50 protein-coding genes and 11 pseudogenes are annotated in these 57,671 nt (G+C 34.9%); 36 read left to right on the forward strand and 25 right to left on the reverse strand.

Annotated features, from left to right (window positions below; all coding sequences use genetic code 11):
* Positions 1–410: 410 nt before the first annotated feature.
* From EEL30_00325 to EEL30_00350, 6 genes are all read left to right on the forward strand, one after another.
* Entirely contained in the window at positions 411–1,319 is a 909-nt protein-coding gene (locus tag EEL30_00325; protein ID QDX90963.1) for a hypothetical protein, read from the forward strand.
* Between the two features lie 41 nt (positions 1,320–1,360).
* The gene (locus tag EEL30_00330; protein QDX90964.1) at positions 1,361–1,663 is read left to right on the forward strand and encodes a hypothetical protein; all 303 of its coding nucleotides are present in this window, start codon (positions 1,361–1,363) and stop codon (positions 1,661–1,663) included.
* Between the two features lie 37 nt (positions 1,664–1,700).
* Positions 1,701–2,813: an AAA family ATPase gene (locus tag EEL30_00335; GenBank protein ID QDX90965.1), complete on the forward strand. Its 1,113-nt coding sequence runs from the start codon at positions 1,701–1,703 to the stop codon at positions 2,811–2,813.
* Between the two features lie 12 nt (positions 2,814–2,825).
* Positions 2,826–4,292, forward strand: coding sequence for a VWA domain-containing protein (locus EEL30_00340; protein QDX90966.1), 1,467 nt, complete (start codon positions 2,826–2,828; stop codon positions 4,290–4,292).
* A 73-nt stretch (positions 4,293–4,365) separates the two neighbouring features.
* Entirely contained in the window at positions 4,366–4,785 is a 420-nt protein-coding gene (locus tag EEL30_00345; protein ID QDX90967.1) for a hypothetical protein, read from the forward strand.
* Between the two features lie 154 nt (positions 4,786–4,939).
* A complete protein-coding gene (locus EEL30_00350) occupies positions 4,940–6,103 on the forward strand; it encodes a hypothetical protein (GenBank protein ID QDX90968.1) in 1,164 nt (387 codons plus the stop codon).
* A gap of 204 nt (positions 6,104–6,307) precedes the next feature.
* Here EEL30_00350 and EEL30_00355 read toward each other — a convergent pair whose 3' ends face one another.
* Positions 6,308–6,493, reverse strand: a complete 186-nt coding sequence (locus tag EEL30_00355; GenBank protein QDX90969.1) for a hypothetical protein — start codon at positions 6,491–6,493, stop codon at positions 6,308–6,310.
* Between the two features lie 543 nt (positions 6,494–7,036).
* Between EEL30_00355 and EEL30_00360 the strand changes: the two genes are divergently transcribed.
* The gene (locus tag EEL30_00360; GenBank protein QDX90970.1) at positions 7,037–7,351 is read left to right on the forward strand and encodes a hypothetical protein; all 315 of its coding nucleotides are present in this window, start codon (positions 7,037–7,039) and stop codon (positions 7,349–7,351) included.
* A 265-nt stretch (positions 7,352–7,616) separates the two neighbouring features.
* Here EEL30_00360 and EEL30_00365 read toward each other — a convergent pair.
* Together EEL30_00365 and EEL30_00370 are read right to left on the reverse strand one after the other, a co-directional pair.
* A pseudogene (locus EEL30_00365) lies at positions 7,617–7,802 on the reverse strand (MFS transporter).
* A 678-nt stretch (positions 7,803–8,480) separates the two neighbouring features.
* Complete coding sequence (locus tag EEL30_00370; GenBank protein QDX90971.1) at positions 8,481–8,996, reverse strand: hypothetical protein; 516 nt, start codon at positions 8,994–8,996, stop codon at positions 8,481–8,483.
* Positions 8,997–9,296: 300 nt separating this feature from the next.
* Between EEL30_00370 and EEL30_00375 the strand changes: the two genes are divergently transcribed.
* On the forward strand, positions 9,297–9,494 hold the full coding sequence (locus EEL30_00375) for a hypothetical protein (protein QDX90972.1): 198 nt from the start codon (positions 9,297–9,299) through the stop codon (positions 9,492–9,494).
* A 265-nt stretch (positions 9,495–9,759) separates the two neighbouring features.
* On the opposite strand, the gene EEL30_00380 is transcribed toward EEL30_00375, so the two are convergent.
* The 4 genes and pseudogenes from EEL30_00380 to EEL30_00395 form a co-directional block, all read right to left on the reverse strand.
* Positions 9,760–9,993: a hypothetical protein gene (locus EEL30_00380; GenBank protein QDX90973.1), complete on the reverse strand. Its 234-nt coding sequence runs from the start codon at positions 9,991–9,993 to the stop codon at positions 9,760–9,762.
* A gap of 270 nt (positions 9,994–10,263) precedes the next feature.
* Positions 10,264–10,500, reverse strand: a pseudogene (locus EEL30_00385) (transposase).
* 146 nt (positions 10,501–10,646) lie between these two features.
* On the reverse strand, positions 10,647–11,474 hold the full coding sequence (locus EEL30_00390) for an IS3 family transposase (protein ID QDX90974.1): 828 nt from the start codon (positions 11,472–11,474) through the stop codon (positions 10,647–10,649).
* A 35-nt stretch (positions 11,475–11,509) separates the two neighbouring features.
* The gene (locus tag EEL30_00395; GenBank protein QDX90975.1) at positions 11,510–11,806 is read right to left on the reverse strand and encodes a transposase; all 297 of its coding nucleotides are present in this window, start codon (positions 11,804–11,806) and stop codon (positions 11,510–11,512) included.
* 291 nt (positions 11,807–12,097) lie between these two features.
* On the opposite strand from EEL30_00395, the gene EEL30_00400 reads away from it, so the two are divergent.
* A complete protein-coding gene (locus EEL30_00400) occupies positions 12,098–12,340 on the forward strand; it encodes a hypothetical protein (protein ID QDX90976.1) in 243 nt (80 codons plus the stop codon).
* A 184-nt stretch (positions 12,341–12,524) separates the two neighbouring features.
* On the opposite strand, the pseudogene EEL30_00405 reads toward EEL30_00400, so the two are convergent.
* Positions 12,525–12,733: pseudogene (locus EEL30_00405) on the reverse strand (hypothetical protein).
* A gap of 345 nt (positions 12,734–13,078) precedes the next feature.
* On the opposite strand from EEL30_00405, the pseudogene EEL30_00410 reads away from it, so the two are divergent.
* Positions 13,079–13,512, forward strand: a pseudogene (locus EEL30_00410) (Tn3 family transposase).
* On the opposite strand, the pseudogene EEL30_00415 reads toward EEL30_00410, so the two are convergent.
* Both EEL30_00415 and EEL30_00420 read right to left on the reverse strand, forming a co-directional pair.
* Positions 13,513–13,866 (reverse strand): annotated as a pseudogene (locus EEL30_00415) (hypothetical protein).
* A gap of 415 nt (positions 13,867–14,281) precedes the next feature.
* Positions 14,282–14,356, reverse strand: a complete 75-nt coding sequence (locus EEL30_00420) for a hypothetical protein (protein ID QDX91031.1) — start codon at positions 14,354–14,356, stop codon at positions 14,282–14,284.
* A gap of 167 nt (positions 14,357–14,523) precedes the next feature.
* On the opposite strand from EEL30_00420, the pseudogene EEL30_00425 reads away from it, so the two are divergent.
* A pseudogene (locus EEL30_00425) lies at positions 14,524–14,854 on the forward strand (recombinase family protein).
* A gap of 108 nt (positions 14,855–14,962) precedes the next feature.
* Here the strand turns inward: EEL30_00425 and EEL30_00430 are convergent.
* Complete coding sequence (locus EEL30_00430) at positions 14,963–15,745, reverse strand: hypothetical protein (GenBank protein ID QDX90977.1); 783 nt, start codon at positions 15,743–15,745, stop codon at positions 14,963–14,965.
* On the opposite strand from EEL30_00430, the pseudogene EEL30_00435 reads away from it, so the two are divergent.
* Positions 15,676–15,810 (forward strand): annotated as a pseudogene (locus EEL30_00435) (hypothetical protein). The gene EEL30_00430 and the pseudogene EEL30_00435 overlap by 70 nt on opposite strands.
* Here EEL30_00435 and EEL30_00440 read toward each other — a convergent pair.
* Positions 15,770–16,051: a hypothetical protein gene (locus tag EEL30_00440; GenBank protein QDX90978.1), complete on the reverse strand. Its 282-nt coding sequence runs from the start codon at positions 16,049–16,051 to the stop codon at positions 15,770–15,772. The pseudogene EEL30_00435 and the gene EEL30_00440 overlap by 41 nt on opposite strands.
* 491 nt (positions 16,052–16,542) lie before the next feature.
* Between EEL30_00440 and EEL30_00445 the strand changes: the two genes are divergently transcribed.
* Both EEL30_00445 and EEL30_00450 read left to right on the forward strand, forming a co-directional pair.
* A complete protein-coding gene (locus EEL30_00445) occupies positions 16,543–17,076 on the forward strand; it encodes an ABC transporter permease (protein QDX90979.1) in 534 nt (177 codons plus the stop codon).
* Between the two features lie 352 nt (positions 17,077–17,428).
* Positions 17,429–19,129 (forward strand): pesticidal protein, encoded by a 1,701-nt coding sequence (locus tag EEL30_00450; GenBank protein ID QDX91032.1) that lies wholly within the window; start codon positions 17,429–17,431, stop codon positions 19,127–19,129.
* A 113-nt stretch (positions 19,130–19,242) separates the two neighbouring features.
* On the opposite strand, the gene EEL30_00455 is transcribed toward EEL30_00450, so the two are convergent.
* The gene (locus EEL30_00455; GenBank protein QDX90980.1) at positions 19,243–19,461 is read right to left on the reverse strand and encodes a hypothetical protein; all 219 of its coding nucleotides are present in this window, start codon (positions 19,459–19,461) and stop codon (positions 19,243–19,245) included.
* Between the two features lie 57 nt (positions 19,462–19,518).
* Between EEL30_00455 and EEL30_00460 the strand changes: the two are divergent.
* Positions 19,519–19,877: pseudogene (locus EEL30_00460) on the forward strand (ABC transporter permease).
* 349 nt (positions 19,878–20,226) lie between these two features.
* Positions 20,227–21,921, forward strand: coding sequence for a pesticidal protein (locus tag EEL30_00465; protein ID QDX91033.1), 1,695 nt, complete (start codon positions 20,227–20,229; stop codon positions 21,919–21,921).
* Positions 21,922–22,075: 154 nt separating this feature from the next.
* On the opposite strand, the pseudogene EEL30_00470 reads toward EEL30_00465, so the two are convergent.
* The 8 genes and pseudogenes from EEL30_00470 to EEL30_00505 form a co-directional block, all read right to left on the reverse strand.
* A pseudogene (locus EEL30_00470) lies at positions 22,076–22,924 on the reverse strand (IS4 family transposase).
* Between the two features lie 143 nt (positions 22,925–23,067).
* Positions 23,068–24,414, reverse strand: coding sequence for a DNA repair protein MmcB-related protein (locus EEL30_00475; GenBank protein ID QDX90981.1), 1,347 nt, complete (start codon positions 24,412–24,414; stop codon positions 23,068–23,070).
* 94 nt (positions 24,415–24,508) lie between these two features.
* Complete coding sequence (locus EEL30_00480) at positions 24,509–24,769, reverse strand: hypothetical protein (GenBank protein ID QDX90982.1); 261 nt, start codon at positions 24,767–24,769, stop codon at positions 24,509–24,511.
* Positions 24,769–25,014, reverse strand: coding sequence for a hypothetical protein (locus EEL30_00485; GenBank protein ID QDX90983.1), 246 nt, complete (start codon positions 25,012–25,014; stop codon positions 24,769–24,771). The genes EEL30_00480 and EEL30_00485 overlap by 1 nt, the downstream gene beginning before the upstream one ends.
* A 288-nt stretch (positions 25,015–25,302) precedes the next feature.
* Positions 25,303–25,383 (reverse strand): annotated as a pseudogene (locus tag EEL30_00490) (oxidoreductase).
* Between the two features lie 237 nt (positions 25,384–25,620).
* A pseudogene (locus EEL30_00495) lies at positions 25,621–25,776 on the reverse strand (oxidoreductase).
* 315 nt (positions 25,777–26,091) lie between these two features.
* Positions 26,092–27,234: a hypothetical protein gene (locus EEL30_00500; GenBank protein QDX90984.1), complete on the reverse strand. Its 1,143-nt coding sequence runs from the start codon at positions 27,232–27,234 to the stop codon at positions 26,092–26,094.
* A 1-nt stretch (position 27,235) separates the two neighbouring features.
* A complete protein-coding gene (locus tag EEL30_00505; protein QDX90985.1) occupies positions 27,236–27,466 on the reverse strand; it encodes a hypothetical protein in 231 nt (76 codons plus the stop codon).
* Between the two features lie 913 nt (positions 27,467–28,379).
* On the opposite strand from EEL30_00505, the gene EEL30_00510 reads away from it, so the two are divergent.
* On the forward strand, positions 28,380–29,153 hold the full coding sequence (locus EEL30_00510) for a ParA family protein (GenBank protein QDX90986.1): 774 nt from the start codon (positions 28,380–28,382) through the stop codon (positions 29,151–29,153).
* Positions 29,140–29,517, forward strand: a complete 378-nt coding sequence (locus EEL30_00515; protein QDX90987.1) for a hypothetical protein — start codon at positions 29,140–29,142, stop codon at positions 29,515–29,517. The genes EEL30_00510 and EEL30_00515 overlap by 14 nt, the downstream gene beginning before the upstream one ends.
* 320 nt (positions 29,518–29,837) lie before the next feature.
* Here the strand turns inward: EEL30_00515 and EEL30_00520 are convergent, their stop codons facing one another.
* On the reverse strand, positions 29,838–30,041 hold the full coding sequence (locus tag EEL30_00520; protein ID QDX90988.1) for a hypothetical protein: 204 nt from the start codon (positions 30,039–30,041) through the stop codon (positions 29,838–29,840).
* Positions 30,042–30,551: 510 nt separating this feature from the next.
* Between EEL30_00520 and EEL30_00525 the strand changes: the two genes are divergently transcribed.
* Positions 30,552–30,854: a hypothetical protein gene (locus tag EEL30_00525; GenBank protein QDX90989.1), complete on the forward strand. Its 303-nt coding sequence runs from the start codon at positions 30,552–30,554 to the stop codon at positions 30,852–30,854.
* A gap of 1,088 nt (positions 30,855–31,942) precedes the next feature.
* Here EEL30_00525 and EEL30_00530 read toward each other — a convergent pair.
* Together EEL30_00530 and EEL30_00535 are read right to left on the reverse strand one after the other, a co-directional pair.
* Positions 31,943–33,214, reverse strand: a complete 1,272-nt coding sequence (locus tag EEL30_00530; protein QDX90990.1) for a RepB family plasmid replication initiator protein — start codon at positions 33,212–33,214, stop codon at positions 31,943–31,945.
* Between the two features lie 811 nt (positions 33,215–34,025).
* Entirely contained in the window at positions 34,026–34,388 is a 363-nt protein-coding gene (locus EEL30_00535; GenBank protein QDX90991.1) for an XRE family transcriptional regulator, read from the reverse strand.
* Between the two features lie 166 nt (positions 34,389–34,554).
* Between EEL30_00535 and EEL30_00540 the strand changes: the two genes are divergently transcribed.
* The 3 genes from EEL30_00540 (at position 34,555) to EEL30_00550 (ending at position 36,280) form a co-directional block, all read left to right on the forward strand.
* Positions 34,555–34,785, forward strand: a complete 231-nt coding sequence (locus tag EEL30_00540) for an XRE family transcriptional regulator (protein QDX90992.1) — start codon at positions 34,555–34,557, stop codon at positions 34,783–34,785.
* A gap of 223 nt (positions 34,786–35,008) precedes the next feature.
* Positions 35,009–35,704 carry a hypothetical protein gene (locus tag EEL30_00545; GenBank protein ID QDX90993.1) on the forward strand — a complete coding sequence of 232 codons (696 nt, stop codon included), beginning with the start codon at positions 35,009–35,011 and terminating at the stop codon, positions 35,702–35,704.
* A 153-nt stretch (positions 35,705–35,857) separates the two neighbouring features.
* Positions 35,858–36,280 carry a hypothetical protein gene (locus EEL30_00550; GenBank protein QDX90994.1) on the forward strand — a complete coding sequence of 141 codons (423 nt, stop codon included), beginning with the start codon at positions 35,858–35,860 and terminating at the stop codon, positions 36,278–36,280.
* Positions 36,281–36,549: 269 nt separating this feature from the next.
* On the opposite strand, the gene EEL30_00555 is transcribed toward EEL30_00550, so the two are convergent.
* The gene (locus EEL30_00555) at positions 36,550–36,585 is read right to left on the reverse strand and encodes a hypothetical protein (protein ID QDX91034.1); all 36 of its coding nucleotides are present in this window, start codon (positions 36,583–36,585) and stop codon (positions 36,550–36,552) included.
* 339 nt (positions 36,586–36,924) lie between these two features.
* Here EEL30_00555 and EEL30_00560 point away from each other — a divergent pair, with 339 nt between their 5' ends.
* From EEL30_00560 to EEL30_00625, 14 genes are all read left to right on the forward strand, one after another.
* Positions 36,925–37,293, forward strand: coding sequence for a hypothetical protein (locus tag EEL30_00560; GenBank protein QDX90995.1), 369 nt, complete (start codon positions 36,925–36,927; stop codon positions 37,291–37,293).
* A 312-nt stretch (positions 37,294–37,605) separates the two neighbouring features.
* Positions 37,606–38,481: a hypothetical protein gene (locus EEL30_00565; GenBank protein QDX90996.1), complete on the forward strand. Its 876-nt coding sequence runs from the start codon at positions 37,606–37,608 to the stop codon at positions 38,479–38,481.
* A gap of 11 nt (positions 38,482–38,492) precedes the next feature.
* Positions 38,493–40,361, forward strand: a complete 1,869-nt coding sequence (locus tag EEL30_00570; protein ID QDX90997.1) for a DUF87 domain-containing protein — start codon at positions 38,493–38,495, stop codon at positions 40,359–40,361.
* Entirely contained in the window at positions 40,358–42,394 is a 2,037-nt protein-coding gene (locus tag EEL30_00575) for a hypothetical protein (GenBank protein QDX90998.1), read from the forward strand. Before EEL30_00570 ends, EEL30_00575 begins: the two co-directional genes overlap by 4 nt.
* A gap of 31 nt (positions 42,395–42,425) precedes the next feature.
* Positions 42,426–43,658 (forward strand): M23 family metallopeptidase, encoded by a 1,233-nt coding sequence (locus EEL30_00580; GenBank protein ID QDX90999.1) that lies wholly within the window; start codon positions 42,426–42,428, stop codon positions 43,656–43,658.
* Positions 43,659–43,669: 11 nt separating this feature from the next.
* Entirely contained in the window at positions 43,670–44,059 is a 390-nt protein-coding gene (locus EEL30_00585; protein QDX91000.1) for a hypothetical protein, read from the forward strand.
* A 163-nt stretch (positions 44,060–44,222) separates the two neighbouring features.
* The gene (locus EEL30_00590) at positions 44,223–45,440 is read left to right on the forward strand and encodes a hypothetical protein (GenBank protein QDX91001.1); all 1,218 of its coding nucleotides are present in this window, start codon (positions 44,223–44,225) and stop codon (positions 45,438–45,440) included.
* Positions 45,441–45,445: 5 nt separating this feature from the next.
* Positions 45,446–46,069, forward strand: a complete 624-nt coding sequence (locus EEL30_00595) for a hypothetical protein (GenBank protein ID QDX91002.1) — start codon at positions 45,446–45,448, stop codon at positions 46,067–46,069.
* Positions 46,053–47,393: a hypothetical protein gene (locus tag EEL30_00600; GenBank protein ID QDX91003.1), complete on the forward strand. Its 1,341-nt coding sequence runs from the start codon at positions 46,053–46,055 to the stop codon at positions 47,391–47,393. The genes EEL30_00595 and EEL30_00600 overlap by 17 nt, the downstream gene beginning before the upstream one ends.
* Positions 47,394–47,521: 128 nt before the next feature.
* Positions 47,522–48,394 (forward strand): S-layer homology domain-containing protein, encoded by an 873-nt coding sequence (locus EEL30_00605; GenBank protein ID QDX91004.1) that lies wholly within the window; start codon positions 47,522–47,524, stop codon positions 48,392–48,394.
* A gap of 13 nt (positions 48,395–48,407) precedes the next feature.
* Positions 48,408–50,150: a hypothetical protein gene (locus EEL30_00610; GenBank protein ID QDX91005.1), complete on the forward strand. Its 1,743-nt coding sequence runs from the start codon at positions 48,408–48,410 to the stop codon at positions 50,148–50,150.
* Positions 50,151–50,264: 114 nt separating this feature from the next.
* Positions 50,265–54,005: a hypothetical protein gene (locus EEL30_00615; protein ID QDX91006.1), complete on the forward strand. Its 3,741-nt coding sequence runs from the start codon at positions 50,265–50,267 to the stop codon at positions 54,003–54,005.
* 42 nt (positions 54,006–54,047) lie between these two features.
* On the forward strand, positions 54,048–55,325 hold the full coding sequence (locus EEL30_00620) for a hypothetical protein (GenBank protein ID QDX91007.1): 1,278 nt from the start codon (positions 54,048–54,050) through the stop codon (positions 55,323–55,325).
* A 16-nt stretch (positions 55,326–55,341) separates the two neighbouring features.
* Complete coding sequence (locus EEL30_00625) at positions 55,342–57,438, forward strand: hypothetical protein (GenBank protein ID QDX91008.1); 2,097 nt, start codon at positions 55,342–55,344, stop codon at positions 57,436–57,438.
* Positions 57,439–57,671: the final 233 nt, after the last annotated feature.

Genomic DNA, 57,671 nt, shown 5'->3' on the forward strand with positions numbered 1-57,671 from the left:
GAGAAGAGAATAGCCCAACTGATTATTTAATCAGACCCTACCCTTAACGACTCCTTTGAGAGTGAAGTTAAGACAAGACATACCCACCACGCGGTATGAACTTTCCAAAACTGATGTGCGTAAATCAGTAGAGGATTTTACTGGACCCTAGCGAAGCTATGTCCAAGATTACTATTTCATAATAAATAATGAAGCTATCCTATTGCTCGGATATTATTGAGCAGCCTAGGATAGCTTTTTTTATTTTATAAATCAAAAAGAGGAGTGAACATTAGATTTCACAACGTTAATGAATTAAATTTTCTTTTTAGATTCAAAAGAACTCTAAAGATGTCTAAAAGACACATCTACTCAACACTGATATGAGTAGAATGTGTTTTTTTGTATTAAAAATTGAGAGGATGATTGAAATGTCTAGTTTCAACATAGAAAAAATTACTGCGATTCAAGGTAATGGTAATAATATCCCAGTTATCGGCCACCTTACTTGGTACTCTTTAGCTGAACAAATGTATAGCCGAGAAGATCTTCGACAAGGTTTATTAAATTCTGGTCTTGATGAACGTTGGCTACCACCAGTAATACGTCTTCCAGATGCATTTAGACGTGCCACTTCAGCTGTAGAATGTAGAAAAGTATCAGATCAGGAAGGTAAGCACTACAATTATCTAATCCGAGAAGTAGCATATGATGCAACATTTGTTCAGAGAAATATTGTAATGGAAACAGTAGATCGTGCAGGTAAAAGGCTAGAGTACAATCCTGAGTCAGCCATTTTAACCCTTGATAAAGAACAAGGAACTATTGACGTTCAAGTCCTCAGTAAAAATGCTGAAGAAATCGCAAAGGAAGCCATAAGATTATTTGAATTATATAAAACGCATTATAATTCTCAAATGGTGCGAGGGATGATACATCGTATCCACAATAGCATGGCTCCTATTTCAGTAAAGCCTTCTGGTGGAATCTATTTCATTCCGATTCGCTTTGAATCTACACTTAAATCCTTATGCCATTTCATACAAGGACTGGATAATGGATTCTCTCACTCTATTAAAGTAATTAACGATGCTGAAAGTCGTGATATGGTTCGCGAAAATCTCTTAGCTCATCTCAAAGGCATTTATGGGGGGTGTCACAGCTCACTTAAGGAAAATGCACCGAAAGCTAAAGTAAAAGCCCTTATAGCAGGAGCAAAAAATGCTGTTAATGACTTTAAAGAATATGAAGCACTCCTATCAGATGAAGTTGAAAATATGCAAACTTACATTGAACTCATTAAACAACAAGTCGGTTTGTTATTGAACAAAATCGAGTAGTTCAAACACTAGAATTCATTATCTTTGAAAGGATGATTAAAATGAAAAATCAAAAATCACTCAAGAAAGAGGGTAAATGTTTCATGATGGCTCCTTTTATTATTCCACTAATTCTGGAAAATGATTTAAAACAAATTTGGCTGCAAGTAGATGAAATACTAGCCAAATTCGACGATCTTTCAGTCGATGAATTACTTGAATGTCGAGAATCAATCCAAGAGAGATTGGAAGCTATTGCTGCTTTGTTGTATCCATACATTCCGAATAATTTAGGAAATCAAGAAGCCCTAAGCCCACATTCAATATTATCTACAAAATGGGCAGATGCTGAAAGTATCAACTAATAAAAAACAAATAGTGTTCTAGAACTAAGGAGGAATTATAGTGAATGCCATCCAAAAAATTAATGACTTAAGAGATTATCTTTCTTATAAATTTGTAGAAAGAGAGGAAATTGTTGAAGGTATACTATTAGCAATACTTGCGAAACAACACGTTTTACTTGTTGGCCCTCCTGGTACTGCAAAGTCTAATCTAGTTTCTGAACTAGCCAAACATATTACAGGAGGCAACTACTTTCAGTGGTTGCTTTCTCGTTTCAGTACGCCAGAGGAATTGTTTGGACCAGTATCACTTCAAGGGTTAGAAAAAGGAATCTATAAGCGAAATACACTAAATAAATTGCCTGAGAGTCATATAGCTTTTATTGATGAGATTTTTAAAAGTAATTCAGCCATCTTAAACGCTATGCTAACTCTTATTAATGAGCGTATCTTCTATAACGATGGGCAGCCAATCACTTCTCCTCTTATGACTGTCGTTGGAGCAAGTAATGAATATCCTGAAGACGGAGAAAACTTAGAGGCACTTTTTGATCGCTTTCTTTTGAGGTATCACGTCGACTACATCGGAGAAGACAATCATTTTATCAGTATGCTAAAAGGAATATCTCCTAAGTCACCAATGCCCCTATCAATAAATGAAATTACAGAACTTCAGCTCTATACTGCCATGGTAAATATTCCAAATTCTGTTCTGGAAGTTTTATTACAAATAAGAAATAAGCTCAAAGATGAAGGTATCAGACCCTCAGATAGACGCTTTAAACAATCCCTTAACATCATTCGTGCTAATGCCTTCCTTAAACAAAGAAACACCGTTGAATACTCAGATTTGGCGGTTTTATCTCATTCCTTATGGGAAACTGTTGACCAATCGGAAAAAGTTAAAGTCATAGTTAAAGAATTTTGTACAGACAAACTTAAATTTCAATTAGATCAATATTTCAACGATGCTAACGAACAGTTTGAAATCGTGAGAAAACAACAAACAGCTGAATCGGCTCTAGAAGCCACAAAAAAAATGAAAGACATTCTACATTCAATTTCTCTATTAAAACCTCAATATCCAGCTCGAGTTAATGAATGCGAAGAAGTAGAGAAAAAAGTAAAAATAGCTCTTTCAAAAGTGGCTGAAGCTGCCATTGGAATTTAGGAGGATGATAAAATGTACAAATCTGTTTTAAACACTGATAGTTATGACAAAAGAAGATTTAAAGAGATCTTTCAGATGTCGAATAAAATGAAAATTTTAGAGACCGCAGGGGCAAATTATTTGCCCTCTTTTTTATCCCTAATGGGGGACATATGGGCAGGATTATTTAAGTTAACTCCTGTCCTTGCAGATAAAGTTGACCCTTCCCTCTTAATCAACCAAGAAATAATTCAAAGAGTCTTTCAAGAAGAATCATTCGAATCCTTCCGTTCGTATTCTAGACTTGATGATCTTACCTCTGCCATTGGAACAATTAACTTTAGTGAACAATCCATAAGATGGTTTGAAGAAAAGGTAGATATCGATACAAAACAGGCATTAGAACAAGCCTCTAATAATCAGAAGCAAATAATAGATTTAGAAAATAAAATTAAAAAAATCTCAGAAAAAGGCCAAGAGCAATTACAGCCAGACGATCATGAGACTTTAAAAGACCTCAAAGCAGCGATGTCAGAGAAAGATAATCAGGTAAAAAACCTTATCGAACAAGCACTAATGGGATTACAGAATACTGCTTCCATGAAATCCTACGTGGAGATGGCCATAAATGAAACTCATGATCTCAAAAATGAAGTAAGTTCTTTATTCAGTGGTTCACAAGCTGGCAAGCAAGATTCAGATTTAAAAACAATTCCATTAAAGGATCAATTGTTGCTTGCAGAGCTACTCAAAAAAAATAAAAAACTTAGGGATATTGCTCTTTGGGCAGGTAGATTTAAAAGTATTGCCAGAAAGAAGCAACGTTCTAAGCATACTGACTCATTTGAACGATCGGGGATTACCACTGGGAATAGTCTTGAGCTAATTTTACCTTCTGAACTAGCTTTATATCTCAATTCAGCTTCTAAAGTTGATTTTATGAAGCGTTTTGCTGAAGGAGAGGTCTTACAATACGCTGTAAATGGAAAAGAATCGTTAGGAAAGGGACCAATTATTCTTTGCTTAGATGAGTCTGGTTCTATGAAAACTCTTGACGAACAAGCTAAGGGATTTGTGCTGTCCCTATTGATGATTGCAAAAAAGCAAAGAAGAGATTTTGCACTCATTAAATTTTCCAAAAAAATTCAAACCAATATTTATAAAAAGGGAAAAATTACTGCCCATGAATTAATCACTTTAGCGACTTCTTTTCTGGGCGGTGGTACAAATTTTGAATTACCACTAGAAAAGTCATTGCAGATTCTTGATAAAGATCGATTCTCCAAATCAGACATAATTTTTGTAACTGATGGTGAAGATAACCTGTCGGAATCATTCATCACGTCATTTAATGAAAAGAAAAAAGAGAAAGACTTTCAAGTTTTATCTATCTTGTTGAAAAATAATAACACACAAACCATTCAATCTTTTTCAGATGAGATCATTTTAGCTTCAGACATTTATGATGAAGCAGTCATGAAAAGGGCTTTTAGCATTTGAAAAATTACTAGCCATCAAGGTTTAAGGGTATTAACTCTTTCAAAACCAATCAAATAAGAAAAGGATGATAAAAATGAAAAAACCTATAGAAAATTATTTGGAATTTAATATAATTTCTAGGTATACTAGGAAGCAAGCATTAGAGGATGGATTATTAATAGATGTCTCTAATTTAGCACAAGAGAGAGGGTTCAAAATTCCTGTTTCAATTACTAAACAGGTTTGGAATTTAGTTATTACACCAGACGATTCTGCCAAAAGAGCAGGTGTTGATGAGACTGGTTGCTTATGGGATGTCATACACATGCTTTACACGGCTCTAACGACAGGAATTAATAGGGTAGACAAAGAAAATTATAATACTCAGGAGCTTCTCTATTCTCTTTATATTTTCAAGAATGGCGAATCTAAAGTCACTACACTAAAGGCAGTTTGCTTACCTGGAGACAACATGGAGCCAGTGTTTACTATCATGATGCCAGAGGAAGACTAAATCTAGGTTTCGCATCATCTAGAGATGTAATTCAAATTAGATCTACGTGAAGCAAAGGGGGGGCATATATTATGTTCCCCTTTTTCTATAATAAGATTATCTTCACAAGAAATATATACGTCCATTTGTTTAAAATAAGGGGGGAATTATTACAATGAAAGATAAAGATTATCATGATTTAGAGAGTCTTATAGGTCATGTGGACCCTTTATTACAGAGATTACAACAAAGCTATGTAGAATCCAGGTTAACAAGTATTTGGTCAAAGCTGTGTAAGGCTACCTTTGCTCAATATAAGGGAGTCTTTGCATTCTTAAAAGACAAGAAATTCAATATTACTCCTCTTGTATCCTCATCAATTGGTATAGGTGCTCTTTCCTTTTTTGGTTGGGAAGGTCCTTATAATAAAATTATAATTTGGAGTAAAGATATTTCGATAATAACCGGCTTTCAAGAAGACGTTATAACGAATACAACTCTAATCTTTATAACTCTCATAGTTTGGGTGCTAATCACAGCTACATTATCCTTTTTACATATGGCTAAACCATTTAATCCGTATTTCGATATCAGAGTATATAAGATGCTAAGAAAGGATGAATATGAAGCATTCCTTCCATTTCTCCATGAAGGAAACTCATTTACTTTTGCAGGAATAAAAAGCAAATTAAATTCTGCAAACGGAGGTAACATTTCAGATATTTTAAGAAACAAAGAAAATGAGATAGGGACGCTAAAAGAAAAAAGTGAACTTTTAAAAACTACTATTGACGACTTGGGGAAGGAACTTTATCGGACCATAAATGTTAAGAATGAAGATATTAATAAGTTAAAAGAACAAGTCATTTTCCTTAATAAACTCATAGATAAGGTCAAAACCTCGATATCTCGGTATAACAATCGTTGCTTTTCGGTATATGATATAGATTTCTTCTGTCCTTTCACATTGTATGAGCTAAGAAAAGATAGACTCGTTAGGTTAGCTGATGTAAAAACAGGAGGAAACAGCAAAACGGAGATTTCTTTAGCAGAACACCAACATTATGCTTCAGTAAAAGTTTTATCGCATGAAGATGACTATGTTTATGAGCGAGTTGATAGTGGAAGTAGTATTTTATCTTTTAAGATTCCATTATCTAATAGTGATATTTGGGTAATTAACTTTCATATTTATCAAAATGATCAACAGGCACTAGAATTATTTTTTGGAGATGCTATAATTGATACAAAGACAATGGTAGAATTGGTACAAGCACATTGTCGTTTACTCTATTCACAGGGCACTCTGAATCAGTCTACACAAATTGCAAATGACTGAAAGGGGAGGTTATCGTGGCCAAAAGCGCAGTATTACCTCAAAAACCAGTAGCTATGAGATATGAACATAGAACATTAAGGGATTCTATAGTATCTCATACACTCAAGATGGAAGAATATGATAGGGAAACACAAAAAAGAGTCGCGGCATTACTAAGCCGTGTTCAAAATATGTAACAGCATAAGAAAACCAGGGAATAGTAGATTAGCTATTCTCTGTTTTTTTTTGTCCTTTTTTGTCCTTCAAAATATTATTAACTCTGTCAATAATACTTTTATCCTGTCTTTTTATTTTTTCGTCAAAATTTCTAAGTCTTTTTTCTAAACTATCCGGCTTATATTCTCTAGCTACTGAGTGCAAATCGACTATTTTCTTTTTACTATCACTCATTTATAATCATCTCCTCTCTTTATATATCCATAGCTTGGACAAAAAAGAGAAAAAATAATCAAAAAACAGGGTGCATTACAACATATCAGATGGTATAATCTTTTTAAATAAAAGTCCTTAACAATCTAAGGCATACCGTAATTGGCAGGGTCAAACGGTATAACTGCACGTGGAAACACGTCAGACTCATGCTTATAACTAACTTTACTCCCGTTAGCAGTAAGGTTCGATGTAAGTTGAACTGATATTTTAGTATCAGACATAGAATTATTTTGGAATCATACAAACGTATGAACTAATCATTTAATAATACTAACTTTCCTAGATTCAATTAGTTCATTTGCTTTGTATTACTTTTACTTATAATAATGTCTGGGGTATCCAGACAATGAAAAGACGATTTCTCATTTTTAATGGGATGCCCGTCTTTTTTTTATTTCTCTTTGGTCCGCCTAATACCAAAAGGAATTTATTTCGTTAGGCAGCGATTCCCTTCGCTTAAAATTTTGGGAAAGTAGATTTTTATACTTAGGAGGAAGTAAAATGGCAGTTCAAAGTATTGAAGAACATAGTTTATATACAGATATCCAGGAGTGTGTAATGCGATTCTATACGTTAAGTAATGTATTAGAAGATCAATTTATTTCATCTGAGTACCAGGATAAAGAACAAACAATCGTTGAGATCATGGCAGAATTAAAGATCAAACTTGATCATAAAGATAATCTGCTTAACCGTTTAGATGATACATATATCGAAAGTTTATGTGAAGCTCAGGAGGCAGCATATAAGAAGGGATTCTTAGATTGCTTAAACGGATTTATGTCTATATTGGATAATAAGACTACCAATAGATGAATATATAACCTCATCGTTAATATGGTCAGTGGTAGCACACTTGCTTCAGGAAGAGCTATATTTACTTCACTTAAAAATCTTAGTTCCGTACAATAATTAAGACATTTTAAAATGATGGAATGGCTCATTTCCTGTTGGATACAATATCTTAGCTCTAGGACACTCCTTACTAGAAAATGAGTCCTTTTCGTTCATTTATGCGAATCTCGGACGTGATAGTGGCTATTTTTAGCCTTCTCCATTGCAAAAATTGCTTTTCACGTATCCCGATCGCTCCTACTCCAAATGTCAAAGCCAACCGTCCATCTTGATACAATAAGCTACCAATAATCGTTCCTACTGCCATACCAATATAACGAATAAAATAAGAAGCCAATCGCCGTTGCTCGCTCTGCTAAAAGAGCTCGGTTAGTAACGTACTTTGGATTGGCATGGCATAACCACCACTAAATAAAGCCATATAAAGATGCCTGCTACTGAGAAATTTCTACGAAAGTGGAAACACAATTTTTATCAGAAGTTATAGAAATAGAGCCAGAAAACATTCTAACGAACATGGGATAAAATCATAATCTCACTCTTAAATACATAAACTATATCAAATGAACGATGTGGGCCTTGAATTTCTGATTCAGGGCTTTTATTTTTATCATTAGGTGTATAATCAACTGAGAGGCAGAACTAAAAGAGGAACCAATGTATAAATCAAAAGATCATCAGAATTGTGAGTCTGTTTGAAAGCAGAACTCTGATTATTATATATAAAAAATTAAACCCTTGATTTCTAAATCAGGGGTTAATCTAATTATCATCACTTATTATCTTTTTTATTAGACTTAGTGGGACAATCAAGATATTTTTGTCTATAAAGGGGTAGCGTCAGGAAAAAGATATTTTGTTGGTAGGACCCCTACATTCATTCGTGTTAAAAATAACGCTCTTTTCTCATTAAACCTGTGATTTATAAGCTTTTTCTATTCCTTTGTATCTTATTATTCTTTTTGCATTGTAATACTCCTTTTAGATCTTGTGTCAAAATTTTACATCCTAATTATCCTTCAATCACAGTTGTATCCGTTTGAAAAAGAAGATGTATTTGTTTACAAAATAAATAGGGTTAACATGATTACTATCTGTAATCGAAATAGAAAAACCCTGATATATGAGCGGTCTGTGGATTTTCTTCCATTAATCTGATATGTAAATCGCGTACCTGAATGTGTTGACCATCAATCACATAATAAGGTAATTGATCTACACTATATTTCAAAACATGATCTACATATACCGTTTCCTGACAACTTACAGAAATAGACGTATCTCTTCCACTATTTGTATATAAGTTTTCCACAATAATTGGTTCTAGAGAAACATTCACCATATAAGACAAACAACCTTTGATTTTTAATACATGAAGATCAATCTCTACTTCCCCACAATCATCTACGTCAATCAATCTTTTACAACTCTCTTTTGCCATGGATAAGCGACTTACATCGTAGACAAGTTTAGCCGTATTCGGTTTTTGTATTTGAAAACCTGTTGGAATCGACACCATACACTGAAAGGGGACCTGATGTTTTTTTATTCTATCCATAGAAACATTTATATCCGATTGATCTTGTAATGTATACATTTCATCCATTTTTTACATGCACCTCCTATCTAATTATTCGTTTTCTTTCGGCATTCATTCGAAAAATAAACTCCATATATCTTTATGTAGGGGGCGTGTTCCATATGCTTTTTTATTCATATTTTAAAAAATCTAAAGGTGGGACATTTTTTGTTCCCTTTTTTCTATTTTTTGAGGACGTTTTGTTATCCATCTATTCCTTTACCTTAATACTTCTATTTTTATAAGCAGGAATCGCTATCTATTTAGCAAATATATACTTTATAAAAGTTGGGGAGTGAAGAATATGAAGGGTTTAAGGACGTTTTAATGCAAGGAGCACTATTAATTGGTCAAAAAAGGGATACCTTTACGTCAATTCGACCTCGTACAATATCATCATCATACTTACTTCCTATGTATCATGAATTTGTAGGCTCTCATGAATCTGGTGATTGGATTCCTAGTACGGAACTTAACCATTCTGTATATATCAAAAATTTGAAAGAAGGTCTTACGAACGAATAAACAAAAAGTCCCCAACAAAATAGTTAGGGACTTCTTACCATACACTTTCTAGGGATTTCGCAAAAAATATACGAAAGTATATTTTTTATAACATACTTATTTTTTACATGTTTGAAAAATACATAGAATCATTGCAACATGTATACATACGTAGGGTTTCATTTCGATGATTATACTTTTAAATGGTCCTTCCATCTATTGTCAGCCTACTACCTTTTGTATATGTTATGTTTGTTGCAGTTGTAAAAAATGGATCACAACAAATTCAAGGTCGTTTTTCAATATGAATTCCTTGTAAACTTGTTTGATTTAATTGATGTTTTTCATCGAACCACATTAAACATGAATCTTTAATAAGTAAGAAAATCCCTGTTTTTTGCAGCCGTTCTCCAAAGGAACTTACACATATACAATCGCCACGTTTTAAATATTTACAAAGATGATTCTTCTCATTCTTTTTTTTACAATTTTTACATTCACAAGATCTATGTTGTCTCATAATCGATCACCTCTAAACTTTGAAAGATGTAATCTCCCTTATACATAACTCCATATACAAAGACTTCATTTCTTTTAAAACCCCTCCTTTTCCCATCATTTATACTCTACCATTAGCCTATGTTTCATGTTGTAAATCGGATTAGGCTATCGCCTATATTCCGGTTTTTCTTTTGACAATCCCCATGCCTAAAGGCAGGGGATTCTTGGGTAGTCACTCCTAACGGAGTGAAATTTACCAAGCTATCCCTGTGTCCCACATTTCAGCTGGTTATGCCAACAATCGAAGTCCTTCTTGCTCAATATTGATGGCAGCGTTTTTGTCACGATCATGTTGTACGCCGCAGTTCGGACATGTCCAATTACGTAAATTGAGATTCTTTACCTCTTTAATTTGGTATCCACAACCAGAACACAACTGCGAAGACGGAATTTGTTTCCCCACAATGGAAATTGTTCTTCCATACTAAGCTGCTTTGTATTCCAGCATGGTTCTGAATGTCGACCATGGGGTGCACTTCACACCCCCTGTCCCAAAAAAGAGGGCTTTTCATCTGTTTTTATGGGTACAAATATGGCTCCCCACCATCGAAAAACGCCTTAGAAACGATGGTCAAGACCCCGTTTTGTAGACAGTAAGAAAAACCCCGGCCGTTAGGCCGCTAACTGACGCCTAAATTCACTAGGCGTCAGTCTATTTAGCTTCAGTTGAAGACGTTCTTCGTTGTAAAAATAAATGTAATTTTCAATTCTCCTTTGAGCATCTTGAAGATCTCGTATATCATAAGGATATAGGGCTTCGGTTTTCAAATGAGAAAAGAAGCTTTCAATCGAGGCATTGTCTAGGCAATTGCCCCGTCGGGACATGCTGATTTGGGCGCCAACCATAAGTAGCATGTCGTGGTATGCGTGGGACGTGTACTGGGAACCTTGATCGCTGTGAACGATCAAACCAGTCACGTCTTTTTGCATTTCAAATGCTTTCCTAAAAGTCTCTAGAACAAGCGCATTGTCATTTCGAGTACTGATGTGATAAGCGATAATCTCATGCGTGCATAAATCTTTGATTGCGGAAAGGTAGTTACGTTCCTCACCGATTCGATATTGAGTAACGTCAGTTACCCATTTTTGATTAGGCTCTTGAGCGGTAAAATCACGTTTGAGTAAATTATCTGCAACACACCCATCCGATACCTTTGCTTGATAGGTAGTCATATAGGCACGTTTACGGCGAATGATGGCTTTGAGTCCCAAATTCTGCATGATGCGTAATACTTTCTTATGATTAACCCTACAACCAAATTGACGTAACAGTTCAGCTTGAATTCTACGATATCCGTATATCCCTTTCCTTTGTTCATAGATCGTTCTGATCCGTTTCTTCATCGACTTATCCCTATGCAAGTTTCTAGTGGAAAGGTACTTGTAATAGCCACTTCTCGAAACACCTAACACCATACAAATCTCAGTAATTGGATACATTGTAGACAAGCTCTCCACAATCCGATATTTCTTTCTTATCCCTCCCGCATCCAAATTTCCAAACACTTTTTTAGGATTTCATTCTCCCGCTCTATTTTATGAACGTATCGATCCTGGTCAAGATACACCTCACGTCGTCCACGTTGATCAAGCAAGCCGAATTCCCCCTGCTTTCTATATTTTCTCATCCAAACTTTAACACGGTCTTTATCGTTAATTCCCAAGTGTTCAGCTATCTGTTTGTGAGTCCACTTTTCATTTAGATGCAATCGTACTGCTTCCAATTTAAGTGATTCTGGATAACTTCTAAACTTCTGTCCTTTGATTGCCATAAAAATACACCCCCTAAAGTTCATCGGATAACCTCGAGGGTTTTTCCAATGTCTACTTTAAGGGGTGCACTTCACGATTCTGGAAGGTCAAATTTTTTCTACTCAATCAGCGAAATTCGTAGAGGGGGTTTCGACAGCCTGAAGTATATTTTTTGTTTGCTCTTAGCACCCTCTTTTGAGGATGCAGAGCAAAGTACCTTATATCCCAATTATCAAAATGTCCAATCAAAAAATACCCCTTTTGCATAAAACATAGTGTAGTTCTAAAAAAATTAATAAGGAGGAATTATAATGTCAAGACGAAGATTTCATCATTTATGTGAAGGTGACCGTATTCGTGTATATTCAGCTGGAAATAGGCTCGATGGAGAAGGAACGTTTATTCGTTTTTTAGAAGATGGAGATGAAGATTTTTTATATTGGATTAATCGTCGTGGAAATTTAAACTATACGAGTTTAGATGGGATTAACATTGAGAAAATACGCCATGATTGTTGTGACCGGGATCGGGATCGCGATCGTGATCTTGATTAATTTTTCTCTTTTTTCATGAAAGAATAGGATTACATTGTGTTACACTATTAATGATTTCTCTTTTTATCATTTTGCTGGGGATGTATAATTTACGTCTCTCACAAAAATTTCACAATCGAGTAGGAGGGGGTGACTAACCCCCGTCCTCTCACACCACCGTACGTACCGTTCGGTATACGGCGGTTCACCAAGCTTGACGAATTTCTAAATATCTTTGTACTAAGCTCTTTAACCCTTCTCTTTGCCAGTAGGCAATGCCAAGGGCTTTGTGTATTTGTGGAGTTTTCGTGGTGTGCCATGCACCTTTCGGGTGTTTGCAATTTCAGTTGTCTTTTCATGACTTAATCCAAGGGAACGGAGTTCTCTATATCGAGTTCTTATCCGTTTCCACTGGAGGTATACGAATCCAATTTGAGGCTGTTGTATTCGGGCGAGTCTGCATAACAAGACGAAGCCCTATACAGCCAAGGAATACAGCATTAAACTTGGGCAGGTACTTGTTCGAGCAACACGACTCATTAAAATATCGTGGTTTACTCTATCAAAGAATTTCTCTATGTAAGAACGAAAAGAGCTGGGTCAAAGAGGATTCGTCATCACGAATTTTCTCTTTAAGTTTCAATATGGATTTCGGATGTATACGAATTTGGCTTCCTTCAATCGCCGAAAGGCAGATACCGTTTACCATTATCCCTGCTTGCAGGTACGCACGAATTATCTTCAATAGTCGTTTATCAAATTAGGGAATTTTTCGGCTTTAAAGAACTTACGGCAAAGGACAATGATTTTTTGACAGATTGGTTAACCAAACAAGTTCACTTTACACACGATACAGACTATTTAAAAGGTCAGGCATTTTGAAGAAGAGTTTCATAAGGAAAAGGAATCAGATATTTTAACTTTTCGTCAACTTTTATCTTCTCCCAGCAAACCAAGTGTAAACACCATGGAAATGGAAGTTAAAAATTGTTAGCGATTCGGCATCTACACATTCCTTCAAGATTATTTCATCACCGAAATTAGTAAAGAAATATCGACTTCGTGCAGCTACTGAGACAGTGACAGAATTGTGTGCACACCCTGCACCCATTCGCTATACCCTTCTTGCCATTTTATTTTCGCATCGTCATGAAGAAGTTATTGATTATTTAGCTGATTTATCGGACGAAATTTAGTCCCTCCGTAAAGTATCCTCCGCCAGTCTCCTCTTCCATATATTCATCTTCTATATAGGCGAACAAATCACTTGATATATCTTGATTGAAAACTAATATCTTGTCGCTAAAAGTAGGAAATCTAAGATAGGGCTTGGTTGGTGGAACCAACTCTGCACCAAATGCAATTTTAAAATCAATCCATTTTGGTGAATTTATCGATCTGAAACGTTCTGTAATTTCAGGATATAAATCACCACCATTTGTGTACAGCCTCGTTACTGTTCTATTATTTAACCCTTCATTTAAAACGTTTTGTGGATTTATATGTATATCGCTATCTTGTTCTATTACTGTATGGTATAAATACAAAATTATCGCTCCTCGACTTATATTTCCAGCATTTTCTTCTTCAACATTACTGCCCTTAAATTGAGAAACGTATAGAGAAAGAGGACTGCTCTGTTAGCTCTCATCAACTCCGTTATCGCGCTCGTAATAATTGAATAATAAAACTTAATCGGTTAACTCTAATTGTTGTTTAATAAATTCAAATAAATTGTCAGCTTTTTTTTCGCCTTTTTCTTGACCTTGATATCATGCAACAACTGGGCATTCGCCATTGTCCAGTTGGGTTGTATCCAAACAATAAATCCAATCAGCTCCAGGCTCAAAAAATACAACATAGCCGTCTGGTATATCGTACTCTTTCCAATCCATCTTGTTGTCTAAACTTATGAACATCGTTTAAACCAATTCCATCAATATCTAAACCTTCAAAACTAACTTAGCTATACTCCTTTAATAGCCACTTATACCTATCAGGTAAAGTCACATGTAATGTATTTTCAATTTCTTTTATTTTCTCTTCAGAAGTTCCAGCTAACTTATGAACACTTCTATTTTAGATAAGGTTTTTAAGTTCCTTCTCGTACATATAATAATCACCACGAATTCATAACATCGGAATGCATCTCTTCATAATTTTAGCATAATCCCTAACATTGTTGTTCCACAATTTGGCCCGATCAGTTAGAAGAGATGGCGATGCAATTCATTTTCATTTCTTTAAAAGAAAATATGGATACAAGAACCTCTACGGGCAAAGCCATGTTCCAAATGATGTGCGTTATTGCTGAATTAGAAAGAAACCTTATTGCTGAGAGAGTAAAGGAAGAGTAAAAAACGTGGAAAAACATAAGGTAGACCCAAGTTGGATAAAGAAAAGCTTGTTGTTGCGCTACGGATGTATGATAGTAAAGAATATTCTATAAAAGAGATAGTCTCAGTAACTGGAATATCTCAAGGTTCCTTATATAGAGCCATCAACAGAAGAAGGCTTGAAGAAATAGAAAAATAGGACGCGTTCTATTTTTTCTCCAATTTTACTTTGCGGTCTACAGCAGGAACCCTGTCACTTATCCTAAAACATGGAAGTCTTTCTTTAGCATTGATCATTGTAAGGAAATCAAACAAGATTCAGTTTATTAATTGCATCGTGATTGACATTCCCATCCTTGGTGAATAGAGACCCAGCTGGAAGAGCAAATTCCCTCTCATCCGTTCTTCGATATACAATAAGATCATTAGGAAGCTTTGCTTCTTCTTTTTTAAAGAGACTGTCAATCCTATGAATGAACGTATCAATATCAGAAATTCCGGGATGTTTGTCAGCCCCCCTTAATATCCTATTTAGCATTGGGCCGTACGCCACGTAACCGTCCATAAATTTTTTGTCTTCTTTTGTCACTACAGTATCCGAAAGTTTTATTTTAGTTCCAAATTCTTTAGCAGCATCTATATCACTTTTAAAGTCTAATGGAGTTGTTTGTTCTTCCTTCAATTGAGTATCAATTTCATTAAATCCTTTTTTGCTTATGTCATCCATGTACTTAAACATTTCTGGTGCGTAAGCTTTTAATACAGGTTCATAACTAGGTTCATAATAATAGGCAAAGGCCTGTGCAAACACTTCCCGAAATTCATTGATGTGTTCTTTCACATATGTGGTATCATACTCACCTTCATGAGGAGGTAGATGTGAAAGAAGTAAGGCGCTTGCATCTTCGTCTGCTTTTGCTTGATGTACAGCATCTAAAAATGTTTCATTTACAAAAACATTTTCTCCTAACGTGTCACGAGCGATTGCTTTTCCTATCTCATAATATACCTCTTTGCTACGAAAAAGAGAAACAGATAAAAGATAGCGAAGGAAATGAGGTTTCCTTAGATTCTCATTTTGTCTTTTCAATAGGTGGTAAAAACCCGGCTCTGATTATCCATACAGAAGAGTATTCGGACAGCCACAGCAAAAATCACGGAGAGTAAGATTTTCTGCTATACTTTTTTCTGTCAGATGAATTTTTCCTCCTGCTTTCTCGTACATCTCCAATACTTCAGGTGAAAGCTTATTTAATAGTGCTTGGGTATCTTGTAACCGTTGTTCTTCTTCACTCTTAACCTCTGTTGTTATAATTCCTTTCATAATTTCTTTCATTCTTTCTTCTCGGGATTTCTTCGCCCGTTCTTTCTTATTTTTTTCTTTTACATCTTCCACATCCTATATACCATTTGCTCATGAGTAATATAGGAAAATGCTGAAGAAGTGAGTGTTAAAGCCAACAGTATCGTAGTTGTACTCAGGCCTTTCAGCATTTTAGTTCTTTGTGGTATCTAAATTTGTTTTGAAACCCCAAAAGTTACAAACCATTATAATTGTGATTTCTAGAATAAAATGGTTTAAAACAAAAACAATTAAAACCAGTTAAGTTCTTAAATAGATTAATTACATTTTTCGGTAAATTCATTCCCTCTTTGTTTATCATTTTTCTCATAAATATATATTGGTGCCTCAAAAAATTATTTGAGGAATGAGATCAACCTGTTATACATATATTCTTCTGTAACCAAAGGCGATATTAGTGTAAGACATCTAATTTTCTTGGAACCAAGAACTTGATTAATAAATCTGAATAGAGTGATTAGGCAGATTGCATCTTGTTCACCAAATACAGTTAGAAAACGGTGAAAGGAGGTGATGTCAAGCAAATGAATACTAATCATGATCATTTGGAGAGCCCACGTCATTCTAATTCAGAATTACCATTCCATTCTACACCGGAAGGATATCAAAAGGTACCGTTTTGTTGTGTGATTCCTATCCCTCATGGATTTGAACTTACATCTTATTGTAAACCAAAGTTGATCTATCTTCTGAATTGTGTAGGGCTCGTAACAGAAACATGCAGAAAAACGGTTAAAGTTGATGACTGCGGTAATGCAGAAGTTGACTTACACATGTTAAAAGTAAAAGGATGTATCCCTTTTATTACCAATGTAGAAGTGAAACCAATAGGTAAACAAACAGGATGTTCTTCTGAGTCCCATAGTAAAGAAATTTCTATTTGTTGTACCGAAAGTATTTGTGTGGATCATGTACTGAAATGTAGTGTAGAACGCATCCCCCATCATCACTTGGATTGCCATAATGTAGTCGTTTGTGATTTGAAAGCAATCCCTACACATGAAGATCATTGTCAGTTCGTTAAAATTATGGGGAACTTTCAATTTCATTATGTATAGGATCTGAAACATGTGAGCGGGGACCATTTGGTTGGATTTAGAATCCTAATAATTATGAGGAGGCTATTGTATGAACAATAACTTTAATGGAAATGGTTTAATTCCTATGAATGACAATGTTATTAGTGGTGATCTTGTTACAAATGATTGTACACCATGCCATGGTTCTATTCCCATAAATGCCATGAGAAAAGATCCCTTTCGCACAATGACAATACAAGAATTAACATATGAATGGACAGAATGGAAAGAAAATAGTCCCTCTTTATTTACACCAGCAATTGTAGGTATCGTTACCGGTTTTCTTCTTGATGCATTAAAAAAAGAAGCAAAAAGCCGATTATTACAATACTTGCAAAACCTTATATTTCCTAGTGGTAGCACACTAACGATGGAAGAGATTTTACGAGCAACAGAACAATTTGTTAAGCAACAGCTGGATACTTTGACCTTTAATCGTGTGTCACAGGAACTAGTAGGTTTACAAAATGCAATAGATGTCTTTAACGACTCAGTAGATGATTTTTTACAAAACAGAACTGGGATTTCACCAGCGGCAATCGAAGACTCTGTTAATACCCTGCAAACATATTTTGTTGGTAGATTGCCACAGTTCCAATTAAGTGGCTATCAAGTAGTATTATTACCTTTATTTGCCCAAGCGGCCACTCTTCATTTAACCTTTATAAGAGATGTTATCATTCATGCTGATGAATGGGGTATATCTGCAGCTCAATTGACCAGGTATAAGGGATATCTTAAACGATATGTAGCTGAACATTCTAATTATTGTTTAACCACCTATGATACTGAATTTAAAGCAAGATTTTATCCAAGAGCAACTTTAAGAAACATGGTAGAATTTAAAACCTTTATGACATTAAATGTACTAGACTTTGTTTCAATTTGGTCATTGCTTAAATATGAAAACCTATTTATAAGCACTAGTCCAAATTTATTTAATATAGGGAATAATACTGTTGACGAGGGCAGTTATCCGATCTCGTATTGGCCGTTCTTTAACTCCTATATTCAAGCTAAATCGAATTATGTACTATCAGGGGTATCAGGGAGTGCCGACCGCTGGACTTGGAGTGATCCTATCTTTGGAAGTTACCAGCAAGATTTACTTTATTATATTACAACATCATATGTAGGTGGAATACAAGGAGCAAAAATTGGAAATCAGCTTGTTGTAGCCGAAATCGAAGAACAAATTAGAGCTGATACACCAGCAGTCTTCGGGAATCTTCCATTTAATTGTACATTACGGAATCCGATAGGTGTACCATATTACTCTACCCGCTTCAATGAATTTAGAAATGGAGCATTAAATAGAGGATTCTATCGTAGTGACAACTATAGAAGTAATGATAGTACGTGCGGTCTTGGACTCGGTTTTGTTGGTAATTGGGTATATTATCCAGATTATTATATTACGAATATTTCTGCAACAGTAAAAGTAGACGGAACAAGTAGTCCAAATACAACGCCGTTATATTTTGGAGAAAACAGACCGATAATTTCTGATCGTGGTGTAGATAAAGGTATCGCTATTTATAATAGGAAATCAAATATAGCTGGTACATCTCAAAATGGTACAATTATACATCAAGCACCTAATGATGGTACAGGTTTTACGATATCTCCATTGCATCCGACTACTGTTTCAGCAGCAACTATTGTCCATGTTCGAGAGAATTATGGAAATAGTGGTGATTCACTCCGCGTAACAGGAACTTCCAATATAGATTACACTATCTCAGGAAATGGGCAAGATCGCTACAGATTATATTTGAGATTATCTGGAGGCGGAACCGTAAGTGCATCTGTCAATAATTCACAGGTAGGGACAGTAAATGCGTTCAATACAAGTAATAATAACGATGGAGTTATAGACAACAATTCAAAATTTAATGATTTCGTTTTACCTACCACTTTTGTTTTAAATGCACAATCCCGATTAAACTTGACTATTAATGCAACTTCATCTAGTCCAGTTGATGTAATGAATATCATCTTGCTTTCAGTAAATGATTCTCCCCTTTATTAAATCATATATTTACTTTTGTCTTTGAGAAGGTATGGAATTTGTCTGTGTGGGTGAATAAGTAGGAATATTTGTTAAAGCCAAGAAGCTGCTTAATGTTGGTGCTCTTCTTGGCTTTAACTTGCTGTTGAGTATCTCGATTCCTGACGAGACATAATTTTTTCACCCGCTTTTCCATGCATTCCCAATACTTTGGGTGAAAGTTTGTTTAGTAGTGTTTGGGTATCTTGTAATCTTTGTTCTTCTTCACTGTTAACCGTTGTTAGAATTCCTTTCATAATTTCTTTCATTCGTTCTTCTCGTTCTTTCTTTATCTTTTTTCTCTTTATCCCCATTTTTTATCTTCTACATCATGTATACATTTGCGGCATGAGTAATATAGGAAAACGCTGTTAGGGCTCGTAACAGAAACATGCAGAAAAACGGTAAAAGTTGATGATGTGGTAATGCAGAAGTTGACTTACACATGTTAAAGTAAAAGGATGTATCCCTTTTATTGTCAATGTAGAAGTGAAACCAATTTGTGAACAAACAGGATGTTCTTCTGAGCCTCATAGTAAAAAAATTTCTATTTGTTGCACAGAAAGTATTTGTGTGGAATCATGTACTGAAATGTAGTGTGGAATGCATCCCCCATCATCACTTGGATTGCCATAATGTAGTCGTTTGTGATTTGAAAGCAATCCCTATACGTGAAGATCATTGTCAGTTCGTTAAAATTATGGGGAACTTTCAATTTCATTATACATAGGATAGATATAACGACAAGCTGGAACCATTTGGTTGGATAAAAAACCTAATGATTATAAGGAGGGGATTTTATGAACAATAAGTTTAATGGAAATAACTTCAGCGGGAATAGTTTAACTCCTATGAATGACAATGTTATTAGTGGTGATCTAGTTACCAATGATTTTATCCCCGTAAATACAATGAGAAAAAATCCTTTTCGCAGGAGGACAATACAAGAATTAACAAATGAATGGACAGAATGGAAAGAAAATAGTCCTTCTTTATTTTCACTAGCAATTGTAGGTATCGTTACCGGTTTTCTTCTTGATGCATTAAAAAAAGAAGCAAAAAGAAGGTTATTACAATACTTGCAAAACCTTATATTTCCTAATTGCAGCACACTAACGATGGAAGAGATTTTACGAGCAACAGAACAGTTTGTTAAGCAACAACTTGATAATTTGACCTTTAATCGTGTGTCAGCTGAACTAGTAGGTTTGGAAAACAACATAAGAACCTTTAACGAACAAGTAGATGATTTTTTACAAAACAGAATTGAGAGTACACCAACCGCAATCATAGATTCTGTTAATACCATGCAACAATTATTTGTTAATAGATTGCCACAGTTCCGATTAAGTGGCTATGAAGTAATATTATTACCTTTATATGTACAAGCAGCTACTCTTCATTTAACCTTTATAAGAGATGTTATCATTCATGCTGATGATTGGAATATACCTTCAGCTCAATTGAACACGTATAAGGGATATCTTAAAAAATATGTAGTAAAACATTCTAATTATTGTTTAACCACCTATGATACTGAATTTAAAGCAAGATTTTATCCAAGAGCAACTTTAGGAAACATGGTAGAATTTAAAACCTTTATGACATTAAATGTACTAGACTTTGTTTCAATTTGGTCATTGCTTAAATATGAAAACCTACTTATAAGCACTAGTGCAAATTTATATAATATAGGGAATAATACTATTAGAGAGGGAAGTTATCCGATCTCATACTGGCCGTTCTTTAACTCCTATATTCAAACGAATTCGAATTATTTACTGTCAGGGGTATCAGGGCGTGCCTGGCGCTGGTATTATCATAATCCTATCTTTGGACAGTACTCTCAAGATATACTTTATAATATTAATACATCTTATGTAGGTGGGAAACAAGGAGCAACAGTTGGAGTTCAGCTTTCTTCAACCGAAATCAAAGAACAAGCTAGAGCTGATGTACCAATGGACTTTGATAATATTTCATTTAATTGTGTATTACGAAATCCGATAGATGTACCATATTACTCTACCCGCTTCCATGAATTTACTGGTGGATCAGCAGGTTCTGGTGGATACCTTCGTAGTGACGGCTTCAGAAGTAATGATACTACGTGCGGTCCCTCCTTTATTGGTGATTGGACATATTATCCAGATTATTATATTACGAATATTTCCGCAACTGTACAAGTAAACGAAACAATTCAAAATACAACACCGTTATATTTTGGAGAAAATAGACCCATAACTTCTACTTATGGTGTAGATAAAATTGTCGGTGTTTATAATAGGAAATCAAATATAGCCGGTACATCTCAAAATGGTACAATTATACATTTAGCACCTAATGATGGTACAGGTTTTACTGTATCTCCATTGCATCCGACTATTGTTTCAAGACCACCTGTTGTCCATATTCGAGAGAATTTTGGAAATAGTGGTGATTCACTCCGCATAACAGGATCTACCAGTATAGATTACACTCTTTCAGGGAATGGGCAAGTTAGCTACAGATTATATTTGAGATTATCTGGAAGCGGAACTATAGTTGCAACTGTTGATAATTTACAGGCAGGGGCGTTAAGACAGTTCAACACCGGTACAGATAACGAAGGGGTTATAGACAACGATTCAAAATTTAAAGATTTCGTTTTACCTTCCACTTTTGTTTTAAATGCACAATCCCGATTAAACTTGACTATTACTGCAAATTCATCTAGTCCAATTGATGTAATGAATATCATCTTGCTTTCAGTAAAAGATTCTCCTCTTTATTAAATCATATTTACTTTTGTCTCTAAGGGGTACCACCACATCGCCATCAACTTAAGAATCCACTATAGATGGATAGTAGTTATTTTTTATCGGGCTAACCTATACATGATAAAAGTGTGCATGATAAATACAACCTGAGCGGGTCAAAATTTTTATACTATGAAGCTCGATCTTGAGACATGGTATAATTGTATACGACACCCAGTATATCAAAGACTGTCTTTTTCTCGTATCGATGAGATTTCCGCCCGTTACGCTGTAGGAGGTTGAACAGGCGAAGGAGAACCTTTGACATTTCTGTGGTGTCTTTTTCTATGGATCTATGTAGAAGTGGAAAGTAATCTTGAATCATATGTATGGCCTTGTACTCACTCAGTTCCTTTTTTCGTTTTCTTAGTAGAAGGTCCCGCATTCGAAACATGGTGGAGGAACAAATAAGAATACTGATAAGTTGCCCGTACAGGTGACATTCTAAGCGTTCTTGTTTGATTTCCTTACAATGATCAATACCAAAGAAAGACTTCCATGTTTTAAAGAGAATTTCGACTTGCCAGCGTAATGAATACAAATGATGAACATTTTCGGTAGGAACCTCTGTCGAGGGGGCATTCGTAATATAAATATTGATAGCACTTAATCGTTTACTTCTCTCCGAGTACACAATTCCTTTCTTTTTTTCTTTAATAGCTTGATCCCTCCGTCGCTTTTGAATCTGTTCTTCTGTCAGCCGATGAATAATAACCCGGGTTGATAGCTTTTGATACTGACCTATGTAAACATTGGATATCTCATGTGTCTCGCCTGGTTGGATTTGATTCATAAGGTCTTCCATATTTAACTGGATATACTCAGATTTCTTCTTTATTTTTCCATCTTTGAAGTATTCCGGTTGAGGAATTTTTTGGTATACACGATTATTTAGCTTTAAACGAGAAATATAATAAGCTCCTCTCATATCCATATGTTCGAAATCCTGTAAATCAAAGTAGCCTAAATCACGAATACAGGGGTAGCACCAACATTTCGGAATTATCTTAACTAGTCAGAATGGGTGACTTTACAGTATTCAATGTAAGGTTACCCATTCTTTTTATTTCTTTAAAAACTAGATATCTATATTCAATTTTATAGTATTTATAGTACATTGAGTTAGGTGTTTAAGATGGAGGGTGTAGCCCAAGCGAAGGCGCAGGATGTTATAGCAATTTCCAGTGATTCGCCTCGTTTAGCCGGAAGAAGCAAGCCTGCATCTGTCTTTCCTTTAAGCTCTTGCTTCTCATAGGACCAGTCTGCTAAATAAGGAAGTGTACAAAAATAAAACTCATCGCAAGCGTCAAGGTAGCTTATCCATTTTTCGTCACCGAGCAGATCGCTCCGGGATGCTTTCACCTCAATGATGACGATGCGACTTTCCTTATTATAGCCGATTACATCCACACGCCGACCATTTTCTAGCACTAGTTCCGATATAACAATAAAGCCTTGGTCAAATAACCATCGCATTGCTTTTTGCTGCAGTTCTCCGTGCGTTCGAAGATCCGATGCAGATAGCGTATTGCGAGCCTCAACAGCCTCCATAAACGACTTCACTGAAGACTTCTTCTTTTTACTAATCGTCCTCTTGATTTTTTCTTGCTCTTTACGTATCTCCTGGAGCTGCTGTTCCATCTTCTTGAGCTGAGTCGTCAAACTTTCCGTGATAAGTGCCTGTCCATTCTTATAATAGGGGCTGTTCGGAAACTCATAATAAGTAGTAAAGCCCGAATCCATTTTCTTTTCCCAGCGCTCATATTCCCTGTCTTCATCCCACAACACATTGCCGCGATGCTTCAGCCGATGCCGATAAGCCTCGATAAATTGATCTAGGTCCGGAATCAAGTAGAGATATTGGGAATCGTCATAGATGGCCAATTTCTTTTTCTTTAAATCCTGAAACCACAAGCTATCTACTCGTTTCTTGAGGCAATACTGTTCAGCTATAATGCCTACATGTTCAATGATGAACGCCTTTATATCAGGGCCGTATCGGTCAAATTCAGAAAGACTCGCTTCTATTTGCGATTTGAGCCGCTGACACTCGTCCTCTTTAGCCGCAAGCTGCTTGGACTGTTCTTCCAGACGTGCGATACTTCGCTCTGCTTCATCTTGAAACGCTTGGACTCGCTCACGTTTTTCCGCCAAAGCTTGAACTAGCCGCTTTAAATCATCCCGCGTGGTGTTTTGATCGCACGTGGCCAGTATTTCTTCAAGACCTAGCCAATCGCATTTTTTAAACAGATCGGCAATGTAAAGCACCTTGAGTCCCTGTGCTTTCACGGCATCAAGAGCGGACTGACTCAGATGTTCTTTCGCTGCTTGCAGAATTGAGCGATATCGAGACAGACGTTTTACTTGGTCCAACGAGAGCGCATGCTTAGCAGCGGCGGCAGATACTGATACTCCATCTTGTAAGTCCTCTAGCACCAGCAAGCTTCGGTCATCTTTACCTGTAATCATGGCGACCCTCCTTGGAAAAAGTGTACAGTGCCTTAATATCAGGTAGTGATCATTTCATTTACGATCCTTCACTATTTAAGTACCGAATCTCCTATTAAAAGAGCCCTTCTTTTTGCTCTGCAATATACCTCATAATACTTGTAGCATCTTTTGTTTCGAAATTTTTTACCCATAATATTTGCTTTCCTTCTTTTTTATAAACGCAGGTTGTTCTTTTTCCGACTGTTACAAAAATCGACCCTCTTTTATACCGCAACCTGCCACCAATTACACTGCGACCACGTTCAACTCTAACAGCAGTATGGTCATCTGGGATAAATCCATTTTCTAGTAAACTTTCAATAACTTTCTCCATTAGCTATTAAAATAAGCAGACATCATTTCAACATCTTTTTTTGAGAGAAGCATGCTTGAAAACTCCTCCCTGACAGTACTCATTTCAAAACTTCTCAAGATAAGCACTGTAGATTTAATTTTATCATTCGGCAAAATCAAAATAACGGATCTCATATCACCTTGCGTAGAAATTATGTCACTAAATATTGTGTAGCCCTGCTCAAAATAAAGAGTTAAAGCCTCATCCATTTTTTTGAATTTCACTGGTTGATCCACCTTTCCACCCCTACCTTCTACAGATTTTTTATTTAAGTCATACCAAGCGTTTCGGCTTATTCATCGCTTCTAAGTCGTTTGGATCGACCCTAGAAAGGAAAACTCTACTATAGTGTAGAGAACAGTACCCTAGTGCCTGGCGTTTTTCTTCACAACCTTCAGCTGCACACAGGTCCGGATTTAATTTCGAAACTGGCAAAGGAATCGGACCATAGATCCTGTTCTCACCAAGGTAGTTGCGGTTGTATGGCTCTTTATGATATTTTTTACTCGCTATTTTGTTTCTTTGATACCACTCTCCGTAATGCTTTTGGCACAACCCTTTGGTCTTGCTAGGGTGCTCTTCTTCGCTGTCAAGCAAGCAGATGTAGCAAGTACTTTCTCTAGCTATCTCCATAATCGAAGTAATTTCAGAAAGTTTTTCCATATCCGTTTTTTCAGACTCGATTATGTTAGAAACTTCTGAAACTAAGGAAGAGAAGCGTTTTTTCGACCTAAAAAGTTTTTTATGGTTCTCTTTCATTTTGGAACTCTCGCGCTTAATTCGTCAAATATCCGTTGTATGTTATCAACCGTTCCCGTCTCCGAACCTGACAACCACGCGAGAGTTTGCTTCTCACTGTCCGTTAGCTCACGACCTAGTGCATCCTGGATAGCGATGAGCCGTTCGGCACGGCACGCATACTTCTCAATCACTTCAGGCTTCAAGCCGTTGTATTTATCTGTAAAATAATTTCTTACATCGAACATATGTATATCCCATCCCTTTCTGATAAATTTTCTATTTTACATCTTCTCACTGGCAGCCGCACTCTCATCGATTTTATAACCCCCGCCAAGATCGACCAGGCGGGGTGTTTGTTATTTCATCTCATTCAAGGCGTACTGATAAAGGATATTCGAAAACTCTTCTGCCTCGTAATCAATTAAATAGCTCCAGTTCCATGAAGGAATGGCAACGAGACAACTAGAGTAAAAAGCATTTTTTATATTACTTTTAAATACCCAGCCAAATATTGGTCTGGCATAAAATCCAAACTCTATATTTTATTAGTAAATTCTAATTTATATTGTTATCTTGCTGCTTATTAAATCAGCCAAAGTTGTACCGGTTTCTTCTCGAAGTGAGTGAAGATATATTTGGGTGGTTCTAATATCTTCATGGCCAAGCTCGTCCTTCACGTCTTGCAATGATGCCCCAGAATCGAGTGCAATAGTTGCAAATGTATGACGAAACCAATGTGGTGAGACGTATTGTGCCTTTTCTTTTAATGAGGGGCAATTCTTTGATGCACGTTTAGCCGCACGTTTAACGATATCCCAGACACGATCTCTTAATAAACGTTCACCTAAGGAGTTAGGAATAAGAGGGGAATCAGGAGAATCATTAAACACCATCCCCTTCTTATTAAACTCTAGCTTCAGGAATTGCCGATATTGTATTAAATCAAACATCACTGCTTTTGGAATCTTCTTGCGTACTATTTTCCCTCCCTTACGTTCTATTTTTACTAATGTATCACCGTAGAGACCTGTCTCAATGTCCCCACAATTCATCTTACATACTTCACTAACACGTAATCCCTTTAAAGTCAGTAAACTACCAATAATGCGGTGAAGATTTTTTTTTCTAAGTTCATTCAATATAGCTTGTAGTTCCATATAATTAAGTTTTCTTTCTACTATTGTATTAATTTTTTTACCTATAGCAAACTCATCACGCAAATTGTACTTAAAATAACCTTTTTCGTATCCGTATTTTAATATACTTTTTACAAAAGTCAGTTTTTTAAGTGCCGTATTCCTAGCATGTTTGCCATTTATGTATCGTTCATATGCTTTCAATTGCTGCCTACCAACTTGTTTTAGTCCACAAGATGGAGGAGCTGAATCAGTTATTCCAATAGATGTAAATTTATCTACTGGATCATTCAAAAACGAAACAAAACTATGAAAATCTCTTTTATATTCAGAAACCGTTCCATCAGTTAACTTTTTGTTCCTAGGCTTATCATATAGGTAAAAAGCGAAAAAGATAGATTCGTCATATAACTTATCTAATGTGAGAACTTTCCCCTCATTAAGTAGCAAAGAAGAAATCCTCTGATCTTCACTCCAGGCACCTGTCTCAATAATCCTTTTTACTTCATCCTCTTTTTGATTATACAGAATGGAGATTGATCTTTCGATATCGGAGTTTTCATCCATTTCATAACACTCCCATTTTTATATCAACCTTTTCAAGCAAACTAATGTTCTCTTTAATAGAATACCATATTTTATTTATAATAACGACAAAATGGCGTATTTTGTTGGTATTTATTATTGGAATATAAAATACTACATCTATTTCCTTGATAAACTCAATCACACCTTTTAAGTTTACATAATAAAAGATATGGGATTGAAATATAAAATGACAACTAATACTCATATACATATATGAAGTAATATATTACTTCATATATTACTTCACCTTATAACTTCCAATGTTGCAAATTTTCGACCTTCCAGATTAGTCTCTAAGCCATTTTTTAAGACTAGTTAATACCAAAGTATCCCCCCTAATAAAAATCGCAAAGAAAGTCTTTATAATTGAAATGTAGGTATTCGTGTTTTTAAGACCCGAATTTCATACTTTTATACCAAACCAAACTTCTATTTAACTAATAAGATGTAATATAAAATAAAATATTCAAAACAATGCTCATGCTAAACTATGTATATGTATATTACGTAATATACATATACAACTTTGATGTATTATATTTTGTTGTTTTCATATATGTTTGAGTACTCGAGTATTAAGTAACATATGCGTAATATACTTATACAACTGTGATGTATTATACTTTGTTGTTTTCGTATATGTTTGAGTACTCGAGTATTAAGTAATATATTACGTAATATACTTATGCTACTATGATGTACTATATTTGTTGTTTTCATATATGTTTGAGTACTCGAGTATTAAGTAACATATGCGTAATATACTTATGCTACTATGATGTACTATATTTGTTGTTTTCGTATATGTTTGAGTACACGAGTATTAAGTAATATATGCGTAATATACTTATGCTACTATGATGTACTATATTTGTTGTTTTCATATATGTTTGAATACACGAGTATTAAGTAACATATGCGTAATATACTTATACAACTGTGATGTATTATATTTTGTTGTTTTCGTATATGTAGTTTAGGTTTATATTACTGCATAAAAGTATATGTTTTCATATGGGAATATGATATTATATAACAATTAAAATATATATTTTAAGCAGGTATTTATAACACTTATATCGAATCTTACTTACTATGAGAAAAGAAAAAATGGAGTGATAAAAATGTCTACAATTATAAGTTTTGGAATTCAAAAGGGAGGCGTAGGAAAGACAACAACTACAGCCATAACAGGATTCCTTTTATCCAAAAACTATAGAGTATTATTGATAGATTTTGATAGTCAAGGAAACCTAACATCAATGGCTACTGGTGATCCAAATATTTATCAGTTTGATGGTAAAACCTCATTAGAAATGATGAAATTTAAAGATGTAAAATCTGTAACTCATGTAATCAATGAAAATTTACATCTCATACCTGCAACTGACTTCTTATCTCAACTGCCATATTTCTTATACAGAGAATATACTGGTAATCCACTAACCGTTCTTTCCGAGACGCTAGAAAAGGTTAGTGATGACTATGATTTTATTTTAATTGATTGTCCTCCTAATCTAGGAGAAATGACTCAAAATGCATTAGTTGCATCGGATTTTGTTATTCCAATTCTACAATCCGAACCTTTTTGCTTTGATGCATTGGAGCGTTATCTAGAATTCATTATGGAAGGGATAAAAGCCCAAGCCAATGAAAAAATTAGACTTGCTGGAATCTTAACATGCATGTTAGATTCCAGAGCGGCGATTGACAATCATGTATTAGAAAAAGCACGTGAAGAATACAAAGATCTTTTATTTACTAGTGTCATCAAAAGAAGAACTCGTATTAAAGAATATTCACTTACTGGAGTTTCAAAGCGAACCAAACAAGATACAGAAGCTTTAGAGCAATATTCTCTATTCGTGAAGGAGTTGTTAGAACGTGTCCAAAGCTGATAAATTTAAAAATCTCACTTCTAAATCTGAATCAAACAGTGCTAGAGATAATGCAGCACAATTAATAAATTTGGCTGCTAACCCAGCTGTTCCTACAGAATCTTCTCAAGCAAATGAAGAGTCCGTTCAAAATAAGATAGAGTCAGAGATTCCATTAGATCCTAATGACTCTTTACATGATCTTTTCAAAAAGTATGAGAAAACAGTCGAAGATAACACTGTAAGGAGTACTTTTCTAATAAGAAAGGATTTAGCTAAATGGTTGGATAAAATATCTAAGGGAAAGAAAAGAGGATTTAAAACGGCCTTTCTTACACAATTACTAGAAAAAGCTAAGAAAGAGTACGAGGAAAACAATAAATAGTTAAGTAATTAAAACGTAATTTTTGAACGCGTGCCTCTCTCGACACGTGTGGCTGCGCTAAGTTGGTGGTTAACCACATGCCGTATATTAATATTTGATTTTATATTACTTAGCTGTTTTGTAGTAAATGTTTATGCTATTTTCCTATCAACTTTGTGAGCAAATAGTTATTATCAATCTCATATGATTGTAAATTAGGCCACCAGTAATGGTGGCTTTTTGTATTTATTCGAAAAACCACTTCATGAACAACTATGTCAAATAACTACATTGACTTGGAATGCGAAGAAAAACCACCCGTAGTGGGTGGCTTCTCTTGTTTAAGCTGCTTTAGATTCGTCTTGTTCTTGTGCATCCTCTGTTGTTGGTTTTGGCATTGTTGCTGGCTCATCGCCGTCAGGCTTGGTTGGCGCTTTTTCCTTAAATAACTTTGATAGCCTGTCCAAAATACCAAACGAGTTATTGATAATGCCAAGTATTGCTGCGATGATGCTAAGTACTGCTGCGATTACGGTTAATGTCATAATTAAACACCTTCCTTTTCTTTTAATTTTTTTGATCTTTCCTTATACACGGGACACAGTAGGATTATTCACTCGTTATGTTCCCTTACACACTAACAATCGGAATACCCTATCAAATAATTGCGATAATGTTTGTGAAAATTTTTGTTTTCCTCCTTTCTTGCAAAATAGTGCTCTCATAAATAGGGGGTTCTGGTAGAAACATTTGAATGGTTTTTTAAAAAAAGCCTGTCCAATATCTGGCAAGCCTTTTTGTCATGCTCATTTGAAATTCACCTTCAAAACTTAAAGTGATGGGAAGGACTCATTTTATGTTGTTAGTCTCTCTGAAGGGATAGATACGAACGCAGGCAAAAGGAAACCCTTTTAAAAAATGATTCTCATATATTGGAGGCATTTGGGTGACGGGTAGATAGAGTTTTTCACACTAAAACAGAACAATACGATGCAATCCATTTATCTAGCCAAATCTAAGCCAGCATGACAGATTCTTGATGAGATTGCAGGTCTGTGTGGAGTATTGGATCGAACACTGCTCAATTGGCTGAAATATCCTGTATTCGGTCGAGAACTGTAAAAGGAAATCGTTCATCTGATGCGGCTATTAAGGAATCCAACGCTCAGGTTACTAAGCTCATCCTTCAGGTATACGATATGCTTACTGATAAAGTGGAGATCGAGCAGAAGAACAGAGGGCCACGTGCACACTGTTTTTGTAATAGTTATAGCGTTAAAGAGAGGAATTGCGTATACACTGTTTTTGTAGTATTTAACGCTGTAAACGGCGAATTGTTGAACGCACTGTTTTTGTAATAATTACGGTGTTAATATGAGGAATTACGTACACACTGTTTTTGTACTATTTAACGCTGTAAAAGGGGAGTTATTAAACACACTGTTTTTGTAGTATTTAACGTTGTGAAAGGGGAATTGTTAAACGCATTGTTTTTGTAATAATTACGGTGTTAATATGAGGAATTACGTACACACTGTTTTTGTACTATTTAACGCTGTAAAAGGGGAATTGTTAAACGCATTGTTTTTGTAATAATTACGGTGTTAATATGAGGAATTACGTACACACTGTTTTTGTACTATTTAACGCTGTAAAAGGGGAGTTATTAAACGCATTGTTTTTGTAATAATTACGGTGTTAATATGAGGAATTACGTACACACTGTTTTTGTACTATTTAACGCTGTAAAAGGGGAGTTATTAAACGCACTGTTTTTGTAATAGTTATGGCGTTAAGGAGAGGAATATCATACACACTGTTTTTGTAATAATTACGGTGTTAATATGAGGAATTACGTACACACTGTTTTTGTACTATTTAACGCTGTAAAAGGGGAATTGTTAAACGCACTGTTTTTGTAATAATTACGGTGTTAATATGAGGAATTACATACACACTGTTTCTGTACTATTTAACGCTGTAAAAGGGGAATTGTTAAACGCACTGTTTTTGTAATAATTACGGTGTTAATATGAGGAATTACGTATACACTGTTTTTGTAGTATTTAACGCTGTAAACGGCGAATTGTTGAACGCACTGTTTTTGTAATAATTACGGTGTTAATATGAGGAATTACGTACACACTGTTTTTGTACTATTTAACGCTGTAAAAGGGGAGTTATTAAACACACTGTTTTTGTAATAATTACGGTGTTAATATGAGGAATTACGTACACACTGTTTTTGTACTATTTAACGCTGTAAAAGGGGAATTGTTAAACGCACTGTTTTTGTAATAGTTATGGCGTTAAAGGAAAGGAATATCATACACACTGTTTTTGTAGTATTTAAAGCGTAAATTAGCGACCTTCATATACACTTTTTAGAGGACATAAAAATATGCATCCCGGTTAATCAACAAACGGAATGCATATCTCTCCAAAATTAATACCTAGTTCGTTTGGATACGTTTTTTATTCCTGTATTCTCTCTTATTTTTGTCATTAGTGCTTCTTCATACTGCTTAAATATCTTATTAGCATCTTCATATGTCATTTCAATCTTTTCTTGAACATAATCAATAAAAAACCCTTTAACAACTCCTTTAGATACAACCTCAGTAGATCTCATAAATGCTTTGAGAGTTTCTTCAATAGCAGCATCTATTAGTTTTTCAATCTGCTTTGAATCAGTAGCTTTTGCTTTCTTTGATGCTTTAATTTTCTTTGAATCAGTGGTCTTTTCTTTCTTTGATGCTTTAGTTTCCTTTTTAGAAGCCGATAATCTCATTCTTATCTCAGGTGTTAAGAAAATAATATTATCTCTCTCATCATACACTTCCTTTAATACCTTACTTACCTGGTCTATTCCATAAGGTTCCCAACTCTTAATTGTAACCACGTCCATATCAAAACCATATTCTCTGCAAAGATCAGTAACATGGTCTATGAATGTTGGGAGCTGAGAAGCTGATTGTTGAGATGGATCTGATTTGCTTTTTGGACTATTATTTGCTGATTTCCTTCTCGTACTAGTTGGTCTATTCTCTTGATGGTTTGGAAAAATTTTAAATACCAGTTTATTGACCTTTCTCCCAGCCTTTTCTTCTGTAAATTCAAATGAAATATCCGTTTTTTTAGCCAATTCTTTTTGTGCAGGAATAATGACTCGATTTTTAAAATTTGCATATACTGGATATATATCTTCTACACCGAGCACTTTTCTTATAGTAGCTAAATCAAAAGAACGGGTACCAATTGTCTCATATTGTTTTAATAACTCATACAATCTTATTGAATATGCGCTCTTTAAAGTCACGATATTACTCAACCGGTAACTCGTAAATTCTCTTTTTAATTGTAAAAGGTACGGCTTTAAAAAAGAATTGAATTTTAAAGAGACGGTTCCATCCCTATAAGATGCTTCCATAAGCCAATTTGTTTGAATAAGTGTATCATTGATAAAAATTTCAAAAGGCTTACTTAACAGGTTTAAAGTAATCTTTCTAAGGTCAGAATACAAGTATTCACCTTTAACATTAATAAGTTTAGCAAACTCCTTTATTGAAAACGTGTAAGGCTTGAAATCATCATCGCTTGGCTGAATTTTACTAGCCAATAAGAGAATTACTTTTTGTTCCTGGGCCCCAAGCTTATAATTAGCTTCAATAAATCTATTCGATTTCGTAACCAAATCATTAGTATGTACATCGGACATAATTAATTACCTCTTAGACTATTAGACATCTACATCATTATCCACTTCATAGGTAAAGATTACAACTTTTTTTTTTGTAATAGATAAAAGAATTGGGTATCAACACTTAATTTGCAATATTTAGCACTGTTTTTGTAATAGATTTCACTGAAAAAGTAATTTTAATCACTGTATTTGTAATATTATCCACTGTTTTTGTAATAGATTTCACTGTTTTTGTAATAATGATAGCTTATAAACCCTTGGTACCACTGGCTTCTGCCCGTCCTAAAACAATAAATCATTTAAATCAAAAAAACAAAATAAAACAATTAAAATAATAATAGCAGTAAATTCTATTTCCTTAATTAAAATAATAGTATTCAAGTAATAAAAGAGTACTCATTATGATTGAACAAATATTTAATTGTTAAACAAATTTACAACATTAGGTTTATATCTTTGAAATAACAATTCTTTTGGGTATAATGACATAAAGTTTAGAAGGGAATTTATTATTTAGTTCTATTTTCACTGAAATATGCAAGTATATAGTCCTAACAAAAGGAGAAACAGAGATGGAAGAACTGCATGATACTTATACAATGAGTGACCCAAAATCAACGTGTGATAATCTAAAATTTTTAGTTGAAGTCCAAGATGAGCACCAAGAAGCCAAATTATTAATTCAAGAATTAGTAATTGCGTGGCAGCGCCATAGAAAAAAGGCAGTAACCTAAATATAGAAAATGCAATTACTTATTGTTCATTCAATATTGCACTTTATTTTATATATGATTACTCTTATAGTAATTAGGGAAGACCCTCTATTTTAATTTAGAGGGTCTATTTTCTTATCTCGATCTCTTTTTGCACGATATACGTCAGCCATTAGATCAATTTTTTCCATAAAATCCTTACGATACTCACTAGGTAAACTTTCTAAAATATATTTAAGTTTTTCAACATCATAATATAGATTATCTTCAAGCGTTCCCGCATAGACTAGTAGGTCCTCTAATGGATGATTTAAACCCAATGCAATTTTCTTTAGCGTATCTAATTTTGGATTATCTCGAAGACCAGATTCCACATTAGACAAATGACTTGAAGATATTCCTGATCTCCTAGCTAATTCTCTTAATCCCATGCCTTTTGATTCCCTAATTGATTTAATATACTCTCCAATTTTCATAATATAAGACTCCTTTTAAGTGGCTAATTTCGTATAATACAAACTAAAATGAAGTAAAAATTATTCAAAAAACAAACAAAACTGATTGCAAAAAGATAAACATGAATATATTATTAGCTTTAATGGTTTTGGTTACCATATTGTAAATACAAAAGGGGAGGCATACATGAGAATTATTGCAAAGCAAGCTTTTGCATCCTTTCGTGTAAGAAAGGGCTATACACAAAAAAAATTAGCTCAAAGAGTCAAAGCATCGCTTACTCACGTAAGTAGAGTAGAAAAGGGTCAATCTTTTCCAAGCCCCGTATTAGCACAAACCTTCTGTTCTGAGCTAGAGTGTACCTTTGATGATATTTTTTTTGTTAAATTGTATTCAAAAGAGGACACGGTTACATAATTAAAAGAAAATGTTTTAAGTTCTTTTTGTATTCAAAAAGAAACAATAATACCAGAAACATCGGGAAATCTTCTTTTTACCAGCAGAAATGTACCTTTTATAATATATTTTTTGTTTAAATGTATTCAAATGAGTACAATGTTTCATAATAAAAGAAACGTTTTTTTATTTCGTTTGTACTCAAAAGAAAACAATAATGAATCTAAATTAGGAGTGATTTAGGATGCAATATATTTGCGTATCTGTCTTGACAGGTAAAGAAACAGATGCCATTGATCAACTAAATATGAAAATCAATGAACTGTATAAAAATCAAGATAATAAATATCATTTTTTAAAGGATATTACTTTGATCCATACCTATCAAGAAGTTGTTGAAACAACAACTACAAAGATACGCAAAAAAATCAAAGCAACCATGAATTATATATATGTTGGTTTCACAGAATGGAACGACGAACTATATCAATTAGTGACCAACACCCCTTTTGTAATTAAAATTGTAAACTCTTGGAGACAAATTAAAGATCACATTTTTACAACTCAAGAAGAAGTTGATTGGAATTTATCTTGTCTTGATAAAGATGTTTTAGTTAAAACAGTTACACCAATCGTTGAAGAAGTAGAACAATGCAAAATTTCCACAGTCGAAAATGTTTTTGAAGAACTGCTTCATACAACAATTAAGTTAGCTAAAGATGTTAAAGATAAGATATCCCTCAAAGTAAATGAATTTATTACCGTTTTAAAAAAACAAACAGTCAAAAAGGGAAGGTCATTTCATTCTCTTTTTACAAGAAGAAGGTATACAGAAAGGCTCCTTCAATATTTCCTAACGTTTAAAAATGAATGGTCTAATGATTTGTCTCAATATCATTATATCCAAAGAATTTATAGTCTAATAAAAAGACTAGATTGAAAATATTTTATTCGATTTAGATATGTCTTACAAGCGAATGAGTAGCCCTACTTAAATTTTAAAATATAATTTAAAATTTCTATCAGCTCAAGATTTAACCCTATAGCAACAAAAAGGTAGGATTAAACCTCATTTGAAACATGGAGGTCTGATATGTTAACTGGCTGTTTTGAAGTAACCAGGCATAAACAACATGGTTTACTAGCTGTATCTTGGTTACTTAACGATGATGAACGTATATGGGAATTTAAAGTTCCAGTCAAAGAATATCATTCAGGATCTTATATTGCTATAAATGCGCTTCTTGAAGAGGTAAACGAGAGAAGCATTAAAGCAATTACCATTTTAGGCAGTAATCATCTTGTCATGAATCAGATCAGTGGTGTGTGGCAAGTAAAAAACAGTAAACTTTATGATCTATGGCTAGAGGCTAAAGCTATATATCAAGAGATACCACATATCCACTTTGAAAGATTAGTACTCCAGCAAAATGTAGATGATCAACAAAGAGAAAATTCCTACTTAAAATTTGATGAAGATGAGGATTACCAAGAAGCAGTAATTAGCTTCTATTAAAGATGTCACTAGGAAAGGATTAAATGATTCTATGATGGGAAAAACGCACTCTGCTGTTGCAATTGCAGCATATTGTTCTTGTCGTTTACCTAACACCTTAGAAGAAATCCCTACTTGGATAACTGAAATAAGCGTAGTTTATTTTACTTCCTATAATTCCTTCTTGGTTAAGGCCACTTGCTTTCATTGCCTTGGGTATCCTCTTATTTATTCTAGGAATGATGAAATTAAACTACTTACTAATTGGAATTGGTTTATTTTTTCTATACCTAGTTACAGTTAAACACAGGGAAAGTATTACTCACAGTATAGTGGGCCTATTTTCGGTCTGTACTTTTGTATATTTACTTAACCCTAATCTTTTAATTCCTGCTTTGATCGGATACGGCACCCATATATTAGTTTTAGACTTTATTACAGAGAAAGTTTCCTTATTTTCTCCTTTTTCCAGTCGCAGATTTGGAATTACCTTGTTAAGGACAAACTCGTTTTTTGAAAAACTATTATTTTATAGAGGTTCCCAAATATGTATTATATGGCTACTGATTCTTAAATATGTTCTGCCAAAGTTGTAATTATATTTTAGAGAAGGGAGGTGTTTTATTAACAATATATGTAATACACCAAATTGTGGAGGAAAAATAATGAAAAGTATTATTAATATGCGATTCGTTTTAGTATTTTTTACTATATTTGCCCTTTTTTCAACTGTAGTTCTTTTGCCTGCAACAGAAGCGTATGCTTCTTTAAATCTTGACCCAGGTACTGAAAAGCTCAAAGGAGAGTGGAAAAGTATAGTTGAGAAGGTCTGGGATGTATCAAAAGATTTTTCAAAATATGCTGCTGTAGTTTTATTAATTCTTGCTCTTTTAATACGTGCTTTTGGAGGAAACGACAACAATAAAATAGCCGCCGCAAAATCCTTTGCTTTATGGGGATTAGGATTAGTTGGTGGGGTATATTTAGTTGATGTAATTGTAAGTGCTATTCTAGGAATCTTCTCAGGAAAGTAGGAAAGGGTATGTATGGAGAGCAGCATCTTCTAGCGTATAAATCTGAAAAAGAGTTCTCAATTATTACATTTGGGAGACTTTCATTATCTATAAGACAAACGGCATGGTGGTTGGCTGGTTGTTTCATTAGTTTCAATTTAGCAAAATATGTTCCCCCCTGCCATATTTAGATTGGAAAGGCTACACTCCACACTTTATTCCTTTAGCAGCTTGTATTGTATTTTCTTTTTTTGTACATCCGAAGACTGGTTTAAATATTGGAACCTATTTTAAATCATGGATAGTTTTTAGAAGAAGAAAGAAGGTGTATTTTTGATTGTTAAAAAAATTTTCCTACTAACTATTATATTTTCTTTATATAGCAAAATGACTTTAGCCTCAGCCTCATTAGCCACTGACCAAGTGGCTAATTCTTTTGATTGGGAGTTACTAAAAAGTGTAGCTATTGTATTAAGTGCAGGTGCTGCTTATTTGTTCTTAAAAAAGGGCAAAAAGGAGGTTCCCAAAGAAAAGGCGATAGACTGGTTTAAACCTAGACGGATTGAAAAAGATGGATTTATTGAAACTGAAGATAATAGGTTCATGGTTATGCTGGAGGTTCAACCAATTCCCTTCATTCTGAAATCTCCGAAAGAACAAAGTGCAATTTGGAGTGGTTTTAGAGAATGGTTAAGTATGATACCCCACCCAGTAAGATTTCGTGTTCAATCATATCCATATTCTCTACAAGATTATTTCTATGAAATTCGTCAAAAAGCTTTAGAGTTGGGGGATCTAGGAAACATACAGTACAACAAAGAATTAGAAGAGGTTTTTAACCATGTCATACTAGAACAAAAAATTCAGGACCAACGTTATTTTATTATCTTAGAAACTGATTATCGTTATCTTGGAGACACAGGAATTACCAATAGTCCTTTGTTTCATGACGTTATGAATAAGATTAAAAAACATAAGCAAGTGGATAACTACGATGTAGCTAAACAAGAGTTGTTTAACAGTGTACGCTTAACACAAGAAGTTTTGTTTAATATCAAAATTAATGTCAGCCAGATGTATAAAAAGGATGTATTGGAATATCTCTACGGTGCTATAAATCGTGAAATGTCTGCACTCATGTCATTAGAAGAATTTGAACAAAAAGTAGCAGATGATGTGAGGTCTGTAACATCGCTAAGTAATATTTAAGGGGGATTATCTTGTTTTGGTTTAAAAAGAATAAAACTATGAAGCCAAATGATGAGTCAAATGCTTTTACATCAACTGAGGCAGGTATTATGTCTCCGACTGTTTTAATAGAAAAGGAACGGGATAATCTTGGTGACTACCGAATAGAGCTTGGTAATAATATTACTGGTTGTAAACATATTCGAACATGGTATGCAAAACTAACTGGTAGAACAACTTGGATTGGAATGTTCGATAGATTATTACTTGCTCATGGTGATGCAGAAATTGATTTTACTATATCTGTTGAACCTATTGATGTATCGATCGAGCAAGAAAGAATTGGTAATAGAGTAAGCGAATTGGAAGTCGAGATACAAGATACCACTAATAAAGCACTAAGAGGCAAACTAGCTCAAGAAAAGGTTGATTTAGAAGAACAATTATCAAGATTGAGAACTAACGAGGAAAGACTCTATGACACATCTTTCTTTCTGAGTATTGGAACCGATAGATATGATGCATTACAAAAAATAAGCCGCCTAATCATAAAATCAATGCAGAGTATAGGTATGATTTTTCGGGCGACAGATCTTAGGCAGCTAAATGCATTTTGTCATGCTATAGGGATAGGACCACGATCGGAATTCAATGATACTTATAAACCCCTGGAGTCCAGTAATGTGAGTGACACCTTTCTTTTTGGATATGGAGGTCTATCACATAGAAAGGGCATTTTGCTTGGTTTGGACCATTATAATCGTCCTGTCTTCTATGATAACTGGCACCCACCATTAGAAAATTCAAATGGTCTAATATTTGGAAGATCGGGGTCAGGTAAGTCATTTGCTTTTAAAATAATCACTAAAAGGACATGGTCTTTAGGTGTTCCTACAGCAATCATAGACTTACATAGAGAATACTGGGGACTCATAGACTCTATGGATGGAATTTACGTCGAACTGAACCCAGAAGTAGAGAATCATCACCGTATTAATTTATACGAGGTGCGTGAAGAAACAAACAGAAATGGAAAGAGAGTTGTAAAATTGGAGGATTCATACAAATCAATTTTACCCTTCCTTTACAAAATTGTTACCTTACTAGATTCTAATGAACTAACTGGACAGGTAAAAGTCTCATTTTATGAAACCCTTCAAAAATTATATAAAATGTTCGAGATCAATTCTGATCCGGATAGTTTATATGAATATGATAACAATCAGAATAAGAAATACAAAAGAATGCCAACTTTATACGATCACTATCTACTAATGAAAAAGGAACCTAAGTTAGAAGGTGTAATTGATTTCATTAAAATGTTTACCAGAGAAAGTGAAGATCGAGCGCGTTCAATATTTGATGGGGAGAGTACATTTGATTTAGCAGAATTTCGACCAATGGCAATTTGCTTAGAGGGATTAGATAAAGAAGTGATGCAGCCGTTAGGAATGTTTGTAAGTATGAAGTGGTTGACTGAAAACTTTGTAAAACGCAATCGCTTACCAAAGAGATTATTTGTTGAAGAAGCTCAGAAGATGTTGGAAAGAGAAGAAGATGCCATTGGACTAGAAAACCTTTACCGTGAAATCAGGAAGCTAAATGGAGGCATTTGGATTGCAACACAAGGATTTGAAGTATTACTACGAGTACCACAGGGAATGGGTATTTTAAAGAATAGTCCTACAAAGTTATTATTACGACAAGAGAGTATTGACATTGATGCAGTAATAGGAAAATTTAATTTATCAGAAGGTGAGGCCATGCGATTATTAAATGCTCCAAAAGGGGTCGGTATTTTAAAAGTAGATGAGGAATCTACTATAGTACGATTGCAAGCAACTACAAATGAGTTTTTTAGATATAGAACAGATGGAGAAAACTGGGAGAATATTTCATGAGAAGCATAAGGTGCTTAATAATCTTGGTTGTTTTAGTTTTCCTTGTAACAGGATGCTCTACTAATAATTCAGCACTTACTAACCTACCTTCTTCACCGGTTACTGAAAATGCGGAACAGACTGAAATGGAAAAACCAGGTGTTTTTGAAAAACTTATTGCAGATGCGATTGTTGCAATACCCAATTGGATTATAAATTTTATTGGACTTCAGGATATTAACGATCTAGTGTTTGGACTTAAGGTTGATAACTCAATGGCGTATGGTCTTTTTCCAATGCAAGTATGGAAATCAATTGTAAATATTTTTGGCATACAAACTTCAATTATCGGCTATTTACTTGTCCTAGCATTACTAACATGGATGTTAATCATAGCTTTTCGTGCAGGTACATCAGAAGGACAGACGAGTATCCGCGATATGGTTAATGGTTTTTTAGTTTACCTTTGCGCAATGTATTTTGGTAGTTACCTGTTTCAAATGGTATTTGGTATTAATACTTTTTTGATAAAGATAGGTTATTTGGCGTTTACATCCAGCTTGGAAAAAATAGGTATCAGTGCGGAAGGGTTAAATTTCTTTAATCTACTAGTTTATGCAATTGGCGGTGGGGAAACAGCTGGAGGAATTGGAGCTATCTCAGTAGTTGAGGGAGGGCTAGCTGGAGCATATTCAGCACTCATCACGGGAGGTTCCGCCATTCCGTTTATCGGGGCAGGTATTGGAATTGCAGCTGCGTCTCTTTTATTTGCGTCAGTATGTTTCGTAGCTCTTTTTAATTTCCAATATACAATGCGAATGATGATGATAGCAGCTCACTTTGTGTACTTTCCTATTGTAGCTTATTCTTCCATTTTTCCTGCTAGTCGAAGATCCTTTGATGTTTGGTTTCGTTCTCTATTATCTATAGTTCTAGTGCAGGGATTCCAAGCACTTTTTCTAGGCTTTTTTTACGTTATCCTGTTTGGAATTAGCTTTATGTCAAAACTAATAATATTGACATGTGGTTTAATTATATTGATGACCATTCCAATATTTGTAGGAATGGCGTTAGGTGGTCCAGGAGGCTTAATGGGAGCAGCTGTTTCCTTTATGGGATTGAATGGTATGCATGGATTAAACAAATCACACAAATACTCTGCGCTATCTAGAGGAAAACCGAGTCATGGAAGTGAACCGATAGTGGCAGGTTCTAATCCTACTACAAAGCCAAAGACAGTTGGGCAAGCAAGTGCTTTTATTTCTTCACCTAATATGTCTACTCTGATGCCTAAAATGACTTCCAGTATAAAACAAACTGGTCAAAGACTAGGAAAGGCTTCAGTCAAAAGTGCACCTTATGCTGCTGGAGCATTTGCACTAGGAACTGGAGCAGCAGTAGTAGGATCTGCGGTAACAGCAATTACTGGTAATATGGGCATGGGAGCACAAATAGGATCAACAATAATGAATAGTACTATGGGTATGAGTAATAGACAAAAAGCTGGATTTTCTTCAAGTCAATCTCTAAATCAGATTCAGCCAAAACCAGAAGCTACAGAATCCAAATCTTCTACTGAAGAATATTCTCGATTGTCTAATCAATATTTAGCTCAGTATCGATCAGGAATGAACTATATGAATAGACAGGTTGATGAAGATGGTAATGTAAGTTCGAAGTTTACACCACGGCCAACAGTAGAATCAACAAAGCCACAAATTAGTCCATACACCGGACAAACTATGAAAGCGTACATTCCTAAGAAACAAAAAGAGCAAATGCTGAAAAACTCAGTACAAAAAAACAATCCTTCTCTTTTTAATAATATTGCCCAGGTATCTCCTCAATTAAATAGTAGAGCAGGAGAATCGGTTAATATTAATTTGGAGCCTTCATCAATTAATAAACAAACTATGGGGAGTCCTATAAGGACTTCAATAGAATCAACTGAAAAAAAGAATAAAAATGATGAAATGGTGGGGAGTTCTCGAAAGGAGCTTCCTAAAAAAGTAGTAGATCATGTGAATATGAATAGGCCTCCTAATCCACAATAGGAGGCTTTTCTCTTTTATTAGGGGGAAAGGAATGAACTTTGTAAGTAACATAGTCAAATCATTGGTACGTATGATTTTCACTATATCAATCCCAATATTATTAGTAATAGTAGTAGGATTTCTAGGAATAGCTATGATATATATCCTACCAGTTACTTATTTGCAAACTGATGGAGTACTAGCCTTTTTTACAACAGGGGACGAAGATTGGGATTTAGAAAGAGATAAGAAGTTAGGGGAGACCTATAAAGAACTTGTTATTAAGGATTTGGGGTCCAAAGAACTGCAAGTGTACACTCCTAGTCAATATGAACAAGCAGAGTCTTTTGCATTAGATTGGACTGTTTTAGCAGCTGTTGATCGAATTCTTGGTGATCCTACAATGAATGACAAGATTAATAGAAACCCTCAACCTGAAAAACATTATAAAGCTATAAAGCCCAATTTTATTTGGAAACCTCATATTGTAATCGTTAAAGAAAAAAGAGAAACAGAAGATGGAAGTACATACTGGGTGACGTTTGAATATAAAGTACAACTACTTACCAAAGTAAAGTCTTATAATCAGCATCATGAATTAAATTATCGAAAAGAAATAGTGACCACTTCAACCAAGATAATTGAAAAATGGGTATTAGACGAAGTTGAAACGCAAACGTTGGACCAAAATGAAAATAGATTAATCAAGCTACTGAAATCGTATAAGCTTCCCCAAAAGGATATTGAGATGGTGGAAGAACTAGCTCTAGTTTATAGTGAATCACCAAATCATCAAGAGACTCAGGATATCTTCGATCAGATCAAAAATGGCAATGGTAATCAAGAGGAAGGTAAGGCACCTCAAGAGTGGACAGGGACACTACCGTTATTGGGAGTTATTGGGAAAGACTTCGTGCAAACCTCTTATTTTGGATACAGAACTGATCCTTTTACAGGCAAAACAGCTTATCACGATGGTGCTGATTTAGCTGCCCCAGCTGGGACTCCGGTATATGCTCCAATAAAAGGAATAGTTGTTTACGCTTCAACAATGAGAGGCTTTGGTAATACCATTATGATTGAACATGGTGGTTATTTAACTCTATATGGTCATTTATCAACGATACATGTAAGAAAGTCTCAGCAAGTAGCAGTAGGAGATTTAATAGGAAGAGTAGGCTCGACAGGTCAAAGTACGGGTCCACACTTGCACTGGTCTCTATATGAGAATAGTTTTGGAAAAAAGAATGCTAGAGATCCGATGACGTATAAACCTAGAAAGTAGGAGAATAGTGTATGTTTAGAAAAGTAATTACTTTTATGTTAGTTGGTTTTTTCTTAACTTTGACATTGGGATGTGCTCAAGCAAGTGCACAAGTAAAGGATGGAAGAGAGAGTCTGAAGATCGAGGCAATGAATAATAAAGAAATTACAAATGGACTTCAGAAAATGGAGGTAGACTTATCTGAGAAAGGAGAAAATTTGTCTATACCATTAACTGCCATTGGTATCTTCATTGGGGTTTTAATGTTTTTAGTGGGGGCCATTTTCAGTAAGAAGATGTTACTGAGTGGATTAATAGTAATTGCTGGGACATTTGCAAGCTTAGTCATTTTAGGTGATATACCAACATTTATAGATTTACTAAGTGATATGGCTAAAATGGTTCGTTCCTGGTTTAAATAAGTGTTCTCAAAAGAATACATTTTTGTTGTCTTTTAGAATACACTGTTGTAAAATATAATTAACTCAACATGTTCCTCTTTAAGACAGTTAAAGAAATATTTATTCCTCCCTTTTGTTCAAAGGGAGGTTTATTTGTGTTCACCTTAATGGAAGGAGTGATAAATTGATCAAAATAGCTATAGTATCCTCTCCGAGTATTTTTAAAAAAATCAAATCTTTTTTCCCTAATGAAGACAATATAAGTTTTTCTGAACCATTAGAGGATTTTGAGGAAATGATACTTTTTTTGAAGACGGGAGTAACTGGTATTGTTGCAGCTGAGGGTAGTAAACTAACTGAGATAGTCAAAACGATGAGTCTTCCCCTTCTACTTTATACTGGCCAGAAAGATTTTAACCTGCAAATCGATCGTTGGTTTTCTTCTTTACAAGTAGTGTTAAACCAGGAGTTACAAAGTAAGTCTGGATTAGAAAAAATAACTCCAGGTCAAGACAAGTTTGACTCTCTTCAATCAGAAAATGATTTGAATCAGACAGATTTATTTTTAAAAAGCATAGACAGTGATAAAGAAGATGCTATTGAAATTAGATTACCAAATGTGAAAGATACTCAGGAAGAAGAAGGGACTTTATCACAGAAACTGTTCATTGGAAAAAAACAAATTCTACATGGCATTACAAGTAATGTTTCCTCCTCTATAACAAATCAAATGGCCAAAGTAAGTAACTTAGTGAAAAGAGAAAGAGGGGATGCAGTAGATAAGAATAAAAATTCAGAGTCAGAAGAAGTCTGTGTTCAATCAATCAAACAGGAACCTATTGCTGAAATAAATGCGATTTACTTGTATTCTCCTGAAGCCACAGGAAAAACCTTTGTGGGTATTAATCTAGCAATTGCATTAGCACGTACAGGGAAGAGTGTTCATTATATGGACATCTCGAATAAAGTAAGAAATTGGTTTGATTCGCCTACATTCCCATTTACGCTTTCTGATATGCCGTTATTTGTCAGTGGATATCAGAATCAACCATTTCGTTCAGATGCTATTGTCATTATCGAGACAAGAGAAAAAAAGTACATTCGTAATTCGGATGGTAAGAACATCCTTATTGTAGATTCTGACTTGTCACATTCCATCGAAGTATCAAAATCTATTCAGGGAATTAAATGGACTGGAATGGTCTGGAATATGGAAAGCAATAACGGTAACCCAAAAAGTATAATATCATTACCGATTATTACATCATTACCTAGATATAGAGATGTGTATCAAAGTATTGAAAAAGGCGTTCCCAGAGCTATCAATGATGATCTATTAGTAAATGAGTTATTGAAAATTTATAAATATGATCATATAGCAGCATTAATGGGAATGGAGTGATTTTCTTGATCAAAATGATGCCTATACGAATGCATTTTCTTAGACAGTGGCAAAAACTAGATATGGCTTTTCTTATTATTTTGATTGTAATACTAATTTTATGTGTTATAGGAGGGAATAAACCACTGGTTATTCTCTCCTATTTTTTATTTCTTACAATTGGATTTGTAGGAGCGATCGGTCGGACATGGATAAAAAGAATTGCTTACAAAAGATCCAGAAAAATTGGTCTTAAGCAAATTAGTTTATTTGTTTTTAAAGAGACAGATCAAGAAGTATGGTACGAATTGCACGTTATGGTGCCTGATAAAAAAACTACCCAAATAGGAATACTTAGAGACTACCTTAAAGATCATCTTACATTGTATGAGTTTGGAAAAAGGCATTTAAAAACAGTCTATTTTATAGGAACTTCCCATTCTACTTTTATAAAGGCAAGCGAAAAGGCATGTAAGCAATTAGATTTAGAAATATATGAAAGTAACGAGATACTTGATCCATCAGCAAGAATTTCATCTAGTGAGTGGAAACAAATTCAAAAACGTTTCTTTTCAAGTAGTGGGTTACTGGAAGCTCCGAGTAATTGGAAAACTTTCATTTGCAAAATAAAAAATGAAGAGGAGAGATAATCAGATGTTAGTCACATCAAATCAACAAGTTTTATCTACTGTTCCAATTAAGTTAGAAAATGCAAAAATTGTTAGCCCTGAAACTTTGTTTGGGGAGTTAGCAGAATTAGATATTTCAGTAACAGTAGTTTATATTCTGTATCCTGAACATGAACATTTAATGCCATATTTAAAAAATGTTAAAGTTTACGCACTGGGGAAGAATTTAAACAATATGGAGGAATTTCGATCTGCAATTCGATCTGGTGCAGAAGATTATTTAGACAGACGAGGTTACTTACTTGAGAGGAATCCAGGTGTTGATCCAATATCTAACTCTCGAGAAGAAAATGAAACAATTCGTTTACAGCCTAAAAACAAGAAGCTGTTGGAAGGAGGGATGCCCCAACACGACTCTGTACAAAACAATGAAAGATCTGTTATACAAGTTAAAACAATCGATGCCAGTGAGGAATCCAAAATACAATCGAATATAACTGACACAATTAATTATGCGCGACTTGAAGAATTGCATATAAAACCAACTGGTGGTAGGCAAGTAATTGCTGTTACTTCAAGTAAAGGAGGCATTGGAAAGACGACAGTCTCAATGTCTATAGCTCAACTTTTACATGAAACAAACAAAGGTAGAACTATTATTGTTGATGCAATGTGCCCACATGGTAATGTCTTAACCCGGATGGGTTTCAAAGCAGAAATCAATTTTAAATCATGGGAATCATATATGAAAAGTGGAGTGCAACTGACAGACAAACAAATTTTGCAAAAACTAGTAATTAAACATCCAGATGGAATTTATGTTCTTCCTTGCATACCTTTTGGTTATGAATGCTCAGTTGAATTGATGAATTATATATTGACGAGTCTTGCAAGAGTTTTTGATTTTGTAGTAATTGATATTGGAGTTGAGCGACATGAATTATTAAGTGCGGTTATGACTATTGCGAATAAGACATTATTGGTTGTTGATTATGATATTGCCACTTTAAAAGATAGTAGAGATTACATTAATAGCTGGCAATTACGTCAACTTGACCTAGATAAACTACACGTTATCGTCAATATGGAACCAATAAAGAAAGAAAGAAATGTAATTAACCGTAAAAAGTGCAAGGAGACCCTTTCTGATTTAAGAATAATTGGTTATTTACCTGAAGTAAACGGAATGAGAGCCATACACAATAAGGGAAAATTGATGGTTCAGGAAGATACTAATAATCCATTTTCACAGGAGATGGTAAAGATAATGGGAGAGATTATTCCAGACTATAAGCTAGATAATAAAAAGAAAGGGTTATGGGAAATCTTCTTTGGAAAAAGATAATGAATCTGTAATTAATATGACTATTTAAGGGATGCCTAAATGAGGCATCCTTTTTGAATCTAGCTAAAGAAATATCTACTTAATTTATAAGTGCCATTTAATTAGGAGGAATAGGGGGAACAAATTTTATGAGAATGAGGAATGTCTTGCTAGTTGGTCTCCTTCTTTGTGGACAAAATACAGTTTTTGCTGAAAAAAAAGAAGAGGTAAAAATACCTAAAAAGACAGAGGAATATACCCTCTACGATATTGATGGTAATTTCCTTGATCTATCATTTTGGTATGGTCGCGAAAATATTGAGATCACTATTCAACCACCAAAAGATAAACCAAATAAAGAAGAACCTGAAGTCATAACTATTCCAGTTAAAGAAGGTAGTGGGAATAGTAGAGGTGATAATTCATCCTCTGAAAAAACGGAACTTTTAAATGAAGGAGGCACTAAGATCACCTTTAATCCAGTTACCTATAAAGATACATTGGGTCATTGGGCAGGGAAAGATATTGAGTATATGGTAAGTCTAGGACTATTGAAAGGGTATCCAGATGGAACATTCCGACCGAATAACCCTATATCAAAAGCTGAATTTGCTGCTCTTTTCGAGAGAACTATACAGTACGTAAAAAAGGAAGATATGCCTTTACTCGACCTAACCACTTTTCATGATGTAAACAAAAATGATTGGTTTTATGCTTCTGTTAAGAAGCTTGAAAAAAGAGGTAACATTTCGATTGCAAACTATCCAATAAGAAAATTACAACCTTCAATCACCATTCCAAGGCAAGAAATGGGTCTATGGATTTCAAAAGAAGTCAATCCAACACCAAAGGGATTGAGTTTTACAGATAGTAATCAGATTAAATATAAAGAAGAAGTAAGAAAAGTAGTGGCAGCTCAGTTATTGCAGGGATATCCAGATGGAACATTCCGACCTAATGGAAATACTACCCGAGCTGAAGTTGCAAGTATTCTAGTCAGATGGATTAAACAAAATATTTAGGTGGTGGTAGCAAATGAACGTAATTAGAAAAATCGGAGTTATTGCTCTAGCCATTGTATGTTTGTTATCTTCTTCTACTTTAGATGAGGTACAGGCGGCCTCTCAAACTATCAAATTTGATGAAAGCACAAATCGCACTCCTTCTCAGACTATCACTATAAAAAATCTAAAGAAAGTTAATTCAATAGCAGTAGATAATGGGCAAGTCTCTCATACAGTTAATGGAGAAAAAATAACAATTAATGTTTCTAATGGAACGGCTGTTCGAAGCCTAACTCCAGAAAAAACAGTAAACGAATTTAGAACGAGTTCTTCAAATAGTTTTAGTGGATCGATTTCTTATAACAGTGGAGGTTATTCAGGAAGCCTGACTAAAAAAGGTAGCTCAACGAGTAGATTGGTGAGTGGCTCTTATACCCCAAGCTATTCTAAGTCTGCTTCAGATACCAGGACCAGTAGTTCAGATTCTTTTCCATCTTCAATCTCGTATGACAGTGGAGGATATAAAGGAACTCTTAATAAAAGTGGAAGTGTGATTAAAACACTAGTAAGTGGATCACCAGCCGATACTAAGACTGTTTCTAAAACCCAATCCGCATCAAGTGGAAAGATGAATTCTTGTCTAGAAGCGGAGTGGGATGCGGGAAGGTCGTTTCCTAATTCCATTTCATATAATGAAGGTGGATATAGTGGAACCCTTTCTCGTACTGGCTCAATATCTTTCGGGCAATGCACCCGTTCTGGAAAAAATCCGAACGAATACTGGAGTATGACGGCAAGCGCCAATTATTCGGGACTTGTCACAAAACCTTCCACAGCTGTTTATAGTTATACTCAGTCTTATAGTGGTACCGTAGCTACAGATTCTTACGATAGTCGCGTATACGAATACAAACAAGAATATGAGGGAGAAGTAACCGCAGCAACGATCTATTATTATGCTTATGAAGTTGCTCTAAACTTTACAGCAAATGAAGATCCAGTCATAGCTGATTTAAAAACTGATAAACAGTACGTTTCACTAAATGATGGATTCGATTCATTAGTTGTAACCGGTTCAATTTCTGATCCAGATGATCATAAGGTAGAGGTTACTGCTACAGTTGATCATATTTCAAAAAAACTAACCTTTACTAATACTAGGACACCTAAACCATTCACTTTTAAGTTTGATAAAGCCGATATCGAGGACCTATCAGAAGGCATTAAGACGATAGTCATTACGGCTGAAGATATTGAGGGAGGAAAAAAAGTAGATTCTTCCCAGAAGGTCACTGTTGATAAAACACCACCTCTAGAACCGACGATAACCGAGGAGCCACCTGGATATTCAGATACCAAAACTATTACAATCACTTTTTCTACAGATTCTATCAAAAAAGAGTATCAAATAGACAAGGATGCTTGGGAAAACTACAAAATTCCTTTTAAAATGACCAAAAATGCTGTAATCAAAGCAAAAGCAACAGATCTTGCAGGAAATGTAAGTATCTCAGAGCATGAAATAACTAAAATTTCACCGCCTAATCCTGTAGGTATTGTGTCAGGAGTTTCAACTACCGGATTTACTATTACGGACACACAACAGTATGTATTCCCAGTGGAGTATCAATTTGAGTTATATAAGGAGGGAGAGAGAGAACCTATTATGACTTTCCCTGGAAAGGATAAATGGCAGGATGAGGTTAAGTATACGTTTACCAATCTTAATGTAAATACGAAGTATCAAGGAAAGATTAAGGTTCGTTTTAAGTAGATAGCGTGTTCCGAGTAGCAGCCCTTAACTGGTCTTTCTAGATAAATAGCGTTGGGTTAATCTTATCAGTTCATAAAAATAAAATTAGAAAAAATCAGGAGAGGAAGATTTAACTTGAGGAAATTTTTAAAGAAATTCTTTGTGTCACTGACTGCCCTAAGTGTAGTAGCAGTCGGACCGAGCCTTACTGGGGCATCATTAGCACTAGATCCAGTAAGGGCTGAAGAAGTCAAACCGGAGGAGATAGATCTAGACAGAATATTTGGGGATATTAGCGTAGAGAGAGCTGGTATTGTGAATACTTTTGATAGAGAATACAGCGATCAACATACTACTTTAAGGACTTTCATGACTAAAGAAAATAGTACACTCTCTTCATTTGTAAATAAAAATAAAACTGGGAATAGATTTTACTTGGCTAACATTTTAAATGAAAAAAATGCTAACAGTGAAGGAATAGTAGAGTTGAAATTGAAAGTCTCTCTTAATGGTGAGACTACTCAAAGATCTAGGGATATATTCATAGATTTGAATAAAGAATACTACCCTACATTAAAAACTGTTTTAGGGGACAAGGATGTAAAACAAGGAGAGTTTGTACTTTTAGGTGGAACGCTTTGGAACGTATTTGGGAAGAATTATTTAAAAACAGCTTACCCAGCTAAAAAGGGTGCTTCTTTTGAAAATTCCCCGAATATGCTATTTACCCCTAATGTTTCTGGTACAGTGGGACATTATTTGAATTCGGATTTTCTAAACTCCTTTGATGATGAAGAGAAATCCTATTTGGTAGATAGAAGATGGGAGATAAAAAATAGACTTGGGAACACTCTAGCTACCCCTAAAGCTTATGTAGGAATGCCTTCATTCGAAGAAGCTATGGACTACAATTTAAGTTACAAATTTTCGGGATCAGAGCGAATGGGGTTGATGAGTCCAAACAATAGTTTACTCCAATATAATGAGACTTTGGACTATGCTTCTTCAACTCCCTTTAATGTATATGCCACTGTGGAACTTAAAGAAAATACCATAGTGGAGGGAGAAGGAACTCAAGCCAATCCTTATAGGGTTGTTTCAGTAGGAGATGAGACACCTTCCATAGACCCTCCTAAGAATTTGAAAGCTCTTTCTAATGATTTCAGTATAGACGTATCTTGGGATGCTAAACCGGATCATTCGTACACTTTAAAATCAAATGGTACAGTAATTTATTCCGGTAAGGATAGTAATTATAAGTACATTACTAATTCTCCTGACACCGAATATAAGCTGTCTTTAACTGCAACAAATAAAGATATTACTAGTGCTCCAACAGAATTAATAAGTAAAACATTACCGCAACAACAAGTAGAAACTCCAAAGAACTTAAAATTGACTTCTAAAACGAAAGATACACTTTCCTTCCTATGGGATAAAGTTGATAATGCAGGGGTATACAACCTAAAGTTAAACGGAGAAGTTAAATATTCTGGTCCATTGAAAGATCAGACTCCTATTGTTATCGGAAACTTAACCCCAAATACCGATTATTCGGTTGAACTAATAGCTATAGGATTTGATAATAAAAAAGAAAGTTTCCCAGCTTCTATGATTGTTAAAACAGATAAGGATGAAGAAGCAGGAGAAGTACCTGTTAAACCTGAAAATTTCTTAGCTAGTAAGATACAACCGTATTCTGTAACTCTACGGTGGAATCAATCAGAGGGTGCTGATGAGTATGTTGTAACCCGTGATGATGGCCTAATTGTCTATTCAGGAAAATTGACAATCTTTAAAGATGAGCACACAGGCCCTGGTGAAACATACAAATATACTTTAACAGCAAAAAACAAACATGGAGTGAGTGTAGCAACTAATTATGAGGTTACTACTCCAGAAGATATTAAAATCGAACCACCTACAGCACCGGAAGTTGGACCTACTACAGTATCATTTGATTTCAAGGAAGTAAGTGGAGCAAAGGCATACGGGGTAGATCGTAACCCTAGCTGGTCATACAAGCCTAATGGTGATGGTACTTATCATGTGAATTACGTCAACACCGTAACTGGAGAAAAAAGAGACTTAGGAAATATGAAGCCTAATAGTTCAGGAGAAATTCCATTCACTGAGGATGGTCTAGAACCTGGGGGGAATTACCATTATTCAGTTGTAGCTTATTTAGAAGACGGTCCTAATGGGGAAATAGTAACTACTGAGCCAATCGAAGTGGATGTCAAAACACCAGAGGATAACGGAAACGGAGGAGATCAGGGAACTACAAATCCTACTGATCCAAATGGCAATGGAAACGGTAATGGAGGAACAAATCCACCAGTAAAACCTGAACCACCAGTGACACCTGAGCCACCAGTGACACCTGAACCACCAGTGACACCTGAACCACCAGTGACACCTGAACCACCAGTGACACCTGAACCACCAGTGACACCTGAACCACCAGTGACACCTGAACCACCAGTGACACCTGAGCCACCAGTGACACCTGAGCCACCAGTGACACCTGAACCACCAGTAAAACCTGAACCACCAGTAAAACCTGAACCACCAGTAAAACCTGAACCTGATAACAAAGAAAAAGATATCTTCGCTTCTAAAATTACATCATCTTTTGGAGATTTAGATCCTAAGTTTAAGAAAAATAGATTTAAATATGAAATAGTAGTTCCATTCGAAGAGAAAGATATTAAGTTTAAAGTAAAAACTGACGTAAAGAAACCAACGATTAAAGTCGATGGAAAGAAAGCAAAGGAGAATGAATTCTCTGATGAAGTTAGATTAGATGAGGGTAGAAATACGATAAAGATAACTATAGAAGATAAAGATGACAATGAGGCTAAATATACTATTACTGTATTTAGGGAAGAAGATAAGAGACCTAAATCAAATACTTCTGGTCAGGTAGTCAACTCTAATAATTCTGTAGTTACATTACCTACTAAGCCTTCTGTAAGCAACTTAAGCAGTAATCAATTGCTAGGTAGACAAGCAGGGCACATCTCATTGGAAGAGACAGTAGAAATGAAATCAGGTTCCAATGAGATCCAACTATCTTTAACCGATTCTTCAAAAGTTAGTAAAATCAAGTCAGAGGGAAAAGAACTTAGAGGCTACTACTGGAATAACTACTTTAATAAATGGGTAGCTCTTCCAACTCAAGTAAATTACAATGGGGGAATTGCAACTGCTACGGTAACGACTACATCCCCATCTCCTACTTGGTATGCTTTATTTGCGGTTAAACAACCTAGTTTTACCGATACATCTAGTCATTGGGCTAAGAATGCTATTGATCGTTTAACTGGAGTCGGTATTTTTGAGGGTTATGATGTTAAGAAAGGTTATAGCTCTTACATCTACAAGCCTAATAATAAGATTTCCAGAGCTGAATTGGCTACAACATTATCGAGAATTCTAGGAGTATCTGTTAAGCCAGAGGATTACACGCTTTATACTGTACTTAGTAAGCTATCTTCTCAAGAAGAGAATTCTATGATTTCACAATTACAGGGAGTTCCGAAATGGTCAAAACCTTATGTAGCTCCTCTTAAGAAAGCTAATGTAATACCGCAACATTTCGGGAATAACTTCAATGGGAACTCATTTGTAACAAGAGCCGAAGCAGGAGTATTTATCACTAATGCATTGACAGCTATTCCTTCGTATCAGTTCCAACCATTGAACGTTAGATCCTTTTCTGATGGAAGTTCAACTCCTTCTTGGGCTATCGATAAGATCGATACAAGAATTATGAAAGGTGATTCCAAAGGACAATTAAATCCAAACCAACCGTTGACACGAGCTGAATTGGCAGAAATGCTAGATCATACTTTAAAAACTATGGGCTGGTAACATGTATATAGGAGGGGAGTGTAGATTTACACTTCCCCCCTTTTGCTTTTTTTGGCAGGACTTTTGGCTGTTTGCCTCCTCAAAGTAAAAATGCAAGGTATGTTAAATAAAAAGGAGAGAGAGTTAGTGGCTATAAATAAAACAAAAACTAAAAAAGGACTCCTCACTGCTGTTAGTTTATTATCAATTTGGTCTCCTATAATGGCTTATGCTGCTAGTCCATCTTCAGAAATAATGGTAGACGCTGTGACGTTGGCCAATACTCCTTCTCAATTGCAAATTGATAAAGTGGAGACTACAGATGTGAAACTAAAGGTAAATTACGATGCAAATGAGAATCCACAAAATACCTTCTATTCAGTAGATATTTCTCTCGATAATCAATCATGGGAAATGAAACAAGATAAATCTATGGATAACTTAATAGCTGATTTAAAGGATTTAAAACCAAACACTAAATACTTTGTTAGAGCCTACTCTTATAATCAAGATAATCCTCAGCAAACTAATGGAAAATATCTTACAGGTGAGTTTTTGACTAAGCCTGCAAAGCCCAATCCTCCAGTAGTATCAATTGTGAATCAGGATATTAATTTAAGTTGGCAATTGGTGCCAGGAACAAATGCTAAATTGCTTGATGCTAAGAATGAACTTATTACGATCGTACCAACAGAAACTTCTAAAAAATTGGAAGGAGTAGTACCCGATACTAAATATGAATTTTCTCTTGTACATAGTAATGAGACAGGAGATAGTGAACCGTCAGAAAAATTAGTAGTTTGGTCCGATGTTAAACCACCTACTGATCTAAGAAAACTTTCTTCTACAGAGACAACAATTAGGGTTGAAATTGATAACAACAATAACCCGAGCACCACAACATACAAGTATAGAATCGTTCATCCGGATGGAACCAAAATATCTGAGAGCGAATGGATAAATGGTACAGAGTATGAATTTAATAATTTAAAACCCGGCTTATATAAAGTATATGTTAAAGCCCGAAACAATCTTCAAAACCCTAAAGTATTTGAAACAGCTGAAATTGAATTGGAAACGGGTACAATACCCACACCGGTTACTATAGAGACAGTGCCTTCTTCAGACAAGATCGAAATCAAACTTATTTCAAATTCAACTGGTTCAGAAGTTGTTGAATATAGAATTGTAATCCTCGGCGACGATAATTCTGAAATCCAAGCTTTGGATTGGACAGAGGATGATAAGGGATGGGCTAAAGATGGATTACAACATACGTTTGAGAAATTATCATCAAATACGAAATATATTGTCAAAGGGTTTGCTCGATTTAAAGAATAGCTGGGAGGTATCTTAGATGAATAAAAATAAAATAGCTTTAGTGTTAACGGTCCTTCTTGCTGTCTCTCCCCAGTCATTAATAGCTGCAGAAGGATTTTTTTCCGAGGCAACAAAAGTAGAATGGACACTTGCTACTGTACCTACTATAAAAATTAAAAGTGAGTTGGAGAAATCCAAAGAGATTGAAATTGAAACAAATAACTCTCCTGGAACAAAAATGTTTTTAGAAAGATCAAGTAATCCAGATTTTATAAACTCAAATATCGTAGAAGAATGGGTGCCTCATACGAAAGGGGACACCCTTCTTTTTACGTTAGAGGATGGAGAAATAGTTTATTTACGAATCAAAGCAAAAAACGGTTCAAACATAGAGACTGACTTTTCACCTGTCTTATCATTAGTTGAGGCTCCACTTATGCCAACTCTAGCAGAACAGAATTCTACTGATAAATCTATAAGTTTAAGATTTAATTTATCTAAGGGAGCTACAAAGTACTATGTGAAGCGTCAGGATAGTCAAAAAGCGATAGAGACAAATGGAGATCAATTTATTGACAATACTGTTCTTCCTGGACGTGAATACACATACGAATTTTGGGCAGTCAATACAAAGGAATCTGAACATAACAGAATAACGCTGTGGACTAAACCACAATCCCCTATCTTAAGTGATGGTCAAATAAGTTATGACTCTGTTTCTATCAATGTAGACACGAGGGAAAATCCAGATAATATCAAAATTGAAGCGAGAAGAGAAAAAGGAAAACCAGAAGTTAATGGTAAAGTAATTAGTGAGTCAGGATTAGAAAATGTGACTAGTTATGAATATGAGGCTAGAATAATTTCAGCTAATAATGAAATGACTGAATGGATCAAACATCAGACTACAACAACTATAGATACTTGGAAACCGACTCCTGATACCATTGCAGATTTGAATATTGATGTAAATCGTGATAAGGAAACAAATATTGATGGGCTTAAAGATATTAACGATAAACAGAAGTTTGATGCCACGATAAAGGACAGCGAAGGAAAATTAATAGCGTCTTCAACGTTAATGGATACTGTAAATGATCTAGAGAAGTGGATAGGACCTCAATTAGAATTGAATGCTAGTTATCAGATCACCTTAGGAATTCAAAAAGGGGAAGATAAAAAATCACGAGTAGAAAAAACTGTAACAGTAGTAACTCCTTCAGACCTAGCTACCAAAAGTAATACTACGATAAAAACTACAAATGATTCAATAAAACTTGATTTGGGTAACATTCAAAATAAAAAGGGTACGAAATATAAAGTAATTCTGAATGGTGATCAAGAAATTGAAACGGATGAGATAGCTTTATTTGAGAAGCTAAATGCAGATAATCTTTATGAGTTAGCAATTGAAGTACTACGTCCATATGGTTCATTTGAAAATATAGGTCAGTTTAAGGTAAGTACAGGAAAGAGCTCATCTCAAATTTTTAAAGAAGAAGCTGATTCTATTTTTGGCTCTATTGAAGTTTTTGGTAAAGCTGATCCAAAAGAAGGATCGGCATGGGCAGAGGCACTAGTTGGTAAAGAATTTAGTAGTGGATGGACTATTAAAGGTGAAATCATAGGAGTTACAAAAGAACTTTCAAAATCAGTCACAATATTTAATGGTTTAGAGGGAAATAAAACCTATGTAATGATCGTAACAATAAGCGATGGTCAGTTTATAGAGAAAAAAGAGTATACCTTTACAACTCCAGGTACGGAGCTTTTACCAAAAGAATTTACTGAAGAGGCCGAGAAAATTGCTAACTCTATACAGTATGAAACCGATGGACAACGTAACTCTGGAAAAGCGTGGGTAGATGTCAAATTATTAAAAACAACGCGCATGACGGTCTCTGCAACATTAGACGGGAAACAAAAAAATCTAACACCTTCATCAGTTAGATTTGAAACTGATGATAATACCAGGTATACAATGGTTGTCTATGTTACTGATGGAAAGTATAGTTTTCAAAAAGAGATAGTAATTACCACTCCTAATAGAACAGCACCAAAAGTCGATAATGCTTATCTAGAAAAGAATAATATCATTTTAGAAGTAATTTCTAAGAATGGATTAAAAAAATAGTCAATACCAAGGGCGCCTGCATAAGGCGCTCTTTTGTTTTTAGAATACAAAACTGTTCTCTAATGAATACAAAAGTGTTGTCAAAAGAATACACTTGTTGTAAAATGAGATTATAAGTTATTGACAGTATACACGAGCCAAAAAATCATCATTAAAAAAGATCTTCCTTAAAAATAACTAGGAGGGTCTTTTTTATATAAAATTTGGTTAAGAAAAGGTAATATAAAGCTTAT

Origin of the sequence: Brevibacillus laterosporus, from assembly GCA_007833815.1 — a bacterium.
Lineage (GTDB): Bacteria > Bacillota > Bacilli > Brevibacillales > Brevibacillaceae > Brevibacillus_B > Brevibacillus_B laterosporus_D.

Bases quoted from the DNA above. Each gene is read 5' to 3' on its own strand.
- EEL30_00355 (QDX90969.1), bottom strand. From the start codon at position 6,493: ATGAGTGATAGTAAAAAGAAAATAGTCGATTTGCACTCAGTAGCTAGA.
- EEL30_00325 (QDX90963.1), top strand. From the start codon at position 411: ATGTCTAGTTTCAACATAGAAAAAATTACTGCGATTCAAGGTAATGGT.
- EEL30_00610 (QDX91005.1), top strand. From the start codon at position 48,408: ATGAACGTAATTAGAAAAATCGGAGTTATTGCTCTAGCCATTGTATGT.
- EEL30_00330 (QDX90964.1), top strand. From the start codon at position 1,361: ATGAAAAATCAAAAATCACTCAAGAAAGAGGGTAAATGTTTCATGATG.
- EEL30_00600 (QDX91003.1), top strand. From the start codon at position 46,053: ATGAAGAGGAGAGATAATCAGATGTTAGTCACATCAAATCAACAAGTT.
- EEL30_00550 (QDX90994.1), top strand. From the start codon at position 35,858: ATGTTAACTGGCTGTTTTGAAGTAACCAGGCATAAACAACATGGTTTA.
- EEL30_00540 (QDX90992.1), top strand. From the start codon at position 34,555: ATGAGAATTATTGCAAAGCAAGCTTTTGCATCCTTTCGTGTAAGAAAG.
- EEL30_00380 (QDX90973.1), bottom strand. From the start codon at position 9,993: ATGAGACAACATAGATCTTGTGAATGTAAAAATTGTAAAAAAAAGAAT.
- EEL30_00505 (QDX90985.1), bottom strand. From the start codon at position 27,466: ATGTATATGAGTATTAGTTGTCATTTTATATTTCAATCCCATATCTTT.
- EEL30_00345 (QDX90967.1), top strand. From the start codon at position 4,366: ATGAAAAAACCTATAGAAAATTATTTGGAATTTAATATAATTTCTAGG.
- EEL30_00480 (QDX90982.1), bottom strand. From the start codon at position 24,769: ATGGAGAAAGTTATTGAAAGTTTACTAGAAAATGGATTTATCCCAGAT.
- EEL30_00545 (QDX90993.1), top strand. From the start codon at position 35,009: ATGCAATATATTTGCGTATCTGTCTTGACAGGTAAAGAAACAGATGCC.
- EEL30_00580 (QDX90999.1), top strand. From the start codon at position 42,426: ATGAACTTTGTAAGTAACATAGTCAAATCATTGGTACGTATGATTTTC.
- EEL30_00560 (QDX90995.1), top strand. From the start codon at position 36,925: ATGAAAAGTATTATTAATATGCGATTCGTTTTAGTATTTTTTACTATA.
- EEL30_00350 (QDX90968.1), top strand. From the start codon at position 4,940: ATGAAAGATAAAGATTATCATGATTTAGAGAGTCTTATAGGTCATGTG.
- EEL30_00400 (QDX90976.1), top strand. From the start codon at position 12,098: ATGTCAAGACGAAGATTTCATCATTTATGTGAAGGTGACCGTATTCGT.
- EEL30_00530 (QDX90990.1), bottom strand. From the start codon at position 33,214: ATGTCCGATGTACATACTAATGATTTGGTTACGAAATCGAATAGATTT.
- EEL30_00375 (QDX90972.1), top strand. From the start codon at position 9,297: ATGCAAGGAGCACTATTAATTGGTCAAAAAAGGGATACCTTTACGTCA.
- EEL30_00475 (QDX90981.1), bottom strand. From the start codon at position 24,414: ATGATTACAGGTAAAGATGACCGAAGCTTGCTGGTGCTAGAGGACTTA.
- EEL30_00395 (QDX90975.1), bottom strand. From the start codon at position 11,806: ATGGCAATCAAAGGACAGAAGTTTAGAAGTTATCCAGAATCACTTAAA.
- EEL30_00390 (QDX90974.1), bottom strand. From the start codon at position 11,474: ATGTATCCAATTACTGAGATTTGTATGGTGTTAGGTGTTTCGAGAAGT.
- EEL30_00445 (QDX90979.1), top strand. From the start codon at position 16,543: ATGAATACTAATCATGATCATTTGGAGAGCCCACGTCATTCTAATTCA.
- EEL30_00455 (QDX90980.1), bottom strand. From the start codon at position 19,461: ATGGGGATAAAGAGAAAAAAGATAAAGAAAGAACGAGAAGAACGAATG.
- EEL30_00535 (QDX90991.1), bottom strand. From the start codon at position 34,388: ATGAAAATTGGAGAGTATATTAAATCAATTAGGGAATCAAAAGGCATG.
- EEL30_00360 (QDX90970.1), top strand. From the start codon at position 7,037: ATGGCAGTTCAAAGTATTGAAGAACATAGTTTATATACAGATATCCAG.
- EEL30_00605 (QDX91004.1), top strand. From the start codon at position 47,522: ATGAGAATGAGGAATGTCTTGCTAGTTGGTCTCCTTCTTTGTGGACAA.
- EEL30_00520 (QDX90988.1), bottom strand. From the start codon at position 30,041: ATGACATTAACCGTAATCGCAGCAGTACTTAGCATCATCGCAGCAATA.
- EEL30_00340 (QDX90966.1), top strand. From the start codon at position 2,826: ATGTACAAATCTGTTTTAAACACTGATAGTTATGACAAAAGAAGATTT.
- EEL30_00625 (QDX91008.1), top strand. From the start codon at position 55,342: ATGAATAAAAATAAAATAGCTTTAGTGTTAACGGTCCTTCTTGCTGTC.
- EEL30_00370 (QDX90971.1), bottom strand. From the start codon at position 8,996: ATGGATGAAATGTATACATTACAAGATCAATCGGATATAAATGTTTCT.
- EEL30_00510 (QDX90986.1), top strand. From the start codon at position 28,380: ATGTCTACAATTATAAGTTTTGGAATTCAAAAGGGAGGCGTAGGAAAG.
- EEL30_00585 (QDX91000.1), top strand. From the start codon at position 43,670: ATGTTTAGAAAAGTAATTACTTTTATGTTAGTTGGTTTTTTCTTAACT.
- EEL30_00500 (QDX90984.1), bottom strand. From the start codon at position 27,234: ATGGATGAAAACTCCGATATCGAAAGATCAATCTCCATTCTGTATAAT.
- EEL30_00575 (QDX90998.1), top strand. From the start codon at position 40,358: ATGAGAAGCATAAGGTGCTTAATAATCTTGGTTGTTTTAGTTTTCCTT.